Consider the following 52,369-nt stretch of genomic DNA (forward strand, 5'->3'; position numbering starts at 1 on the left):
GCCAGAACACAAAAAGAGATCCTAAAAATTCGTGAAAAATCAATTTTTCTATCTGCATCAGATGACATCTCAAATGAAAGACATTCATATATCCCGTCTTTTACCTTTCTGCATGTAAATGCACAATCAGCTTCATGCACAGGTACATTTGCTGAAAACATAATTTTTCCACCACTAAACTCGCAATAAGATTTTACATTTGGCATATACATATAATCGCCCATCATCAAGTCAAAATCTTTCACTATTTTGTACTCTTCTGCTTTTAAAAAGAATGTCTCTTCTTTAGGCAATACATGGTTTTTTCTATAAATATTTCCAAACAACGCTATAAGAAAAAACAGAAACGGAATACCCATAACAATTGTAATAGTAGACTCATCCCACTTACTTGCATTAAAAATACCCAAACTATAATGTGTTTTCAAATAAAATAAAGCAACTAATCCGGCTATAACTGAACATGCTGATAGAAGCAACATAATTTTTGGTATATTTTCCGAGTAGTTTTTTAATGGAATAATGTGGTATATATACGCAAACATAATCACTATTAATTCCCATGCTATTATCATTGATGCAGTTACTATAAACATACCTTTTACCACATAGCATTATTTTTTATTAATGCCCTTTATACAAAATATTACTCTCCGTAGAACTCAGACAGTTTCTCAATGAACTCTGTCCTACTCTCGTCTTCAAATCCGCGAAACAACACCTTTTCGATATCCTTATGCATGAACATAAACTGTGATTCTCCGCCAAGATTTCCTTCAGGATAAAGAACTCCTATGTAATCATATTCCTGCTTAGTCTCAAGGTTCTGCTGCTTAACTCCAAAAATCATAAGCGGATGCTTTGAATCCCTGAGCCATATTACACTGCCGATTGGCAGTAAATCTTTTACTTTAATGTCCATTTCTTACCTCACCTTATTTGATAAAACTGAAAATTCCTGCAAGAATTATCAAATACCCCGTTATTTTCATCAATATTGCACCTATGCCTTTAGCACCTTTAAACAATTTTAATCCACCAATTCCGAATAAACTCAAACTCAAAAAAGAAGTCAACCTCCCTATAAGATCAATATTGAGTTCCGGTGCCTGTGATAACCAAATCATTGCCAAAGCAAAATCCACAGCAATCAGTATAAAGAAAACAATCTGAATTATTTGTGCAAGCCTAACTTTTATATCTTTATTTAAGATTTCATATGACAAACATTCATATATTCCGTCTTTAACCATTCTGCATGTAAAATTACAATCGACATCCTGCTCCGGTACACTTCCTGTAAAAACAATTTTTCCACCTTCAAATTCACAATATGCCTTCACATTTGGCATAAAAAAATAATCACCCATCATCAAATCTAAATCTTTTACTATTCGATAATCTCCAGCTTTAAATATAAATGTTTCTTCTCTATTTTGCGAAGCTTTTCTATTAAAAAAGAATCGTAATATTGACATGAGAAAGCACAAAAAAAGCAAAAAAAGTATAATCAAAATTCCTTTCTCATCCCATTTACTTCCATCAAACATTCCTGAATTATAATTAATCTTCACGTAAAAATAAGCAAAAGCCCCAAGCATAACAGAACACGAAGATAATATTATTTGCACTCTTGTAATAGTTCTTGAATAATTTTTAAGTGGAATAACATGGTATATATAAGCAGACATAACAACTATTAATTCCCAAGCTATTATCATTGATGCAGTAACTATAAACATATTTGCCCTCTATCTTTCCTTAATAATTTTTTTCACCAAAAGCTCGTTATAAAACCATTATACGAAATAGATTAAAAGTTCACTCTTTACTTTCAAAACAGTTATCTGAGTGCAGCACTATCACACAGCAAGTCTGCAACATTCTCTCCAACATCTTTTCCTGTAAAATACTTGAAACCTTCATTTAATCCCCATACAGCAGCAGCACTGAGTGCAGTAACCGCAATAGCCGGCGCTGCTGAACCAATCACTGTTGCAACTACTGCTCCTGTAAATGCTGTTGTTGCAAATGTTAAAAATGTATCCGTTGCCGTTTCAATTACTGTCTCAGCGGCAACTCTTTCGTTTGACATCTCTATACCGGACTGACGTGCCAACTTCTGTTCTGCAACATTATCCACGGCACTAAACGCAATGTCAGCAACTACTCCAAGCCATTTCACTCCGGCCTTGAAATTTTTCACCCTTGCGGCTGCCTCCGCTTCATCTGCTAACATTTCCATTGCATCATCAGATAAATCATTTTGTATTGCAGAAATAACAGCTTTTTGGCGAGCTTGTCCAACACTTTTAAATAAATACGAGTCAAGATCAGACTTTAATGATCTTCTTGCTATTTCAGCACCACTTACATTTACTAAATCATCACCTTCTTGTGAAATTGATTTTATAAAACTTCCCTTCTCAAATTTTGTATAAAGCGTTTTATTCGCATCAGCAAATATATTATCTTTATTTTTTTCAAGTCCAGAAGTAAATACTGCTGTTCCAGTCCAATTTGCGGCTGTAGTTTCAAAGTCTTTCATAAACTTATAGCCTGCTTTTGTTCTGGCTTTCATATCATCGCCGGAAATGACCATATTAACTATATCATTAAACGTCTTTCCAATCGGTCCGACTGATCCAATGATACTCTGAACCAATCCTTTGCCGTCAATCTTTCCTTTAACTACTTTTCCAACAAGTTGCTTTTGAGCATCAGGATGCAGTTCTTCAAGAACCGCAGCAAAAGTCTCCGCTTCAGTTGCAGATATTTCGGTGGCTTGAGTGTTCAATACTTCTTTCAAAGCCTCAAGATTGTATGCGCCGTTTTCATCTTTCCATCTTTCTTTGCACTTATCTGCAATAGAAACATCATTGTATAAGTTTTCAAACCCGGCCTTCCATGAGTCTTTAAGCACAAAAGGGCCTGTTTTCTCAACAAAATCTGTAGGCAAAGAATCCATTCCTTTATCGGCAGCATTTCTGTATGATTCGCTATCCAAAAACAAATTTGTCGTTGCATTGTTTATCTCATCAAACTTCCTTTCACGAGATTCCCAAAACTCCTTCTCTCTGCGATAGCTATCGGCAGCCTGTTTATGACAACGATATTCATGTCTCCAATAATGCTTTTCTTCCGGCGAAACTCCATGTGATCTACTTTCACACTCATCAGCTGCTTCACGCTCCCTACGCTCGTTTTCTGCTGCTCGCCTTTTACTTGGCAGGATTACTCTTCCGTCCAAAACAAGCCCTTCTGTAAGGAAGGATTTAAGAGTTTTATTGTCTACAATATCGCTATCATTTGCTGTTATTATCGCACCGATAAGTATTACAATCGCTTCGCAAAATTTAAAAAAATTATCCCCTGCGTTTCCCTTGCATACAAGCTTATTAGCTGATTTATATACATCTCTTATACCATTTAATTTTACATTACTGTCTGATAACTTACTTATTGATTCATCGCACTGAATATTCAGTTGATTCATATCCAAGAAATCACTCTCTACCATTTTTTACTCCTCTGTTCCGATATTATTTACTATACACTGCACGTTAGATTACAGTCTGTTTATGGAGTCCCATTTGAATTACTTGAAGTTCCATTCGCAGAACTCGACGGTGCTGTATACTGATATTTTGGAGAAAGCTGTCCTGAAGTTCCATTCGCAGGGTTCGACGGTACAACATACTGAAATGTCGTTTGAATTCCCTGCTTAGCCGCTTCATCAGCATCTATAAAGCTTTGCCTCATAATTGCAATGTTTTCACTTTCTTTGGATGTCTTGTCCTGTTTTTTTATTCGAATATACTTTTCCCTATCAATCGCACTATGAGCATTTTTATTTGCAACTATCGTACTTTTAACATCCTTTTTCCCTTCGTTAAAATTCATGCCTAAAATGCTTCCCTTAGCAATAACTGATACTTTGAAATTTTCAAGCTCCTCATAATCAATTTTAATTTCCGGTGATAGACCTGCCATTTTCTCACTCTCCCTATATTTTAAATTTTATTTATCCCCCGTAATAATAAGTTCATTTATATAATCTTTGAAAAAAATCACATAAATCAACTCATTAAAAACAAAAAATCTCATGAATATAGCAAAATCAGGTTACAACAGAAAACCCGTTGTAACCTGAATTAAGGTTTCCATGTTATCCACGGAACTGAGAAGCAATATCGTTATCTGTCTCTTCTACGATTGTAGCTGTAGAATCAAGTGCAGATGCGATCTCTCTGATAAGCTCTTCAGCCTTAATAAATCCGGGCTTAAGCTCCTCATAACGTGCTGCGTATGACTCGCTTGCAGCACCTTCCCACTCAGACTGAAGCTGTCCAAGTAAGCTGTCCATCTTTGAGATGACTCCGTTTACTGTATCAGCCTCTGTGCGGTACTGGCCTGCTCTCTCTCTCATCTGGGCAGGTGTAATTCTAATCTGGTTTGCCATAATTTTATCCTCCTTGTGGCATAAATAGAATAAATATGCTAACTCGTTTCCAAGTAGCTAACTGAATTTATAGGACTCTTTCCTTTTCGAGTACAAATAATCTGCTTTCAAATCCTATGTTTTATATGTTGTGAATATGTTGTTTGCGCGTTTGCTTTTTATTCACATTTAAAATATCCAGGCTTTATTATTACATGAGTTTTTGCCGTTGTAAAGGGGTTTTTTTTACGAAATTTTACAAATATTTGTTAAACAATGTGTTAACTTAATATATTTTTCAAGACGCATTAACTTAATCTGACTACATTTTTTGTTAAGCTATAAATTAAGTTTACATTTTTGAGTCAGCCTTAATATCATAAAAGAAAATCGAAAAAACAAACCCATGCTGCCCCCAAAAGACTGCATGGGTTTCAAATATTATTTCAAAGTATTAGTCAAGCGGATACTTATCTGTGAGCTTCTTGATGATAGCACGTGCTTCATCATTCTTCTCACCCTTGTTCTTGATAACAACGGCGATGGCTTCAGCAATCTGATCCATATCTTCTGTGTTCATTCCTCTTGTTGTTACGGCAGGAGTTCCGAGACGGATTCCGCTTGTAACAAAAGGAGACTGCTGCTCATTAGGGATAGTATTCTTGTTGGCTGTGATATGAGCATCATCAAGCCATGCCTCAACTTCCTTACCTGTAAGGCCGAAGTTTGTGAGGTCGACAAGCATAAGGTGGTTGTCTGTACCGCCTGATACGATCTTAACGCCTCTCTTCATAAGGCCGTCGCAAAGAGCCTTTGCATTTGCAACAACGTTCTTTGCATACTCTGTAAATTCAGGAGAAAGAGCTTCCTTGAAGCAAACAGCCTTAGCTGCGATAACATGCTCAAGAGGGCCGCCCTGGATTCCGGGGAATACAGCCTTGTTGATTTTGAACTTGTCCTGAGCAGACTGATTCCAAAGGATAAGTCCTCCTCTGGGTCCTCTGAGTGTCTTATGAGTTGTTGTTGTAACAACATCCGCATAAGGGAAAGGACTGGGATGAACACCTGCAGCAACAAGACCTGCAATGTGTGCCATATCAACCATGAGGATTGCTCCGCATGCGTCAGCAGCTTCTCTGAACTTCTTGAAATCTATTGTTCTGCAGTATGCAGATGCACCTGCAATAATAAGCTTGGGCTTGTGCTCTACGGCGAGTTTGTACATCTCTTCGTAGTCAAGCACTCCGTTATCATCAACTCCGTAAGGAACTACCTTGAAATATGTTCCTGAAATGTTAGCCGGGCTTCCGTGAGTAAGATGTCCGCCCTGGCTGAGATTCATACCCATGATGGTATCACCGGGCTGCAAAAGTGCAAACTGAACAGCCAGATTAGCCTGTGCACCTGAATGAGGCTGAACATTTGCATAATCGCAATGGAAGAGCTCTTTTGCTCTCTCGATGGCGATCTTCTCAACTTCATCAACTACGTGACATCCGCCGTAATATCTTTTTCCCGGCAATCCTTCAGCATATTTATTTGTAAGCGGGCTTCCCATTGCAGACATAACAGCCTTGCTGGTCCAGTTCTCCGATGCGATAAGCTCGATATGATTATTCTGGCGCTCGACTTCCGCCTCAATCAATGAAGCGATCTCAGGGTCAATCTTTCTGACTTCATCCAATGAATACATTTCAACTCCTCCGAAATAATTGGTTAAATTCGACAATTTAATGTGTTAAAGCAACATCTTGCATATCGTACCATATATATGAAAAAAATGCTATAATGTTGGGGATTAATTATTTTTTTAACAGAGGACGCATATGTATTACTGTATAATCAACCCATCAGCAAGATCCGGAAAGGGAAAAGACATTTGGACCGGCCTTGAATATAAATTTATTTCTGCGGGAATCGAATACACTCCTGTCTTCACGGAAGGTCCCGGACACGCATCGAAACTGATGTCACAGTTCATCACATCTGCAAGCGAAGAAGACTATCCAATAAAAGTTATCGTCCTTGGAGGCGACGGAACGCTCAACGAAGCAATAAACGGAATAACCGATTTTGAAAAAGTAATTGTCGGCTACGTGCCTCTCGGTTCAAGTAATGATTTCTCAAGGGATCTTAGCTATCCGAAAGAATACGACGATCTTCTTGAGCGCATAATAGACGGCAAAGTCATAAGAACCCTCGATATAGGAAAACTCACCTACGGTTCAATGACAAAACCGATATCCAGATTATGTAAGACAACACCTGACAAGGTCAGATATTTCGGCGTAAGCTCGGGAATAGGATTTGACGCAGCGGTATGCGAAGAAGCCCTCTCATCGGGAACAAAGAATTTCCTTAATAAAATGGGACTCGGAAAGCTGACCTACGGAATAATCGCAATAAAACAGCTGATAAAAGCAGATAAGATACCGTGCGATATTGAATTTGAAAACGGCAAACAGATACATTTGTCACACTTCTTATTTATCGCATCAATGATACACCGCTACGAAGGCGGCGGATTTAATTTTGCCCCGAAGGCAAGTCTGACCGACGGCAAATTTGACCTATGCATTGTGGGCGATATGAAGAGGGCAAAAATGATGCTTGCTCTTCCGTTCTCATTCTTTGGTCTTCACTACTACTTTAAAGGCGTTTACAAATACAGAACATCCAGAATAAGAATCAAGACCATGCTTCCCATGTGGGTACATACCGACGGCGAAGTTTCGGTGAAATCAGATGACATCACATTGGAATGTTTAAAACAAAAGCTCCGTCTCATGACCTGAGACAGAGCTTTTTATCATTATAATTGTGCTATCTTATTCAATTGTATCTGAAAGCAAGCTTCTCTTCTTTTCTTCTGCAGAAATTCTCCATTGCCGATGTACGGTAATAGAAAATATAGAAGATAACAGCCATCAAGATCGCGGTCGCAACATCATAAACCGAATGCTGCTTCACGAACATGGTTGAAAGAATAATAAGTGTTCCTAAAATGTCACTTGAAATCTTTAATCTCTTATTAAATTTCTTACTTTTTCGGACAGCAATCATGGTTCCGATTGAGTTATATACATGAATACTCGGCCAAAGGTTTGCCGACGTATCTTTGCTGTATATGATCTGCACAAGCGCGGTAAAAATATTATCCCTTGGCATAACAGCCGGCCTTAAGTGCTGTACATTCGGAAAAAGAGTCGATATTACAAGGAACAATGTCATTCCCGTAGTCAGGAAAAAGAAGTTCTTGTAATAATCCTCCACTTCCAACGTCAGTATAAAGAAAACCAGCGTAAGTGATACGTAAAAGAACCATAAATAATACGGAACAATAAACGCTTCTATAAATGGAATCCTGTCATCAAGCGCCGTATGTATAACGGCATAGTGTGAAAATCTGTGTTTCTCTATTATTGAGAACCAGGTAATATACAAAGCACCATACATAAGAAGCGGCATTGCCATTCCGAATACATTCTTTAAATAGCCCTTGTCAGGCTTTTTTCCAACAAGTCTTTCGAATATATCTTTCATAATTTCCTCATAGGTGTATTTGCTATTTCTGCATCTCAAACTACTTTATCACTTTATCGATATTAATTAAAGTGAAAAATTTTCTGCAATAATTTATATCCGGCCAAAGTTATCTTTCTGCCGCCTTTTCCCGGCAAATAAATATATGTGCCTTCAATACTGTATCTGATTCTTACATATAACCAGTAATTCTTGTCCTTGATGTAGTTTAAAAGATCTTTTCTCTTGGCAAGATTTTCGGGCGTATCCTCAGTAATAAGAAGCACCGAAGAAATAGCTGTAATAATCTCCAGATAATTAAACATATATCTGTATCTCTCAGGCTGCGACTTGATCATTCCGATATTCTCAACGTAATAATCAATCATGAGCTTATTTACCCTGATCTGCTGATCGATACGCGAAAGCATGATCTTCTGGTTAACCGACTGGTCCTCACGCCCGATGTAATAATAATAGAAATTAACATCGAGGTAGTACATCGTCTTTACAAAAGGAAGCGGATTGAACACATAAATATTATCTACATAGAATGTGTGCTCAGGGAGCTTTAATCCGCACTGCTTTAAAAGCTTCGTCCTGAATATTACAGAATGCATGAGAAGATAATGTCCCTTGGGAGTTCTCTTTATGTCTTTCCATGAAAAGAGCTCTTCAACAGGAAACATCGTGTTGTAGCGCATAACCTTATGTCTCTTCTCGCCCACTTTGTTATATACAAAATTGCTGATCAAAAGATCAAGCTGAGTATCTCCGCCCGCAAGATCTGCAAGTGTCGACAATATTTTTCTGTAGGCAATCTCTTTTACCCAGTCATCCGAATCAACTACCTTGAAGAAAAGACCTGTAGCATTCTCAAGTCCGGCATTTACGGCACTGCCGTGTCCGCCGTTGGGCTTATGGATTGCTTTTACGATCGTGGGATATTTTGCCGCATATTCATCGGCTATCTCCGCTGTTCTATCCTTTGATCCGTCATCAACGACTAAAATTTCTACATCCTCACCGCCAACAAGCAGCGACTCTATGCATTTAGCCATGTACCCTTCTGAATTGTAGCAGGGAATCGCAACTGAAAGTAATTTCATACTATATTTAACTCCTTAATCTGGTACTTTCATATTTTTCCATCGTTGTCAGGCAGTTTCTAAGATCGTTGTATCTGCCGTCTACATCCCCCTCGTTAATAACAACGCCAACCGACATCGCCATTATATCAATCATATCGTTAGTAATTATCGGATGAAGCTTACACAAAATATCATTCTTTTCGGAAGCAAGGTCTGCGTCCAAAAATTTTATCACAAGCGGATCAAGGTTAAGATCGCGCGCCTCATCATCAATGCTCTTCTCCATAACTTCAGAGCGTTCGTAAGAAGTATCTACTTTAAACTTCGGTGCTGAAGTTACTTTTTTCTCATCACTCATCTTTCCTGCCTCACTAATCTCGTTATCTACTTCATTTTCGGTTTTTGTGGTTTTTGTGACTTCTACAGAATCGTCCGTATCAGCTTTTTCAGCTCTATCAACCTTTTCAAAGCGAAATCTCTGTTCAACATCAGGATATTTCTCCCTGTCGACTTCCGACATGAACATTGAAAGAGGTCTGCAATAAACCGAATAGTCCCCATATAATGCCTGATAGACCACCATTTCTTCCCTTGTCTCGGAATGAATTGCAATAGTGACTATCTGATACATTTTCCCCTTAAAATGTCTGTATAACTCCTGTGGTTTTGGTACCGGTCTTTCCAAAAAAATCTACCTCCCTATAAGCGTAAACAATGTTTAGTATAAGCCCAAAATCGTTCTTTTTCAAATATCATTTAACTTTTTGATCGCGGGTGCAACCTATTATGACCATCTCAACACTGATAATATAATCAAGCTTTCCGGTCTTAACAGCTTCATCATTTGAAGCACACAGTTCAAGCGCATCTCTCAGCTCTTCAATTGTGTAATTGCCTGCCCATCCCACGTATTTACCGACAAGGAACGGTGCCAACCCCACGGCACTTGCAATCTGCGCTTTGTCCTTGTGATTTTGGGTCATCTCTTTTATCTGGAGCATTAAATTAAACTGCCTTGTTATTAGAGCAAGTATCTTTGCGGGTGGTTCCTTAAGCGCAAGAAGATCGTAGTAAAGATTTATCGCCACAGTCCTCTTTCTCTCTACGATTGCATCCGTCATTGCAAAGATACGGCCTGTAAGCCAGTTCGCACATACAGTCTCCACATCTTCATCCGTGATCTCATTTCTGTCTATGCAGTAGCAGACAAGCTTTTCTATCTCGGTACTTATATTTGACATATCTGTTCCGACGCGTCCCAAAAACAGTGCAAGGGCACGTGGAGAGATTGTTTTTCCCTCAGCTTTGAGTTTACCTGCGATCCACCTTCTCAAGGTATCTTCGCTCTGCTCATCGCAGCTGATATCAAGTCCAAGCTTAGATGCAGCTTTATAAATGTCTTTTCTCTTGTCTACTTCCTTCTCAACAAAAATAAAGTAGGTTGTCTCCGACGGTTTCTTAAGATAATCCGCAAGTTCAGGACAACCGTTCTTGAAAAATCCGCTGTTCTCGATAAGTATCACTCTCTTATCGGATAAAAAGGGCATTGTCTCAGCCATATCGATTATCTCAGCCGGATTGCAGCCATCACCCTCGTATCTGGTGAAATTCATTGAAGAAGCGTCTACCCCCATGGCCTTAACAAGTTTATCCTTGTTCTGGAGCCTCAGATAAGCCTCATCGCCGTACAAAAGATAGCAAGGCTTAAAATTCCCGCTTGCTATATCTTCATTTATCTGTCTCTGCTTCACCGGAAAATCTGATGTCTTAACTGCCATAAATAATCACACTCCATTCAATATGTTACCACAAATGCGCCAAAAACTCACCCGAATATATCATTTCAGATGCTCTATTTTTCATTCAGAAATTTCTTTGTTTCCAACACACCGTCTCTTACGTTTATAATGACAGCCCCCGATTCGTCAGTCCTGTATACTTCCGCACCGATATTCTCAAGCCTCTCAAGCGTCTCCTTATGCGGATGACCGTAGGTATTGTTTTCCCCGCAGCTTATGACTGCTATCTTCGGATTTATAAGCTCAAGAAATTCTGCATCAGTCGTATATTTAGACCCGTGATGAGCAACTTTCAGCAAAGTTACATTCTTAAAAATCTGTGGATTGTTTCTTATGGTCTCCTTGATATTCTCCTGCCCTTCCTCCTCCACATCTCCGGTAAAAAGAGCTTTAAACTCCCCTCTGCTCATCAAAAGAACTGTAGAATAAGCATTCGCGCCATCCGTAGTCATTCCTTTATCGGGATTTATGCACAAAAACTTTGATTTTCCCACGGTAATCTCCTCTCCTGTCGAAATATAAGAAACAGGAATGCCAAGCCCCGCTGCTCTCTTCTCAAGTTCTCGGTAATTATCTCCTCTCGATTTTTCCGAAACATCGGGAAGAATCAGTCTCTTTATCCTTATCCCGCCTTTTTCCATATCATCCATTATTTCAAAAAGGCCCGAAATATGGTCGTTATCTTCATGCGTAACAATCGCCGCGTCAAGACTTCCGATTGCTCTGTACTTAAGATAAGGGATTATCGAATACCTTCCGACTTTCTTTTCCGACGTACTTCCACCGTCTATGAGAATCCGCTCTCTTCCGTCTTCGATCACGATGCCGTCGCCCTGCCCGACATAAAGTGTAGATATCATCAGCTCAGGTTTGGGGCTGTATATCAAAACAGCGACAGCTATTGCTATCAAAGCCCGCCTTATGTTTTTTTCCATATTCGATGATATATGAATGTTTCTAATTCTGCCTTTTTGGAAAAAGAGCGCCAGTCCTGCAATCATACAATAACATGCGATTTTAATTTCGCCCGCATGACCTATGTATAGAGTATTCCCCGGAAAATCAATCTGAACTCCGCATACGCCTTTGTAAAAAAGAAGTATCAAGTGCGCAATGATTCCAGGAACCGTTCCCGGAACACCTGCTGTAAAAAGGCAGAAAATCCCCATGACCATCAGCACACTTACAAGCGGAATTATTATCATATTTGATATTAAAGAAAACAGTGGATATGTGAAATAATACAACATATATATCGGTAAAGTGGAAATCATGATAGAAAAACCAAGAATAAGCCCCGAACAGATTGCCTGATTCATTTTGTGAAAGACATTATCATCATCGCCTGAAAACTTAAGCTTTCCGCTCTCTCTTTTCTCAAAAAGCTTTTCAAGAGCCGGTCTTACGACCGTAACGCCTATGACAGCACAAAAAGAAAATAAAAATCCGCTGTTATATAAATAGAGCGGACAATCAAGAACCAGCAGAATCTCGGCTATAGCAAGTCCCGATAAAATATCATATGTTCTCCCAAGGAACGGAGCAAGCAACCTTATTGTAAACATACATATCGCCCTGAAAGAAGACGATCCGACACCGCACATCTCCCCATACAGATACATTACAGCTATCGGAATCACCGTATAAAATACCGGCTTAATCTTGCACTTTCGAAGCGCTTTATAAAGTCCCATTCCGATTATGGATATATGAAGTCCGCTAACGGCAAGAATATGCATTATCCCACTGTTTTTATACATATCCTTTATATCATCATCCATAAAGGCCTTATCGCCCAGGATCATAGCCTTTAACACGGCCGAATCGTCATCACTGAGCACAGGATTCCGGTCAAGATTCTTTTCCAAAAGCATCTTGAGATCATAAAGTCTCTCCCGAAGAACATCCTCTCTTCCGTCCGTCTCCGTAATTTCAGCATTATATAATTTAAAAGCAATCTTCAAGGTCGCATAGTACAAGCGACTGTCAAATCCTCCGGGATTTCTTACTTTCTTAAACGACGTAAATTTCCCTCGTATCTTAACGTGCTCGCCGACAGAAGGGACATAAACATCTCCCTCTTTTAAACTGCACATTACATATTTCATTTTTCCGATTGAGATATTCTGTGGAACCACATAAATAACATAAAGACTTTCACCTGACTGATCGGGACGGGCTTCTTTCCTTGCCACAACGCCGGTAACCAAGCCCGTTTCCCCATCTTGACGATCAGGTAATTCATATAAATAATTCGTAAAAGAAATTCTAAGATAAATAAAGACAATCGCCGTAATGACCAGTGCAACCGGACACAACGGTCTTTTCACTTATATAAAACTCCTTATTTTGAAATAATATCGGTATTCTTTTCGTATGCACCGGAAATATTATAATCCATAAAGGTAAACGAAGAATCTCCGTCAACCGAAATAACCACTCTGTCTACATCCGGAAGCTCAGTTGCAGTATTTACTATAGAATAAAGCGCAACCTGCACCGTGACATTATTGGACTGAGTAAGGAAGGATGAATCAAAATCAATAAAGCAAACCTTGTCCTTGATATTAACACTGTTGATCTTGGTATCCTTATTGATCGTAGGAAAGGCATCATTTGTGTTAGGACCGTTTATAAGCTGTTCAATCCTTAATTTTTCCTCGGAAATATTGCTGTTATATACAACATATCTGTATACACGCTTAAGTTTATCTCCTGCCTTGTTTGCAAAATACAGCGTGATTTCCTTTTTCTTATTTTTATTAATTTCGCTGTCAACATTGTAGATAAAATCCTCACCTTTCATAGGACCTATAGCATTTCCCGAATGGTCTTTTAAAGGTGCGGGCTCATATGGATCGTCTGTTGCCGAATCGGCATCGCCTTCGGAATTCATACGAACAGCCTCTTTTTTACCCACACAAAAATATACATAATCTATACCTTCAAGCTGTGTAAATGTACGTACTATCGCAGCTCTGGTAAGAACCTCTTTGGTTATTCCAAGCTTATCGTACTGAGCACCGAACTCAAGCTTAAGAACATTATTTACGTAAGTGTATCTATTAAGCCAGGCATCTCCGACCACATCACCATTTTTTTCGTTGGGCTTCTCTCCGGATTCATCGCCGGATATGGGAGCCTCATACAGGCTCTTTCCCGGACTCTCCTCAAGCTTCTGGACAAGCTCTGTTATCGCACCGTACATATCCTTTGTGGGATCTGTCTTAAGTTCGTACTCAACCGGCACAATACTTGTCTCATCCGTTTTCACGTAGTAAACATTTATCTTATTGTCTGCTTCGATCTTTTTTTCGCCGCATGAAACCAGAAAAACGGATGTAAGTATGCTTGCTGCACAAAACAATATTCTATTTTTCATAAAGCAGCTGGTTCTCATAACATATCTCTCTTACTTCTGATTTGTGTAAATAAGCGGTATCTTAACGGTAAAGGTTGTTCCCTTATCCACTTCACTGTCTACATCGATAGTTCCTCTATGCATAAGGATCGCATTTCGTACGATTGCAAGTCCAAGTCCCGTACCGCCGATCTGTCTCGATCTTGACTTCTCAACTCGGTAAAATCTCTCATAAATATGATCGAGCGATTCCTTCGGAATACCCATACCGGTATCCATAACCTTTACAACAAAGAACTGCTGGTCGGCATCAACTTCAACCTTAACCTGACCTTTATCCTTGTTGTATTTTATCGCATTTTCAACAAGATTCATAACAACAAGCGATATTTTTACTTCATCTATCTCTGCCGTTACTGCACGCTTACTCTCAAGTGTAAGCTCAATGTTATGTTTAACAGCAATAGGTCTTAATCTCTTGCAGACTATCTCAACAAGCTCGACAACATCAACGCTTGTGATATTAAGGTCCGCTGCTGTTTTATCCATCTTAACAAGAGAAAGAAGATCGTTGATTATCTTATCCTCTCTGTCTATCTCACTTACAATATCCACCATGAAATCTTTATAGACTTCATTCGGAACATTGTCCTGTGCCAAAAGAGAATCCGCCAAAACCTTCATTGAAGTGATAGGCGTCTTAAGCTCATGCGACACGTTGGAAACAAACTCCTGACGCGAATCGTCAAGAACCTTCATTCGCTTAAGCAACGCATTGAAAGCTTTGATGATCTGCTCCGTTTCAAGGAAGTTAGGCCCGATAATAGGCTCATCGGTATATCCAGCCTTAACGTCATCAATCGCAGCCGTAATTCTGTCAAATGGCTGTAACAACGCTGCAGATACAACCGCAGCATAGACGAATATAACCAGAATAATGATGACCTCAATGGTTGTAGCTCTTCTGCTAAGAACCTCAAGAGTCGCCTCAATCGAGTCTGTCGACACACTCGTAAGGATAACTCCTCTAACAACCTCCGTAGGCTCATTCTTATCCGATATATCACCTTCCTGAATAATAGGCGCCTGAATAATAGGGGTAACTACCTCGATAAAACCATCATCATGGTTATATCTGGAAACCGCCCCTTTTGAGCCCTTTTTAAGACAGTTTACAACTTCTTCGGAGATAATAGTCTTACCTTCGTTGATATTGTAAGTGTCCTTAATAACTTTAAGCTCATTATTAATAACCATCACACGTCCGTCGTAAATGGTAGTCAGCATATCCAGCTCCGCATTTACGACTTCCGATGATGTATTTGTAAAGTACTCATTCGTAATAAGGTGATTAGCCAAAATTCTCAGCTGTGTCTGAACGCCTTTTGAATTGACATTGACAGCACGATCTTCATAACTTTGAAGGATCAGAATATGCATTATAACGCATGAAAATAATCCTGTCAGAAATACAATTATGAAAAATCGTGCTCTTAGACTTTTTAATAGGTTACTGATCTTTAATTGTTTAAAAAAACTTAAAATCACACCAATATAACGTTTCATATTTTTAGCTGTGGATTATGCCTGGAAATAATATCCACTTCCCCACTTTGTTCTGATGTACTGTGGCTCGCTCGGATTAGCCTCAAGCTTCTCACGAAGTCTTCTGATATGTACGTCTACAGTTCTTGCATCGCCCTTGAAGTCCCAATCCTTATTCCAAACAACATCCATAAGCATGTCTCTTGTATAAGGCTTTCCGGCATGTACCGCAAGATATTCCAAAAGCTCATACTCACGAACTGTTACATCGATTTCTTTATCATTAATAAATACTCTTCTGTACTCCTGATAAATCTTAAGATCACCAAACTGAAGGCACTTATCATCAAGAGTAGCCTTTGCTGATCTTCTGATTATTGCCTTAATCCTGGCCTTAACTTCCAAAATATTGAATGGCTTTGTGATATAATCGTCCGCGCCGTTTTCAAGACCAAGAATCTTGTCCATGTCATCGCCCTTAGCTGTAAGCATGATGATCGGAACATTTGAAAATTCCCTGATCTGCTGACAAGCATCAAGACCTGACATCACAGGTAACATAAGATCAAGAAGAATGATGTCGTATTTATGGTGTTTAGCCATATCAACGGCTTCTTCGCCATCGTAAGCACAGTCAACCACGAAATCATCCTGCTCCAAGCTGAACTTAATTCCTTTTACAATTGTCTTTTCGTCATCAACAACCAAAACTTTTTTACTCATAATCCACCCATTCCTATAATTTTGTTATACAGTGATGTATTCTTTTATCTTGGAAAAAAGCTTGTCTTTAATACCGGATATTTCCATTATATCTTCTATGGAATTGAATTTTCCATTCTGTTGACGGTACTTAACAATTCTCGCCGCTATGCTATCGCCTATCCCCGGGAGAGTCTTAAGTTCCTCTTCGGTAGCTGAATTAATATTAATCAATTCACAGTTAACCGATTTTACATCAACATCATGTCCGGTTTTGTCAAAAGAATTAAAATCTTCCGACAAGACATTGCCCTTTCCCTTAATCTCTTCCGTCTCTTCGAGAGTTGGAATTCTTAATTTAGCACCATCGGATATTTCGGCTGCAAGATTGACATAAGTAGTATCAGCCTCGTCACTAAATCCTCCGGCAGCAATAACAGCGTCATTTATCCTACTTCCAAAAGAAAGCTCATATACTCCGGGTTCGGATACTGCACCACATACATATACGACAAGCACTTGGGAACTGATTTCTTCCGAACTTCCGATGCTTTCCTCACCGGTACTGTCATCCGAATAAGCCTCTGCCCCTTCGTCACTTATCATCTTGTTCATAACAGGCTCTGTTTCAGCCTTTGTCGAAGTGCATCCGGTCAGTATGCATACTATACCGAACAACACTAAAAAGATTTTTTGCATGTATCCTCCATTACAGAGGTCCCCGCCATGCAATCTTTATTCTAGTATATATTAAGTAATTTATCAAGCTAATTTAACATTCGTTAATCGCCTTCTTCGGAAAGTCCGGCTGTAATAGGTTGATCAATCGGATCCTGGATAACCTGATCATGATATTCCTGCCCCATTACCTGAGTTTTGATACTCTCGGACAATTCTTTAAGTATGGCGTTACAATCCGCATCCTCATCATCCCAGATCTTCGCAAAAGCAATCTCAAGCTCCATCCAGAAATTACTTGTCTGAATAGTCTTGGGCATGGAAACCGAATCGGCATAAATATCTACGAACTTATTGATTCCGTCGTGTCCGTAATCAATTCCGTAATGCGCTGCAAGTTTATGTGACATTTTGTAAATATCATCTTTTTCATCCATGCAGATCATTCTTGCAAAGTCTTCCGCAACATCCGGATGCTCCGAATATCCGTTAACAACAAGACAGTTCGTAACAGACATGGTTCTTGTCTTAAGTCCGTTGGGAAGCTCCGGTACAGCGGGAGCTACGGCAAACTCATAAAGTTCACCACCATCGGCAGTAATTGACAACGGATCTTCAACCTTAATTTCGTCATACTTTTTGAAAATATCGGTTGTGGCAATGGTGAACAGGATTTCTCCCTTAAGGAATCTTGTCGCCATATCATCATAAGAAATTTCTTTCGCATCAATAGCGAAGAACTGCTTAAGCTGCTGATAAACCTTCATACAGCTGATAGTGTTACCGTTATAGATTGCTATATCCTGATCGATATTTTCTACGTTAATATTGTCTCCGGCGTCACCACCGAGATTCATATATGCGCCCACGAAGAAATAGTTATAAAAGATATCATTGACATCCCACTCCAAGATGGATTTGATCTTATCCGGAGCTTCGTATTTACGTGAGAAATTGATGATATCCTGAATCGATTTGAAATCTGAAGAAAGAATATCATTGATTTCTTCGTTAACCGCTTCTGTGGAGAAATCGTCATCTTCCGGAACCTCTTCAGCTTCGGCGTCTTCACCCTCTAAATCCTCTCCTTCTTCACCTTCGCCGCTGTTTTCCTCTCCGGCTTCATCCGAAGACTCTTCACTTGAAGCTTCACTCGACTCTTCGCTTGCCTTTTCGGTATCCTCGGCATTTTCGGAAGAATCACCCTCACCGGCATTCTCATTGCTTTCTTCAAGCGCAGGTTCCTGCTCTACGGATTCTTCTTCCTGCTTTTTCTTTTCCATCTGCTCTTTTGCATAATTCTCAAGATATGTCTTGTTATATACAAGAGCACTGGTCTCAAAGTAGAAAGGATAAGCTACATATTTACCTTTGTATGTTACGGAATCAAGCGCCGCTTTCGGGAAAAGAACCTTGTTAAAAAAGCCTTCTGAATTATCGGCTTCAAGCGCAAGGCCGGCACAATAAACTTTCTCAAGAGTATCGTTTGTGGTAACAAAAATATCGGGAAAGTTCTTGTCTTCAACAGATGCCTTGTTTATTTCTTCGAGATATTCCATTCCCGAAACAAGCTTAGGCTCAACACGAACATTCCTGTTTTTCTCGGAAAACTTGATCGCCATACTCTGAAGGTATGGAGTGATCGCATCATCCGTGTACCACAGTCTCAGAGTTGTCTTATTTGAAAAAAAAGAAAATTCTTCAAATATGCTTTCATCTGAACGGGCATTAACAAAAACGCCCGCCAGCATGCATAATATTAGAACTATAGAAATAATTTTGGTTTCAAATTTCATATCTTCCCCAAACATGAGTCCAAAATGTCGATCATCTCGTCAACATTTTCTTTGGTTATGACAAGAGAAGGAACAAATCTGATGATCTCGGCTCCGGCATTTATCAAGATAAGTCCGTTTTCAAGAGCCATATTGATCACATCCGCAACAGGTCTGTTAAATACAAGACCCTGCATAAAACCTGAACCTCTTCTGTCCACTATGAAATCGTAGCGATCCTTTAGCTCATCAAGTCTCTTTTCGAGATAAGGTGCCACTTTATTCACATTTTCTATTATATTGTCATTGTTAAATAAATCAAGAACTTTATTAACAGCTGCGCAAGCAAGCGGGTTACCGCCGTAAGTTGTTCCATGATCTCCGGCAACAAGAGAATTTGCTCCAACTTTTTCGGTCATAAGGAATGCACCGACCGGAACTCCGCATCCCAAAGCCTTTGCTGTTGTCATGATATCAGGCTTTACTCCGAATTTCTGCCATGCGAACATTGAGCCTGTTCTTCCCATTCCGCACTGAATCTCATCGAGAATAAGAAGTATATCTTTTTCATCGCAAAGTGCCCTTACTTTGGTAAGGAATTCTTCGGTGGCAGGATATATACCGCCCTCTCCCTGAACAGTCTCCATGATGATCGCACATGTCTTGTCCGTCACGCATGAAAGAACACTTTCAAAATCATTGAAATCGGCAAACTTAATATTTCCGATCATAGGCTCAAACGCCTCACGATAATGAGGATTGCCCGTAACGGAAAGTGCTCCGAATGTCCTTCCGTGGAATGAGTGATTCATGGCAATGATCTCATGATCCGTCTTGCCGTCCTTAAGAAACGCATATTTTCTTGCAGCCTTAAGAGCTCCTTCAACAGCTTCCGCTCCGCTGTTTGTAAAAAATACCCTGTCCATGCCCGAAGCTTTCTTTATCTTCTTTGCAGCTTCGATGGCAGGCACATTGTAATAATAATTTGAAGTATGAAGAATCTTGTCTATCTGCGCCTTAAGTGTGTCATTGTAGTCCTTGTAGTTGTAACCAAGGGCAAATACGGCGATTCCCGATACAAAATCAAGATATTTTTTTCCGTCTATATCATAAAGATATACGCCCTCTCCTCTGTCGAGGACGATCTGATAACGGTTATATGTATGAAGCAGTGCCTTCTCGGCCTCTTCTATGTAATTTTTCATTGTCTCACTCATTTTCGCTTCTCCCTGCTAATTAAGCCATTTTTTGTAAATACCGGTAATATCCGCTTTTTGTAGATTAACTATTTTGCGTGAGTGCGTCATCGTCAGCCATGAACATGGTTCCTACACCTTTTTTGGTAAAGATCTCAAGCAGGATGCAATGAGGAATCCTTCCATCAAGGATATGTACGTTATTAACACCTTTTCTGATGGCATCGGTACAGTTGTTGAGTTTGGGAAGCATTCCGCCGCCGATATTTCCGGAAGCGATAAGTTCATCCGCCTCAGAACATGTAAGTCTTGAAATAAAGGATGAAGGATCCTTGATATCCTTGTAAACGCCTTCGATATCTGTAAGGAATGCAAGCTTATTGGCACCTACAGCCTTAGCGATCGCGCAAGCCGCATCATCCGCATTTATATTATATGTATCAAAATTATCATCAAGTCCTATGGGCGCAATGATAGGAAGATAGTCATTATCAAGAAGGTCAAAAAGAATCTTGGGATCTACAGAATCAACTTCTCCGACATATCCGATGTCTTTTCCGTCCGAAAGCTTCTTTTTCACATGTAGAAGTCCCGAATCCTTGCCGCTTATTCCGATAGCCTTAACACCAAGTTCCTGAACCATTGTAACAAGCTGCTTGTTAACTCTTCCAAGAACCATCTCTGCAATTTCCATTGTCTCTGCATCGGTAACTCTGAGTCCGTTTACAAACTCAGCTTCTTTTCCAACCTTGGAAACCCATGAGCTGATAGCCTTTCCGCCGCCGTGAACGATGATAGGCTTAAATCCTACAAGTTTAAGAAGCGTAACATCTGTTATCACATTCTTCTGGAGTTCTTCGTTGCTCATGGCACTTCCGCCATACTTAACAACTATGATCTTTCTGTTGAATTTCTGAATATATGGAAGCGCCTCAACAAGTACTTCCGCTTTTTTCAATACATCCTGCATATCCTTATCCATTTTCTCAGCTCCTGTAATCTGCATTTATCTTGACATAATCGTATGTAAGGTCACATCCCCACGCGGTTGCCTGCGCATCTCCCTCGTGCATATCCACAAATACCGTGACTGTTTCTTCTTTCATGATCTTAAGTGCTTCATCCTCGTCGAAATCAAGCGGAGTTCCCTTATGGAACACTTCAATTCTTCCGGCCTTGCTCTCAAAGAAGAGCTCAACATCGTTCTGATCAAACTGCGCTCCCGAATATCCCATAGCGCATAAAAATCTTCCGAAATTCGCATCGCAGCCAAAGATTGCTGCTTTTGAAAGGTTGGATCCTACAATCGCTCTTGAAAGAGTTCTCGCATCTTCCTTAGTCTTTGCATTTACAACTTTTGCTTCAAAGAGCTTGCTCGCGCCCTCTCCGTCTGCCGCCATCTTCCTGGCAAGGAACTCGCAGACATAGAAAAGAGCATTCTTAAAGGTCTCATAGTCATCATTCTTATCTTTTATAACGTCATTTCCGGCCTTGCCGTTAGCCATGCAAAGAAGCGTATCGTTCGTAGATGTATCGCCGTCAACCGTAATCATATTGAACGTATCTGAAACAACTTCGCTGACCGCGTCCTGCAAAAGACTCTTTTCAATAACAACGTCCGTAGTAAGAAATGCGAGCATCGTGCACATGTTTGGATGGATCATTCCGGAGCCCTTGCTCATTCCGCCGAGAGTCACTTTTTTACCCGCAATTTCAAAAGAAACCGCTACTTCCTTATTTACGGTATCGGTTGTCATTATTGCCTTTGACGCATCGGTTCCGGCTTCTATGCTTCCGTCCAGAGTCTTGCTCATTTTCTCAACTCCGGCAACAAGCTTATCTACAGGAAGCTGCATTCCGATAACTCCGGTAGATGCAACGGCAACTGTTTCGTAGTCCACGCCGAGGCTCTTTTCTACAGCTTTTGCCGTAGCTTCGCAGGCATCAAAGCCCTCTTTTCCCGTACATGCATTGGCTATTCCCGAGTTAATGACAACAGCCTGCATGGGCTTTCCCGAATCAACTATCTGCTTGTCCCACTGAACACATGCAGCCTTTACAACATTACTTGTAAAAGTTCCCGCACACACGCAAGGTGCTTCCGAATAAACAAAAGCCATATCCGTTCTGTCTTTGTACTTGATGTTTGCTTCGCAGCTTGCAGCCTTGAAACCTTCTGCAGCCGTAACTCCGCCTTTAATAACTTCCATATCTCTTCTCCATTATCATTTGTTAAAGATTGTAAGATTTTCTTCGTTTAAAGCATGGTCGTAATAGTTCATGTCATCTCTAAGTGTCCAGCCCATCTTCTGCCAGAACTTGTTTCCGACCGTATTTGTCACAAAAGCATTTAAGCACACCTTGTTGATCTTTTCTTTCTTAAGTGCCTCGTAGCAAAAAAGAACCATCTTTTTACCGATTCCGTGCATTCTGTACTCTTCGCTCACGCAAACATGATAAAAACAAGCTCTTCTGCCGTCATGTCCGCAAAGGATCGCGCCGACTATCTTGTTATCTTCTATGTCAACTGCGCTGAGTCCCGGATTTCTTTTTATAAATCTCTCTATTCCCTCTCTGGAATCATCTATCGATCTTATTCCAAAGCCGTGGATTGACATCCACAGAGCATAGACTTCATCATAATCATCCATTGTCATTGCACGAACCATTCATATCACCTGTTATCTTTCTGTATTCTATTACGGGAAGCTGGGTGCAAACTCAAGTCCCGTAGTTTCTTTTAGTCCAAAGAGAATGTTCATATTCTGAACAGCCTGTCCTGCGGCTCCCTTAACCATATTGTCAAGCGCACCCATCATGATCACTCTTCCCGTGCGCTCATCAATCTTAAATCCGATATCGACGAAATTTGCGTTTTCGACCCATCTTGTCTCAGGACAAACGCCGTCTCCGAGAAGTCTTATAAAGAACTCATCCTTATAATACTTTTCATATGCTGCCCTGATATCTTCAGCTGTCGGAAGCTTACCGTTCTTTTCCTTAAGAGAAGCATATTCCGTAGCAAGGATTCCTCTGTTCATCGGAACAAGGTGAGGTGTGAAATTTATCACTATATCTTTTCCCGCTGCGTAGCTAAGCTGTTCCTCGATCTCGGGTGTATGTCTGTGACTTGTGACACCGTAAGGCTTGCAGCTCTCATTTACTTCGCAGTAGAGATTTGCAACCTTTGCGCCTCTTCCTGCGCCCGAAACACCGCTGAGTGCATCAACTATAAGAGTTGACGGATCGATAAGTCCTTCTTTTACAAGAGGATATGCCGTAAGTATCGAGCATGTCGTATAACATCCCGGATTTGCGATAAGTCTCGCTCCCTTTATCTTATCCCTGTTTATCTCACAGAGTCCGTAAACCGCTTCGTCAATGAACTGTGGCGCTTTATGCTCTATTTTATACCATTTTTCGTATACTGAAACATCTTTTAATCTAAAATCAGCGGAAAGATCGATGACCTTAACCTTATTTAATATATCTTCATTAACAAGTGATGCGCAAAGTCCCTGGGGAGTTGCTGTAAAGATGACATCAACTTGATTTGCAAGTTCTTCCATATTGTCATCCATACATTTTGCATCTACTAAATCAAAGAAGTTTCCATATATACTGCTGTACTTCTCATCCACATAACTTCTGGAGCCGTACCATACAACTTCAGCTTCGGGATGTCCCTGTATGAGTCTTACGATTTCTGCCCCTGCATATCCGGTGGCACCGATTATTCCGACTTTAATCATTTTTATTCAACCTCGCAGTTTTTACATTAAATGAACTTTCATTATAAATATTTAGGCATATAAACTTTTTTCAGTATACACCCTCCAAAAAATTATGCAACCCATTTTTAATATTTATGCAGTTTTTGTTGATTTTTTTAATATTTATTCATTTTAGTGTTGCATTTTATTTTTTCCGAGAGTATATTATGGTAAGTGGAATTAAGAAATTCGAATAAATAAAGTTACCATTTTACGTGGAAGAAAGGGAATAACATGGCAAAAGAAAAGGTTATTTTGGCTTATTCAGGCGGACTTGATACAACTGCTATCATTCCGTGGCTTAAAGAGAATTTTGATTACGAAGTAGTATGCGTTTGTATCGACTGCGGTCAGGAAGAAGAACTTGACGGACTTGAAGAAAGAGCTGTAAGCTGCGGTGCAAGCAAGCTCTACATCCTTGATGTTGTTGATGAGTTCTGCGATGAATACGTAGTTCCTTGCGTTCAGGCTCATGCCGTATACGAGAACAAGTACCTTCTCGGAACTTCTATGGCTCGTCCTCTTATCGCTAAGAAGCTCGTTGAAGTTGCAAGAAAAGAAGGCGCTGTTGCTATCTGCCACGGTGCTACAGGAAAAGGAAACGACCAGATTCGTTTTGAGCTCGGTATCAAGGCTCTTGCTCCCGACATCAAGATCATTGCAGCTTGGAGAAACGACAAGTGGACAATGGATTCTCGTGAGTCAGAGATCGAATACTGCAGACAGCACGGAATTAACCTTCCTTTCTCAGCTGATTCAAGCTACAGCCGTGACAGAAACCTTTGGCATATATCACACGAGGGACTTGAGCTCGAAGATCCCGCTCTTGAGCCCAATTACAAGCATCTTCTTGTGCTCGGCAAAACTCCCGAAGATGCTCCCGATGTTCCTACAACAGTTACAATGACATTCGAGGCAGGTGTGCCCAAGTCAGTTAACGGCAAGGAAATGAAGGTTTCAGACATCATCCGCACACTCAACAAACTTGGCGGCGAAAACGGTATCGGTATCGTTGACATCGTCGAGAACCGTGTAGTAGGCATGAAGTCACGTGGTGTATACGAGACACCCGGCGGAACAATCCTTTACGAAGCACATCAGCAGCTCGAAGAGTTGATTTTAGACCGTGATACCTATACAATGAAGAAAGACATGGGCAACAAGTTTGCCGACATAGTATATGAAGGGAAATGGTTTACTCCTCTTCGTGAAGCCGAGCAGGCATTTATCGAATCAACTCAGAAGTATGTAACCGGTGAAGTTACATTCAAGCTCTACAAGGGCAACATCATCAAGGCAGGTACCAAGTCACCCTACTCTCTCTACAACGAGAGCATCGCATCATTCAAGACAGGTGACCTATACGACCACCACGATGCTGAGGGATTCATCAACCTCTTCGGTCTCTCTTCAAAGGTTCGCGCCATGAAGATGCAGGAAGTAGCCAACAACAAATAATTTATGGATTCACTTTCTTTATTGACCGTTTATATCATAGCAGTAAACATTATAGGGTTTGCCTTAATGGGAAATGACAAGCGAAGGGCGCGTAAAAACGCCTTTCGCATTCCTGAGGCAACCCTTTTTGCATTTTCAATAATAGGCGGAAGTATCGGAACACTTATCGGAATGTATACTTTCAGGCATAAGACCAAACACATGACATTCAAGATCGGCATACCGGTTATTATCTTTGTGCAGATTCTTTTTATTGTTCTTTTACGTTTATCTCCATTACATTTTAGTTTTATATGATAATATGGAAAAAATATTTTTGTAAAAGACGAAAGGTTTTGTAATTATGTATTTTGCAATATGTGATGATAACATCGCTGACAGAAAACAGTCGGAAAGGCTGCTTAAAAGGCAGGCCGAAAGGGTTCTAAAAGAATCCTGCGAACAGGTCTACATAGATTCTTTCGGAAACAAAGAAGCTTTTATGATCAGACCACAGATGTATCAAGCTCTTTTCATAGATATGACTTTAGATGAGACAAACGGTTTTGCGATTGTCAAAACACTACTTGACATCGGCATCACCAAGCCTATTATTTTGTGCTGCTCTTCTATTGATTATCGTAAGCTCGCCCAGGATGAAAATCTCCAAGCAGACAATCTATATTTTCTCGACAAACCTATCAAAATTGACGAACTCACAACTCTCGTCGATAAGATCGTAGCTGAAAGAATTGCACCGCCTTCAACACTGGAGCTTCGCTATCACGAGGAAACCATCTACGCATCAGGCGATGATATCGTATGTGCCAAAAGAAAAGGTGAAAACCTCCTTGTATATCTCGCAGACGGTCGCACTATCACTTTCGTTAGTTCAGTCTTCAATTTCTACGACCAATGCTCCATATTTCCTCAGATTTGTCCCGTCTCCAACGACGGCATCATAAACATCAACCACGTAAAAAAGAGCTCTCCCCTCCACATCACAATGGACAACGGAGTATCTTTTTTCGTAGCCTTCTACTACTCCAAAATGGTTAAGCAGGCCATCGCCGATTCCAAAAAGCACAGCTGACCGGCGACCGGCCGCAGGCTCTGTGTGGCCCCCCGGAGTAGCCTCTGCCCGTTGCCTTTATCAGAATTGACATATGCTGCTTTGCAGCTATAAAAATAAGCAAAGCCACTCTCGCAAACTATTTAGCTTGCAGAGATGGCTTTGTTTATTTTTATACGCCCGCGTATGCGGGCTATGTCAATTCTGATAAAGGCAACCGATGCGAGTTTAGTCGATACATGCGCAATAAAAGAAAAACGGTTGGAACCGCATAAAAATGTGAGATGAAGTGATTGCGAAAAAACATAAACTTACAGGCCGCCCTTTCCCGCGAGCCGAATGTCAAACAGTGAGCCTCAAAACAGAATTTCAGAGCAGATCCGAGAGCCCATGAAATCTAAGCTCCCTCACAATGCGTGAATATACATCTGCGGAGGGCGGCAGGCAGAGGCTAATCCGGGTGGTCCACGCAGAGCCTGCGGCCTGCATATGCCAAAGTGAGCTTTACTGAGAATTTTATACGTGGTATGATACAGTATGTAGTATCAAAAACTACGTTTATTAACGCTTTTGGAGGATTTATGAGTTATAAAATAGTTGTAGACAGCGGATGTGATCTTCCTATTGAGTATAGAAAGGACTCTCGTTTTGAGTTCGTTCCTCTCATTATGCAGGTTGGTGATCACGTGATCGTTGATGATGATACATTTAACCAGAAAGAGTATTTGGAGCTTGTGGCCGCTTCCGAAGATTGTCCTAAGACTGCATGCCCTTCGCCCGATCTTTATATGAATGCGTACAAAACAGACGCTGATGATGTATATGTTGTAACACTTACATCCAAGCTCAGCGGAAGTTATAACAGTGCTCTTCTTGGAAAGAACCTGTATCACGAAGAAGTTGGAGAAAAGAATATTCATATATTTGATTCAATGTCCGCAAGTTGCGGAGAAGGCAATATCGCTCTTAAGATTATAGAGCTTGCCGAAGCAGGACTTCCTTTTAACGAAGTCGTAGAAAAAGTTGAAGCATATCGTGATGAGATGCTCACATATTTCGTTCTTGATTCACTTGAGACACTTAGAAAAAACGGCAGACTCACAGGAATGAAGGCTCTTGTAGCTTCAACGCTTAATATTAAACCTGTGTGCCACGGTGTTAAGGGCGAGATACTTCAAAAGAGCCAGGGAATCGGCATGAAAAAAGCTCTTGTCAAAATGACTGAGCTCATCGCTGCCGAGGTAAAAAATCCCGAGACCAAGACCCTTATGATATCAAACGTAAACTGCTTTGAAAGAGCAGCTGTTGTTAAGGATATGATCCTTAAAAAAGTACCGTTTAAAGATGCACATATAGTTGATACGGCAGGGCTTTCTTCCACATATGCGGCAGACGGCGGTATAATCGTTACTTGCTGATCTCTTTTTCAAAAATCAGCATTATGCCTAAGAAAAATGACCATCGATTCAAACGAACCGATGGTCTTATTTTTTCAAATATCATTATGCATTTAAGTCTTTTACACTATCTCCGAGAACCATATGTCCTTCAAGGATCATGACGCCCTGTCTGTAACGTTCTCCTCCGATCTTACGGATAAGATTGTAGATTGCGTTTCTTCCCATTTCGTAAGTATCAACCTCAAATGTTGTGAGCTTGATATCACAAAGTCCGGGGAAGATGTAGTTGTCATATCCGGCTACGGAAATATCATCCGGAACTTTATATCCCTTTTCATTAAGGCGCTTAATAAGCATACTTGCAGATACATCGCAATTACAGAAGAAAGCTGAAGGCATTTCCTCCGGAAGCTTGAAAAATCTGTTATAATCCATCTCACCTGTGCTGAGATCCCTGTCGGGAATTACCCAGTCTTTTCTGACAGGATGACTGTGCTCAAGTAATGACTTAACATAGCCAAGATATCTGTCTGTAATATTTCCCTCTGCCATTATGGTTCCCACAAACGCGATAGATGTGTGTCCCATATCAAAGAGATGATTTGTAAGAAGATATGCACCGTGGAAGCTGTCGGCCACTACAGCATCCTCATCTCCTGTGTGGTTGCAGAAATCAAGATATATCATTGGAATGGAGAAGTTCTCTCTGATAGAAGTAAGATACTCTCCGCTTAATCTTCCGATAACAATGATACCGTCAACCTTCTTGTCCGCAATGATACGCGGGAAATTCTTTTTCTTCTCGCTCTGCTCAGATACCACCTCGAGCATGGTAAAACATCCCATCTCCATAGCGATCTGAGAAACTTTCTGGTGCATCTTTGTATAGTAAGAACTGTATTCAGTCATATTATCTTCAGAAATAAGAAGACCGATAGTATAACTCTTACTAAAGATGTCTACCTTACGAGAAATAGACGGGATATATCCCATCTCATTTGCAAGAGCATGAATTTTCTCTCTGAGTTCGTCGCTCATGCCCTTCTGTCCTGATAATGCTTTTGATACTGTGACAGTGCTAACCCCAATCTTTTCAGCAATGTCCTTAAGTCTAACTGTCTTTGCCATATTGTCCCTCTTTTTAGACATTTTTTTATAGTATAACGTATATCTTCACAAAAATATACAACAAATTTAAATTATCCTAATTAATCTTCATTTAAGTAGTTGCCATGCCCATAAAATCCGCATTATTTAATTCATAAAAAAAATCCACACAAATAGCTATATTTATCATATAATTTTTTCTGTGATGAATTAATATTAAGGAGAAACTATGATAGCTCTCAAGATAAACAATATAAAAATATTCATGGAAAAGCTCCTCACAACTGAGGTTTTCGACAATTTCGATGTCGAAGAAGTCACGATTGAGACTTTCAATACTTTTTCAATCGACGGACATATAAATAAAGAATTTTATGCGGGCGTACAAGACGAAACCGTTAATAATAACAACCGTTCTTTTTCCCTTTGGTCGGAACTTCGTCCCATCTGCCTGAATCTCATAAAGGGTAAAAGAACTCCGATCAGCTTTAAATTTATTCTCCATGCGGATAGCTTCACAAAAGAAACCGTTATAAGCAAATCTGAGAGCGATTTAGACCCTTCTATGCTAAATCTGGGGATAAATATCAAATTCGCAAATAACGAGCTTATATTGACCACAGGAACCGCATACAGCACATTCACCCTTGATAAGAGCGCAGAAAAAGCCTGGGACAATTACTTCCCAAGCTTTCTTGAATCATGTGGAATAGATAATCAATTATTATGATGCGCAGCTGCTTTGATATTTCCTGAGTATCCCTATCAGATCGTCGTATTTAAGTTTTATATGGTCGTAATACGGCTCATATCCTTCCATAGATCCCGCTCTTAGAATCTCCGTAAGATTATAAACCTGAGAATAAAAACCTTTAAGCCCAAGGTTTGCACTTACTCCTTTAAGTGCATGAACCGCCTTAAACGCTTCGGAAACATTCTCCTCTCCCAAATACTTGGAAAGGCTGGCCATACTCGGATCGCCAAGAAATCTGATCATAAACTTAGCAATAAGATCCTCGTTGCCCATAAACCGATTGTGGACATCTTCCCAATCAACCCCCCAGCCAATCAGTTCTTCTTTAAAAGCAGCATCCATTTATAATACCTCACAAAAAATAACGTTCTACAGTGTAATTTTACACTATAAAATCTTCAACAGCAAGGCTATCCATCAGCACTGCGGATTAGCTTCAATTCTCCATTGTAGAAAGCTTTTCCGCCTGATCTGCGGCTATAAGTGAATCGATAAGTTCATCGATATCTCCGTCCATTATCTGATCGATCTTATAAAGAGTTAAATTTATTCTGTGGTCCGTCACACGTCCCTGATGGAAGTTGTAAGTCCTTATCTTCTCAGACCTGTCTCCGCTTCCCACCTGGCTTCTTCTAAGTTCAGCCGCATCTTCGTGCTGCTTTGCCTGTTCCATCTCATAGAGCTTTGCCCTAAGGACCTTTAAAGCCTTAGCCTTGTTCTGCTGCTGGCTCTTTTCATCCTGACATGAAATAACTATACCCGTAGGGAAATGCGTAAGTCTTACGGCTGAATCCGTAGTATTTACGCACTGTCCGCCGTTACCCGATGCTCTGAAAACATCGAATTTGCAGTCATTCATATCAATCTCGACTTCAACATCCTCAACTTCAGGCATGATCGCAACGGTAATAGCCGATGTATGTATTCTTCCGCCTGACTCTGTAGCAGGAATTCTCTGAACTCTGTGAACGCCGCTCTCAAACTTAAGCCTCGAATAAGCGCCGGCGCCCTTGATCATAAAACTTACCGCCTTAATACCGCCTATTCCGATATCTTCAACGCTCATCGTCTCAACCCGCCAGTTCTGTCTCTCGGCATAACGTGTGTAAACCCTGTACATATCTGCCGCAAAAAGTGCCGCCTCGTCGCCTCCCACACCCGCACGTATCTCTACGATAACGTTCTTGTCATCATTAGGATCTTTGGGCAAAAGAAGTATCTTAAGTTTCTCCTCGTATGAAGGAATCATACTCTTTGCATCAGCAAGCTCTTCCTTAAGCATTTCCTTCATCTCCGGATCGGACTCCTCTTCAAGAAGAGAAAGACTCTCCTCTATGGTCTCCTTGCACTTTTTATACTCGCGATAGCACTCAACCAGGGCATCGAGGCTCTTTTGCTCTTTCATAAGAGCTCTGAACCTGTTCTGATCCGAAATAACATCCGGATTATTAAGTTCCATCGTAATATCTTCGTATCTTCTTAAAATATCTTCCAATCTGTCAAACATAATCTACCTGCTTTTTCTGTCAATGCTATGTAAAAAACGACACTCCCCGCATCTTCCGGCAACTTAGTAGTAACACGCACGAACTACTCTGTCGTTTCCGCTATAGTCCTTTATAACCTCAATATCATGATACTTGCCCTGCTTTTCAAGGAGCTCTTTTACCTCATCTCCCTGGTCGTATCCTATCTCAAGAAAAACATAGGCTCCCGAGTACAGGTATTCTCCTGCTTCTTCAGCAATTCTCCTGTAAAAGACAAGCCCGTCCTCCGAACCGTCAAGAGCAAGCCTTGGCTCATAATCCCTTACTTCCGGAGCAAGACTTTCTATAACGTCAGTCCTTATATAAGGCGGATTTGAAACCAATATATCAAATTTACCCACTTCTTTTCCGGGGAAAAGATCTGTCAAAACAATCTCTGCCCTATCGGAAAGCCCGAGTTTCTCAGCATTTTTCTTTGCTACAGAAATCGCTTTCTCCGAAATATCAGTGCAGAGAGCCTTTGTCTCATTTGTATAATTCAAAATGCTAAGCGCTATGCATCCCGATCCCGTGCAAAGATCAAGAACTCTCATCTTGTCTTCGCAAAACCTGAGCGTCTCTTCAACAAGAATCTCAGTATCCTGCTCAGGTATAAGGACATCTCTCGACACGTCAAAAGAAAGCCCCATAAATCCCATATTCCCAAGAATATAGGCAACTGGCTCTCTCTTTACCCTTCTTGCAATAAACTCATCATAGAGTTTCTCTTCGCCATCTGTCACAGCCCTGTCCGGATGTGCAAAAAGAGTGCTGTGATCCGTTTTACATACATATTCTAAAAGGAGCCGGGCATCAAGCTTAGCTTCTGTGATTCCGGCTCTTTCAAGATTCTCTGTTCCTTTTTCCAAACAATCTTTATAATTCATATACTTTTTAATGTCTTTTTATCATCAATCGTCGTATTCGTCGCGTTTTCTTGAGCGTTCACGAACCTTCATCTCTCTGGTAAGTTCTTTGGTCTCTTCTCTCTTACGCTCGTAAAGCTCTCTTGTAGCTTCTCTCTTACTCTGTTTCTTTGCGGGAGCCTCAACTTCATTGTATTCTCCGCCGTCAACATCGTAGCCAAAAGAGTCCATAAGGAACTGTTTCCAGTCAAATACAGCCTCTACAGACTTGATCGCAACCTCAATCATTGCATCGTTCGGCTCCTTGGTCGTAAGTCTCTGAAGCCAGAACCCGGGCGCTGAGATTATTCTGATAAGAATAAAGTTGCTTCTGCCCGCGAGCCTTATTATCTCATATGAAATACCTGAAATAACAGGAATAAGCAATATTCTGAGTAAAACCTTAAATATAACGGAATCAACTCTGATAAAGAAAAATACAACAATACTTACGAACATAACAAAGAGAATAAAGCTACTTCCGCATCTTTTGTGAAGTCTTGAACTCTTCTTTACATTCTCGGGAGTGAGGGGCTTACCTTTTTCAATGCAGTTGATGCACTTATGCTCTGCACCGTGGTATCTGAAAAGCCTCTTGATATCCTTCATTCCCGATATTATCAATATATAAATGATAAAGATCAGAATTCTCAAAACACCTTCGATAATGGCTGTAAGAGACGCATTTCTGATATATCTTCCGATAAAAAGCTCCGAAAGCACATAAGGAAGCACCATGAAAAGAGCAATAGCAAGGACAAAAGAAGCCACTGTAGTCAAAATCATAAGCACACTGTCTTCATGTCCGCTCGACACCTTGTCAAGCTCCTCGTCAAATTTGGATGGCTTCTGGGGCAATTCCTCATAAAAAGATGATGAATAAGTCAACACCTTAATGCCCAACATAAGTGAATCTATAAACACAAACACTCCTCTGATAAAAGGAATATTCAGAAGCTTACTACCATAAGCCACTCCGTGAAACTCGTCTATCTCAACAGCTATATCTCCGTCAGGCTTTCTGACTGCAACAGCGTACATATCCTTATTACGCATCATAACGCCTTCAAGAACCGCCTGTCCGCCAATTCCGGAATAGTGATCTATCTTGTGTTTCTTCATCTTTCACCTCACTATTTAAAAAAGGTTGAGGCCATAGCCTCAACCTCTCTTTTTTACTTCTGCAAATTACTTATTGTCCATGCCGTATTTCTTATTGAACTTATCAATACGTCCACGAGCAGCTGTAGCCTTCTGCTGGCCTGTGTAGAATGGATGGCACTTTGAGCAGATTTCAACGTGAATGTCGCTCTTAGTTGATCCAACTGTAAATGTGTTACCGCAGTTGCAAGTAACAGTGGCCTGATGGAATTCTGGCTGAATGTCCTGTCTCATCTCTTTCTCACCTCTCTATATACAAAGAATCTTCTCATATCACAAAATTAATCGCCGTTTACAACAGCTATATAAATATAACATAGACAGTTTTTTTATGCAAGCTTTTTTTCTTTAAAAAAATTCAACCTTACAAAACCGTGTTATTGGGGATATAGCCTGTTTTCACGTATTCTTTGTACGATTTACGAAATTTATTTGTAGCAATAACCGCAAATATTCCGGCTATAATATATCCAAATCCGGCCGGAAATCCCATCTCAATAATATATATTATAGTATTTAGAATACCATATCCCAGAAGTACACATCCCGCAACAAAACTTCCCCTAAGCTGAATGACAACCGCCAGAATAATAAGAAGGATATAATCCAGTATTCCCCAGTAATTTCCTTGAGAAAAACTAATCACGGCAGAAACGGCGATCAATACATATATTGAAATTGCCGCGCCGGTCATTTTCTTTTTATCCCCCGCCATGGCAGGAAGCTTCAAATAATCAGACGGCTTCATCCTGTTTGAAGGAACGTTGTTCGCTCCCAGAAGCGAATCAAGGTCATCCACACCATTCTGCGCATAGTAATTTCCCTGAACGCCGTATCCGTTCTGCAGATATCCTCCATTGTTTGGATACATGTTGTTTTGGGGATATGAGCCATTCTGAGGATATTGGCCGTTTTGAGGATATTGGCCGTTTTGAGGATATGTACCGTTCCGCGAATACATATTGTTCTGCGGAAATGCAGCATTCTGAGAATACACTCCTCCCTGTCCGTTCATTACATTCTGCCCATTCATGCTGTTCTGAGAATATGCATTATTCTGAGGATTTGTTCTCCCCTGACCATCACTGCCGTTCTGGGGATAGACACTGCTAAGCTCTTCCGTTTTATTACTGTCAAAACTTTCCTGTACATAAAAGCTGTTCTGCGTATTATATTTATTTTCTACAGTCGTTCCATACGAATCTGTCTTTAAAGGCGCACCGCAATTTGCACAATATAAAGATGCATCTTCATTATTGCACCCGCATGTTCCACATACCATTATTGCTCTCTCCTACTATATTCGTTATATCTTTGTTGCGTTGATTATAGCACAGTGGATGTGAATAAAAAAGTAAATTTCTTTACATAATTAAAACATTTTTATGAATAAGCTGATAAGAAAAATCGCGGAATCACAGATGAGTAAAGTCAATAAGCTCTACTTACCTGTGGTTTTCCGCGATTTTTACTTGATTTTTCCACATTTTCCAGATAACAAGTAGCATCTGCACTAATCTTATCTAGAATTCTGTTTTACTTTTATGAATTATACCCTTTGTTTATAGAATATAATATTATTTATATGCTGCATATATATCTGCATTTATATTGTTTTTTTCTTTACCTGAACCTGAAAATGTAATAACTGCACCGGCAGGAACATTAGTAAATAATGCAGCTGAGCCACCACCATAGTAATCAACATTTGCATATATAGTGTTTCCGGCCGACGTGCTCATCTGAACCTGTTGCCAACCATGTCCATGAACCCAAATTGCTAATATATTATAGTTACTTTGAGCAATCCACGTATTTCTTTGTCCGTCGCTCATATTACCAAGAGGTATAGTACCAATGTATTTCATATCAACGCCTTGAGTTTTTCCTTGTTGTATACCATAACTGTATCCTTGGTCAATCCAAGCCTGTCTATTTTCATTAATAGCTTGCTGTTTACCAGCTTCAACACCTTGTTTCTGGCCATCTGCTAATCCTCTGGAATATCCAGCTTTATCACCATCAGCTTTTCCATCTTTAAGTCCCTCATTATAGCCTTCTTCTTTTCCTGCCTTGAAGCCTTCTTCTTTGCCTTCTGTAAGGCCTTCCTCTTTTCCGGCGTTAAATCCTTCTTCCTTTCCTGATTCAAAGCCTTCCTTTATGCCCTCTTCTTTTCCGGCATTAAACCCTTCTTCTTTTCCCGCTTTAACGCCTTCGTCTCTTCCGGATTTAATTCCTTCTGTTATTCCTTCCTTTAAGCCTTCTTCTTTTCCTTCTTTATAGCCATCTGCTTTTCCGGCATTGTAAGCTTCCTCGCGAACAGCCTCAACTATTGCGGAAACGTCAATTGTACCACCTTCATAGTATCCGCTCTCAAGTGTGAATTTATCATTGCCGTCCAGAGTAACATCCAAAGTTCCCTGATACTTTATATTTTTGATCTTTGAAACGATATCTGAGTATGATGTATTTTCAGATATATTATTATTTGCATAAACGCTTTTATTTAAACTATTTATAATAGAATGCCTATTCCTCTCAGCTGTCAATAATTCATTAGTATATTTCATAGTTAGCGTTGAAATTTGTTCGCTAAGATAAGCAATAAAATCTGACACCCCAGAAATGTCCTCTGACAACTCTTCATCCTGACATTTGTCATTAAGAGCATCAACCTTGTCATCCAAAGTGTCGATTCCATCTTCTATTGCAGCAATATCTTCTGAAACATTCTCTTCCTCAGCATGCACATTAACCGAAAGCAGTAATGATGCTGCCAATGTTGCACACATCAGTTTCATAAAATTCCGTGTAAAACCAAGATTCCTTTTTTTCATACACTCATCCATCCAGTCTTTGATTTTTATTCAGAAAAAAATTTTCATATAAAAACAAAAAGCTCACACTCACCTTTACTCTTTCCCCTCAAATTTCAATAGAGTGCCCTTTAATTTGTTTATATATTTTCGTTTTTCTGAACTATATCGAATTATAGAACATTTGATATCAAATTGTACATACTTTTTGCGAAATATTGATTATTTTATGAAAAAAATATAATTTTTCCCTTTCAATGACATCTCAATCTTTCTCTTTTGTCCTCTTCTGCAAATGACAACTATGCCTTATACAACGACTTTTCTAGTTATAAGGCATAGATTTCTTTGAGCAGTGCCCTTTGCACAGCACAAAAAATGCCTCATATCATGCTTTTTCCTCTTCAAAGGCATACTTTTCTCTCCTCTGCACTGCTTTCTCGGAATGAAATATGCCTCAGCGCAGATTTTTTCATATTTTAAGGCATATTTTCCTTCTCTCCACACTGATTCCTCGGCGTAATGTATGCCTCAACTCAAGCTTTTCTCTCTTTTAAGGCATATTTTCTTTCTCTCCACACTGATTCCTCGGCGTAATGTATGCCTCAGCACAGAAATTTTCCTATTTTAAGGCATATCTTACTTTCCTAAGCACTGCTAACACTGCAAAAAGTATGCCTCACCTCAGTCTTTTCACTCTTTCAAGGCATATTTCTCCTCCAAGCACGCACAGCGCCATTCCCATAGCACCCTCAGCCACTCAAAGTAAAGCATCTCGCTCCCCGCAACACACTCACCGTTACCCCAAAGCGTCAACTCGTCCCCATCATTTCTTCAAATACTTCCTAAGCTTAGTCTTTATCCTCTGCATCGCATTATCCGTGGATTTCTCATCTCTGCCAAGAACGGCGGATACTTCTTTTATTGACATTCCCGTGATATACAGATCGAGGACCTGGCGCTCGAGGTCGCTGAGGTCGCGCTCGATGGCGTTCTCAAGAGCTTCTAGGTTTTCGCGCTCTATGATCTGCTCCTCGGGAATGGAACTTGAATCAGATTCGAGAACATCTTCAAGAGCCACTTCACTGTCGGTGGCGCTGTCGCTGTTCTCGGCATATAAAGAAATATAACTGTTTAAAGGCGCATGTTTTTTGCGCGCAGATGCCTTGATTGCCGAATACATCTGCCTTGAGATGCACAGATCGGCAAACGTGGCAAAGCTTGCATCTCTTCCTATGTCATAGTCCCGTATTGCTTTAAAAAGACCTATCATCCCTTCCTGGATGAGGTCATCCCTGTCAGCGCCGAGAATAAACATAGATGCAGCTTTTTTGCGGACAAGATTCTTATATTTGTCCATAATAAAATCCATGATGCCGGATTCTTTATCTCCCGCATCATGGAACTTCACTATAAGCTGTTCATCGCTTTGTCCGTCATAATTTGTTTTCATAGGTTAACCAAGCCTCTGTCTTACAACTTCAAATGCAAGTACGCCGGCAGCCACCGAAGCATTAAGCGAATCGATGTCGCCCTTCATGGGAATAGATGCTATCATGTCGCAGTTTTCTTTTACAAGTCTTGAAACACCGCTTCCCTCGTTTCCTATAACAATTCCGATTGGGCCTTTTAGATTGAGCTTGTACATCTCGGTTCCGCCCATATCCGCACAAGCAAACCAAAGCCCTTTATCCTTAAGCTCCTCAATGGTCTTTACTATATTTGTAACTTTGGCAACAGGTGTATAGTTTAGTGCACCTGCAGAAGCCTTTGCAACAGTCGCCGTAAGTCCCACAGCCCTGTGCTTTGGAATAATAACGCCGTGCGCTCCCGCAAGATTTGCTGTTCTGATGATCGCGCCAAGATTGTGCGGGTCCTCGATACCGTCAAGAATTATCACAAAAGGATCTTCGTTCTTTGCAGCAGCCTTTGCGAGAATGTCTTCAATTTCCGCATATTCGTAAGAAGCCGCATAAGCAATGACTCCCTGATGCTTTCCTGTCTCCGAGAGCTGATCGAGTCTCTCTTTTTTCACAAAGCTCACAACCGTGTCCTTGTGCTTCTTTGCTTCACGCATTATTGTCTGAACGGGGCCGTCCTTGCATCCGTCCAGGACAAAGAGCCTGTCTATCGTCTTTCCTGCACGAAACGCCTCAAGAACCGCATTTCTACCCTCTATTATTCTGCTTTCAAAATTCTCTTCCATCATAATTCCTCAAAATATATCAATTCTTTTTCACCGGCAATGCTCTTTATAAATCGCTTCTCACTCAAGAATATCCAGCCCGAGCCTCTCTATTCCAAGCTGCACAAGCTCGCATACTCTATCCATATTATCTGTAAGATAAAGATATCCGACAACAGCCTCAAATCCTGTTGCATCGAGGTAGTCCATTGTCGTGGCGTTCTTTGCCTTGGTGTGCGGCTTCGAATTGCGGCCTCTTCTGTAAATGTCAGCCTCTTCTTCAGTCAGATCGTCCATAAGAGCCTTTATAAAAGCAGACTGTGTGCCCGCTTTTACAATATCACTCGCTCTTTTATGGAGCTTATTAACCGCAGTGTTGCCCTTATTTACAAGTATCGACCTTACCACAACATCAAAGATCGCATCGCCTATATAAGCAAGCGTAAGAGGGGAATAAGTCCTAATGTCCTTCCCCTCAATGCCGAATTTATCATTTAGATATTTATTCAAATGAGCTGCCATTTAACTCCCTCACGAGTATCCTTGATCTCAACTCCCTTTTTAAGAAGCTCGTCGCGGATTGCATCAGCTGTTGCGAAATCCTTTGCCTTCTTAGCTGCAGCTCTTCTCTCGATTGCGTCAAGAACATATGCCTCAAGCTCGGGATCCACTGCCTTTTCTTCCTTTGAAGCAGCCGCATGTCCGATAAGGTCAAGTGAAAGAACCTTATCAAAACTCTTTACAAGTGCAAGCTTTGTAGCGCCGTTTGCGTCAGCCTTGAGCACATCGTAAAGAAGTGTGATCGCCATTGATGTGTTGAGGTCGTCCGAGACTGCATCCCTGAACTTGCCTTCGAATTCTTTTACAACAGCCTCATCAACACTGCCCTCTTCCTTGAGCTCTGCGATTTTCTTTATAAGTTTATTAAATGCGCCGGTCACATTATCAAGTGCCTCAAAAGAGAACTCAAGAGGCTTACGATAGTGTGACTGTAAGCAGAAAAATCTGTAAACAAGCGGATCGTATCCTTTTTCCTTAAGAACGGAAACCGTAAGAATCGCACCCTTTGACTTTGACATCTTTCCCGACTTGTCATTCAAGTGATTGCTGTGGAACCAGTATTTGCACCACTCGTGGCCGAGATAACTCTCAGACTGCGCGATCTCATTTGTATGATGAGGGAAAATATTGTCAACACCGCCGCAGTGGATATCGATATATTCGCCGAGATGCTTCATTGAAATGCATGAGCACTCAATATGCCATCCGGGATATCCAACGCCCCAAGGGCTGTCCCACTTAAGCGCCTGCTCCTCAAACTTTGACTTTGTAAACCAAAGAACAAAGTCTGTCTTGTTCTTTTTATTTGTATCCTCTTCAACATCGTCACGAACGCCGACCTGAAGCTGTTCTTTCTCGATATCTGATGAAAAAACATAGTAATCATCGAGCTTACTTGTATCAAAATATACATTTCCGCCGGCTACATACGCATAGCCCTTCTCAAGAAGAACCTCTACCATATGGATAAACTCAGGTATGCAGTTTGTGGCAGGCTCAACAATATCGGGTCGCTTGTTTCCGACAGCGTCAAAATCCGTAAAGAAAGCATCAGTATAGTACTTTGCAATCTCCATAACGCTCTTGTGCTCTCTTTTTGCCCCTGCGAGCATCTTATCTTCGCCTGTATCAGCGTCCGATGAAAGGTGTCCGACATCAGTGATGTTCATAACGCGCTTAACATCATATCCTGCGTACATAAGCGCCTTGATAAGCACGTCCTGCATGATGTATGTGCGGATGTTACCGATATGTGCGTAGTGATAGACGGTAGGTCCGCAAGTATACATGGTCACCTTTCCGTCTTCTCTGGGCACAAAATCCTGAATTGTTCTTGTAAGTGTATTGTAAAACTTAAAATTTGCCATCTGTTTAGTATCTCCTTGGGAAAAAAGTATTATTTAGCGCAACATTTTGTCTTTTTTATTTCTCACTACAACCACCGCAACAGCTTTTTGGCTCTTCTCCCGTATTAAATGTAACATTGGTCGAGTGCAGTTCAATAGGACTGGTCAAAAGACATATCGCCTGCGAAGATATTCCCTCTCCGCTTCCCGTAAATCCGAGACCTTCCTCTGTCGTTGCCTTTACATTTACCTGGCTTATCTCAATCTCAAGCGCATCCGCGATATTCTGCCTCATATCGTCGATATAAGGCCTCATCTTTGGAGCCTGAGCAATTATCGTAGCATCAATATTCTCGATAAGAAAGCGGTTTTCAACAAGCATTTTTCCAACTTCTCTCATAAGTGCAAGAGAATCAGCTCCCTTGTACTTGGGATCAGTATCGGGAAAGTGCTTACCGATATCCCCGAGAGCCGCAGCGCCCAAAAGCGCATCCATTATCGCATGAAGCAGTACATCTGCATCAGAATGTCCCAAAAGACCTTTTTCATACGGAATCTTTACGCCACCTATAATAAGGTCCCTGTCAGAAACCAGGCGGTGTACATCATATCCCATTCCTATGTGCATCTTAATCCTCCGATTCTAAAAAACAACCAATCGCACAGAGGCGATCGCATAAATCATATAAAAAGTTCTACTATAAAAGCCGTCGCGCAGGCAAGTCCCGCAACTGTCAAAAGGCTCTTTTTGTTAAAAGCAAGTATCAGTGCCACGCCAAAACCTGCAAGCGCCGAAATCTGATTGTCGGTCGCATTCAAAATAGCCGGAAAAGTCATCGCCGCCAAGGTTGCATATGGCACATAATAAAGAAACGATCTTATAAATGTACTCTTTATCTCTTTTCTGATAAGAGTAAGCGGCAGCGCCCTAATCGCATAGGTCACAACTGCCATAAGAAGAATGTATGCATAAACGTTATTCATCTTTTTCCTCCCTGACAGGTGCGATCACCGCTGCACAGGCAGCTACAAGCACTGTAATTATTATAATTCTAAATCCCGAAGATATACAGTTAAGAAACGGCGCAAACGCAAAGATCGTGCTAAATATCATCGCAGCAACGACTACCGCGCGCACATTTTTATCTTCTCTCGTATCGGGAATGATTATTGCAATAAACATACCATAAATGGCAAGCCCCAAACAACTTATAAGTCTCTGCGGCATGATCTGTCCCGCAATAGCACCGAGAACGGTTCCAAGCACCCAGCCCGATATGGAAAGCACTATAAGTCCGTACGAATACATGGGATAAAGACCGCCTTTCTTAAGTACGCTGACTCCGAAGATCTCATCAGTAACGCCGTAAGAAATCCCAAGTCTGTGCAACGTGCTTGTCTTTGGGTCAAGTCTCTGTGACAGAGCCGCCGACATAAGCATATATCTTAAATTGATTATAAACTGTAATACGGCAAGTTCAAGAAAACTTCCGTTTTTTTCGATTATTTCAAGCGCCGAAAACTGTCCTGCGCTTGTGACATTAAGAAGAGATGTCATCGCCGATTGAAATACAGTCATTCCGATTTTCGAACTCTCTATTCCGAATGCAAAAGAAACTGCTATATATCCCAGAAAAATAGGAACCGCATCCCTGACTCCGTCTCTGAAATCACTGAATTTGCCAACATTCATACCAAACTTTTTTCACCCTCAAATATCATAGATTATTGCAGCAATCCGCCAATTCTTCGCTGTTTACGCCCGATATGCTGCCCTGAACCATTTTTTCGCTTCCGCCGCCTTTTGCTCCAAACTTCTCTCTAAGAAGTGCGGAAACAGTGCGTGCATCGCCTTCCGCCTTTCCGGAAGCCACTATATATCTGTATCCTGCTTTGGGATTCCCCGCAAACACTCCGCAGAATCCCTCGTGATCTGCCGCAAGCAGATTGACAGTTTTTCTCATTAGGTTCGTATCCGTATCTGTACCCTTGAAAAGAAATACATTCTTAAGCCCCTTATCTATCTCGGCCAATTCATACTCAAGGAGTTTTTCCCTGTCCGCATAAAGATCTGCCTTAAGAACCGCATTTTCATCTTTTAACCGCGCAACGGATGAAGGTACATTGTCAAAAGAAGTAGTAAAGTCAGCCGCAAGCTTTGATAAGATATCATGTTCAGTCGAAAGGAACTCAAGAGCTCTTTTGCCGCACAAAATATTAACCCTGACTCCGCCCTTGTAACCTCGCACTCCCACAACCTTCAAAAGCCCTATCTCACCGGTTCTCTCAACGTGAGGCGCACAACATGCGCAGGAATCGTAACCTTCAATATTCACAATGCGGATCGCACCCGTAAGCTCTTTTTTACTGCGATACGGAATGTCTTTAAGCTCATCTTCCGAAGGAAAACTTGCGACAACGCTTATATTCTTCCAGATAGCTTCATTTACGCATTTCTCGATTTCTTTTATGTCTTCGGCGCTCAGAACGCCGTTATAATCCATGGTAACTTCGGTATCGCTCAGATGAAAACCAACATTGTCATAGCCATACTTTGAATTAACTATGCCGGAAAAGATATGTTCACCCGTGTGCTGCTGCATGTTGCTGAATCTGTGTTTCCAGTCAATCCTGCCATGAACACTTGCTCCCGCTTCAATGCTCTTATCAAGTACATGATAGATCTCATCTTCGCCCGAATCCGTCTTCCTGATTCCTGTGTAAAGGACTTCAAATCCCGTTCCGTCAGCGGCCTCAAGCCTTCCAACATCGGGAGTCTGGCCTCCCTGTTCAGGAAAAAAAGCCGTCTTATCAAGAACAGTTTCAAACTTACCGTCTTCACGCCCGCTGCAATATAGAACGCTTGCGTCAAACTCGGTTATATATGCACTTTCATAATAAAGCTCAACTGTTTTACCCATAGGTTGTATTTTAGCAGAATAAAGAGTTTCTTTGCAACTTTTTAGCCTCTATATAAAAAGATAGAGACTGCATCAAACAGTCTCTAAATACAAACTCGATAACACCTCTTTTACCCTTTCCTTAATGGCGTCTTTCTCGGTCTTAAGCGAGAATGCCATCTCGGTGTAAAGAAGTTTCTCAGCCATATTCAAATATTTCTCGTTGAGCGAAGCAAATTTCTTGCCTTCAGCTTCGCGTGTTGCCTTGATCTTATGAAGCGATTTCACAAGGCTCATCATCTCATCGGCAAGATTTCTCTTTATAATGCCGGCGATCTCAGGTTCAGCCTTCTTTCCATCGGGAAGTTCGAGTTCATCCACTTCTTCAATGTCACAAATAAGCTCTTCGGCATCGTCCGCACTCATAACATCGCGAACCTTATCCTCAGCTCCTTCGACAGGAACATAGATAACACTGCCTGCGTCTACAGCGGAAACCATCATGTAATATTGCTTTTCTTTTCCCTTCTCAAGAAATGCCGGAACGAGAATATCCCGAACCTTGCACAATCCATGGCTACCGTAAATTACGCATTCACCTACATTCAACATTCCGATCCTCCTTCAATAATTATCAAAAAAAGCCAACACATCTTTCATGTAAGCGCTTTCAGCAAACAAGAAAAAAATATATGATTCCACGTCCGGAATCCGCGAGCCTTAATAAGTATATCACAATAAAATATTTTTTGTAATAGTATATCGTTCAAAAAACTTTACAAAATTTTTATAGATTCAAACCAAATTTTCTACTCCACTCCTCAGAAGTCAGTACATTCACGTACTCCACTCTCATCTCGTCAAGAAGTACCACTCTGGTCATGTGGTTGATATGATGAAGTTTGAACCCGCACTTATCCTGCACTTTTTTTGACCGCTCATTCCCCTCAAAATACGCACAAAAAACACGGCTAAGATTCAGATCCTCAAAGCCATGTCTAAGTAGCTCCATTGACGCTTCCGTTGCGATTCCTTTATCCCAGAAAGGGTAGCCTATCCAGTAGCCAAGTTCAGCCTCGTTTGTTCCAATGGGGCGCTCGGGGCTTCCGTCCAGCGTAAGCCCTATGCTACCGATAACTTCTCTCCCACGCTCTTTAATGCAGATAGCATACACCTCTTCCCTTGCAAAAACAGTCCTAATTATCGCCCTGCTGTATGCTTCATCCTTATGGGGCGGCCATCCGGCCGGAGGTCCCACCCTTTCGTCACTGGCATATTTATATAAATCCGCCGCGTCGCTACTTTCCCATTTTCTTAATAACAACCTATCTGTCTGCAGTACCATCCACTTTATGAACCAGTCCTTTTTGTGAATTCAAAAATTCTATATAGTCGTTTTCAGGAACGGGTCTCGAATAATAAAAGCCCTGAAGATATTCTACACCGTTATCGATAAGAATTCTTGCCTGTTCCAGGGTCTCAACACCCTCCGCAAGCACATGAAGTCCGTTTTTCTTCATAAACTCTATCGTATGTTTAAGCACGTTGAGCTTCTCGGGATTCTCAGAATCAAAGCAGTTCCATATAAACTCCCTGTCCATCTTAATAAGCACATAGTCAAGCTTAAGAAGTTCCAAAAGATCGGAATCTCCCGCACCGAAATCATCAATGGAGAAAGTAAATCCCTGCTCACGCATTTTTTTGAAATTCTCTTTAAACGTCGCATCGCCTGTTATATGGGCCGTATCTGTAATCTCAAAATTGATGTAGTTAGGCGGAATGTGGTATTTTTCCATCTTTCTGAAAAGTCTCTCATGTGTATGCGCATCAACCGCCTCATTTCCCGACATATTAACCTCGATTGTCTTAATCCCGTAGCTAGAAAGATTTTCTTTTGCAATAAAAGAGCAGACTTTTTCAAATACAAGATCGTCAATTTCCTGAACAAGCCCGCACCTCTCAGCAATCGGGATAAAATCTTCGGGTGAGATATATTTTTCGCCGTCGCGTCTGCGAAGCCTTACAAGAGCTTCCGCAGAGGAAAAAGATCCTTCTTTGACGCTGAGGATTGGCTGATAATAAACATCAAAACTCTTCTCCTTCACAGCCTGTCTTACAACATCCTCTATCGTGTTTCTGTAAACCATCTTATCAACTATGTTTTCATCTATCACAATGTTGGGTGAAGACTGTGCATAGGCGTATTCTCCGGACACATATGTAAGAATCTGCATGGCCTTATCAAGCTCTTTTACAATACGCGGAGCCTCAACAACCGAGAATGTAAACCTGTAGCTTCCCGCGCCGATGCCCTTATACAGATTGAATGCCGACATGAAACGCTCAACAATATCCGCTCTTCTCGTTATAAAACTAAGCGTATTCCAGCTCGACATGTACGCATTCAGCTGATAGTCGGAACGTGCAAACTCTGCAACCTTCCTCTGCTCCTCTTCAAGCGCTTTTCTCGCTGAGTCGGTGAAAAGAATATTCTTCTCAATAAAAATAACCGACATTATAAAAAATGATCTCGGCTGGGCGAAACGCTCGGCAAGCATAGCTATGAATGCGTCTTTGTTCCTGACACCCGGAATACTCTTTTCGTAATAATCTTTGGGATTTTCAATAAATATGTAGATGATTATTGCAGAAAGAATGATCGCAGCAGACGAAATCTGCGTGCCCTTCCTGACAATCTGATAAACGAACATGGCACACCATAGAAAATGTGAGACCAAAATAGCGGCAAAAACTTCCTTTTTGGCTCGTCCGTTATAATTTATGCCAAGGCTTATTGCCGAAACCGAATAAAGCATGCCCAAAACATAGCATATTGTCAAAAGTACCGGACTTGAAGTTCCTCCGAACAAAGCTTTCGATGTTATAACGAGCAAAACACCAATACCCGCCGGTGCTGCCGATAAACAGGCATATTTTGTCGAAATGCCCCTCTTAATTGTAAACCTTGAATATGTGTACAGACAAAGTGCAAATATAACTGCGAGAAGTGTGATCAGATACAGGCCTCTGGAAAGCCCCTGCACCCACAAGAACGATGCATCGGGATATACAAATGCACCGTATTCCACCATCTCAATAATTATATTTAAAACAGACAACACTAAGAAAAGACAGAACATACGCGTCGTGGAAAGCTGTAGTATGCTCTTTCTCATATAGATAAGCATCAAAATTCCAAGAACTAAAATTGCAATGATTAGTGTACGTATTTCCATATTTTAATTATAATCTTTCTTTTGGGTGTTGTATATAAAATACTCTTGTTCATTTTTTACTAATGTGATATTCCCCATCACAAAATGGCACAATTCACTTCTCAAGCTTGATCAGATAGGATGTGTACGGCGGTATATCAAGACCTCCGCCAAAATCAATGTCTTCATCCGTGATAAGGTCCACGCCACAGCCCGCACCCGCGTTGAAATCAGCATGGAAAGGCGCTTCATCTGCATTTATCACAGTTAGAACACGCTCTCCTTCGCATGCACGCCGGAAAATGCACTGTCTGTTAGTAAGAAGAAGCGATGAAAAATCTCCGTAGTTAAGCGCCTGTGATTCTGCTTTAGCCTTGCACAACTTTGCAATATGATCGGTTAGTTCGTTCCACTTTGGCTCATCAAAGCATGGTCTGAGCGCAGGATCTCCCATTGATTTGTCAGCTTTTTCTCCCCATTCGCTTCCGTAATAGATCGTGGGAATCCCCGGCATTCCGAACATAAGCGTATAAATCAGCTTCAGATGCTCGGGACGAGTGAGTATACTTGCAATCCTGCTGACATCATGATTATCAACAAATGACAAAAGATGTCTTCCCCTGTACAAAGTCCAGTTCTCAGGACCGAACTGGCGAAGCAGGGAATGAACTATCTCAAAAAGATTCATACTGTTAAGCGCAGAAAACATACCTTTGTAGCACTCGTAGTTTGTGGCGCTGTGACAAAGGTCATCGCCCATGATCCTGTTATAATCGCCGCCTATCATTTCACCCGTCAGGTAAAAGTCCGGCTTCATCGCAGTCGTCTCTCTTCTGAGAGTACGTATGAAGTCCTGATCGAGACAATAAGCAACATCGAGTCTAAGTCCATCTATATCAAACTCTTTTACCCACATGCGGATGCTCTCAAGGAGGTAGTCTGTGACCTGCGGGTTCTTAAGATTAAACTTCACAAGATCGTAGTTACCTTCCCAGCCTTCGTACCACAGGCCGTCGTTGTAATTGCTGTTTCCGTCGAAGTTAATGTTGAACCAGTCTTTATACTGTGAATCCCATTTCTTTTCGCATACATCAACAAAGCCAAAAAAGCCTCTTCCCGCGTGGTTGAACACTCCGTCCAGTATCACTTTTATGCCTTCTTTATGAAGCGCGTCGCAAACTTTGGCAAAATCCTCGTTCGTGCCGAGTCTTACATCTATCTTCTTGTAGTCCCTGGTGTTGTATCCGTGAGTGTCTGACTCAAAAACAGGATTAAACAAAACCGCTCCCACGCCAAGTTTTTTGAAATGCGGAATCCATTCAATGACTTTAAGGATCCTGTGCTCAAGCTTCCCATCATTTTCATAAGGCGCACCGCAGAATCCCAAAGGATATATCTGATAAAAAGAAGTTTCATATGCCCACATAAAAAGCCTCCTTGTTTACAATATTAAAATCATAATTATATTATATACCGATTTGTCTCAATTTTTTATTCAAATTTGAAAAATACGTGTTGACAACAAGCATACCACGATGTATATTATCTAAGTCGGCTGTTTCAAACAGCTCTGACAAATAGATGGCGAGATAGCTCAGTTGGCTAGAGCACGCGGTTCATACCCGCGGTGTCGAGGGTTCGAATCCCCCTCTCGCTACTGCCCTTAACCTTATGGTTAAGGGCTTTTTATTTTTCCATGTCATATTTTATGTCATACATTTACAGAGTGACTTGTTCGTTAGTCTATAAAGAGCTCTTTGAGCATTCCTTTTATCCCCTTGATATCTAAAGGATTATCACTCGTTTCATATGTAAATATAAGGTTCTTTCCCGGAAATATACCGCTTTTCCTGTATTCATCAAGTTTATTCAGACACCCTCTTCTATATTCTTCATCATCCAAAAGCCCCAAATGCTCCAAATATATCTCTTCTCTATTCTTGGTATTCAGTATTGTAAAATCAGGATATCTCACCACTCCTCTTCCTATAACCAAAGGCTTTTCATAATGATATGGTATCCCCAGATTATAGAGCATATCCGCCAATATGGCTTCTGACTTTGATCTTACTTTTTCACCTCTTATAGTGTCATATTTTTTATTTTCAGGCATATATGGATTTGATTGAAAGCTCTGTGACTGCCATTTCATGGCATATAGATCATCAGTGATGATGTACGGCGTAACAAGTTTTTGGCGTTCGGATGAAAGATTTGTGAAGATTGATTCAGCGGTCCCCTTCCTTGCATACGTTAATAGTTCTTCGATTTTGCTCAGTTCCTTCTTTGCACGCTTCAGAAACAGCTCGTTATACATTTTTTGCGCCAAATTCCTAACATATTTCATGTTATTCATTGATATATATTTTCCCTTTGAAGGAGTATCGTCCGTCACTTCAAAATATCGCATTTGCTTACGTGATTTACTTATTCTAAGCCTTCCTTCCGGAAGTGTTCTTTTATCTTTTTCCGCAAACTTTATTGCTCTCTGCAGAGTAACTATACGTTGTTCCATAAGTTGAATCAGTTTATCCATTTTTCTTTTCCTTTCTTACAATACAATAATGCTTCCCCCCTCTTACCGATGAATAATACGCCCCTTATGTTCTTTGATTATAGATTTCTTTACTTCAATACTCATTTATACCAATTTCAAGCATACGTATGGTCCTATCTTTATCTACCACTCCATAGGGCCATGGTCTTATTTGCAAAAAATACTTCTATATGCTCATTTTCAACGCATCACATGGTCCTATCTGCTCTTTCCGAGTCACAGGGCCATAGTTTATCTTGAAAAAATTGATTTCACATGCTCATTTTTAGCACAACACATGGTCCTATTGTCAAACGGCGAATTGAGAGCGGGGGTTATTGCAAATTGATTTCTGCGATTTCTCCGCTTGAACGGCGCAGTCTTTTCGCTAACAGCATGATTCTGACGGTGTAGCGGCACGCTATTCGCGGGTTTATTTCAGCATAGGAAAAATCCTTTATTGAAATAAGGCTGCGGAAACCACAGCCTTGCTCATTGAAAATTTAATACCTTATCCGAGATTCTGATTGTTTACAGCAGCAAGGATTATATCAGTATCAATACTTTTTTTATCCTGCTGGGAACCGATTACAAGAGCATCGCTCATAAGATTATCGATCAGCCTTGGATTTCCATGTGTATGGCTTGCCACGGCGCGGAGTGCCGATTCGTCGATTATTGCTTTAGAGCTTCCGGCGCAGTTCAACTTGTGAACGACATAACTCATTACTTCATCATCTGTAAGCCCTTGATAATTATAGTGTATAGTTATCCTTTGACGGAGAGCTTCGTGGATCTGCTTGCGGAGTATGTCATTTAAATGAGATTCTCCACAAAGGATGAGTGTGAAGCAGTTGACGGAATCGTAGCCGTAATTCATCAGCATCTTGATGTCATTAAAGATTCCGTTTGAAAGATACTGCGCTTCATCTATGGCAAGAAGGAGCGGTTGCCGTTTTTCGTGGTACAGATAGTAGATCTGTTCTTGGATGGCTTTAAACATGGCGGTTTTGCCACCTTTTTCACTAACACCCAGGATTATACAGAGCTGTTTATAAAAGTCGGCAACGCTGATTGTTGAAAGACAGATGTATTCCATATGGTGAAGATTTGGATTGAGGCTTTTTGCAAAACAACGCAGGCAGTAAGATTTTCCCATCCCTGGGCTTGCGGTAAAAAGCCCGATTCCACGGACATCTTTTAAGACATTGAGTCTTGACGTCATTTCATCGAAATCCTTTGAACGAAAACAGTCTTTTTCAGAAATCTGTTGTTTGTCAAAAGGGTTGAATGCAAGTGAATAATAGTCATTATACATTGGAATCTCCTAACTTCGAATAATCAATGGTGGGACCATTGTTGCGTTTTGTATGACAGTTCTCAACTTTGTTCGTAGGACGTATCGGATAATGCTCTTTTTCGAAAAGGATGAACGCAGAATCCATTTCTCCCGGACGAAAACGTATCTCGACTTTCATGTCAATGAACTGCATTGGGACGTCATAGGATACTTTTCCGAAGGAAACAGTTGCATCTTTTCGCACCTTACGAATGATACGGTTTAAGAAGCATTCATCAAGCCATTCGCGGGACTTGGGGGACTGAACATTTTTTACTGAAGCCTGATACCTTTCAAAAGGAGTACAGTTTATGCCTGTATGGAGTGTTGTATTGTAGCTGCGAATATATTCAGCAAAAAGTGTATTGAACTCCTCAAGGGATGAAATGGAATCCATATCGAGTCCATAGAGCCAACGCTCTTTGGTGGTTCTCCAAAATCTTTCTATTTTGGCTTTGCTTGCACCGTCGCGAACTTTTGTATGAAGGAGAACGGTACCGATAGAGCCACAGATTAGAGAAAGCTGGTCGTTCGAATAAGGGCCGCCGTTATCGGTGTAAAGCTTAGCAGGAATTCCGTATGTTGCGACAGCATTCTTGAATACAGACTGGAAGTTTGCGGCAGAGTCATTGTAAAAGAGTTTTCCGCCGACTATAAGTCTTGAATGATCGTCAATGATACATATGGCATAGACACGATGTGATTTTCCGTCCTCTGTTATGTAAGGGAAGTAGCAGGTATCTGTTTGCCACATCTTCCCGAATGAGTCTTCCTCAAAAGCTTTGCGGTCTCGAATATTTGGGTTGCGGGCAGATTTTAGATCATTGTTCTTGATAAAGCGTTGTACAGAGCAGACGTTTACAGTTGCAGGAATGAATCCGTTCTGTATGAGCTGCGCATGAATCTGAGTAGCGTTTAGCCGGGGGAAGTCTTGTTTGAGACGAAAAATCTCTTCTATTGCAGTGTCTGTGAGTACACGGGTGCATCCTTTATCGCAACGTTCAGATGGCAACAGAGCATCGTAGCCATAACGCTGGTAGTTTGATACCCACTTTTCGAGGGTTTTATATTTGATTTCTTTTACGGTGCCATCCGGAAAAGTGAGCGGCTTTTCCGTTACTCTTTTGTAATAAGCTGTTCTTGAGGCGTCAGGAAACAGACCCTGGATCACCGGGGCAATCAGAGCGAAACGGAATTGAGCAATCTCAGTTGCAGTTGATAGTTTTTTTGTATCGTTCATAATTCTTTACCTCCTATGGTTGCATCATAGATGAGGCAAGAGGGGATTACCATTCCCGTGTCGTGTGATTACGGGCAATTGAAATCCGGAGGAGATTTGCTCCGCGGCAAGTGCGTTGGATTTTTGTGTGATTGCAAAAAAGACATGCCTGTTTTCTGCAAAAAAGACAATGCATGGGAGGAGTATGGAGCAAGAAAGGCGAGCTCCACCAATGAAGCAAAGAAGGTCTGCTCTAAAGTTTTTAAAAGCCCTTGCCATTCAAGCCGATGTTTTTTATAGAGATCTTTCCAGCGATAGAGTGTTGATGGAGAAATCCCAAAGCGATCACAGAGATTTGAAACGGTATAACGCTTCATGGCGTATTCTGTGAGAACACGGAGGATGAAGAAAAGACTATAAGAATCATATGGGATTATAGGATCTGGAAGAATGGCATGCGTACAGCCACAGGAACACTTTACACGTACAATCTCAATCGTAGATGAGACGGGCTTGCCCTTTATAAAGTCCACAACATAACGATTATACTTGGCAAAGCTATTGCAATCGCCGGTACGCCCGCATGAAGGACACTTTGTTTTCTTTGGCTTGAACGATGTCATAAAAGAATCAAACAGAGTTTTTGTTGAATTTTTTTGTCGGATAAGGTTGCATTTTAATTGATTCTCTCGTATCATAACAAGGCGATTCTTAAGATGACTGTTTATGCACAGGCAACCATTAATTAGGACTTAGATCCTGCACAGGACCTGTTTACAGCGCTTAAGTTTGGTTATGAGGGAGAACGGATCTTTGGTCGGATGGGTTCTTCCTCTTTTTATTTAGTCAATAAACAACAGGAAAAACTATACAGTATTAAGACTACAGATACAAGAAAAAAGCGTGCCGTAAAAAACAGCACGATAGTGATAGATAAGAAACAAAAAAAACGATTTTAATATGCGTTGGAATTGCGGGCGGATGGAAAGTTAATTTGCCGCGTGACA

Annotated in this window: 52 protein-coding genes and 1 tRNA gene; 7 read left to right on the forward strand and 46 right to left on the reverse strand. The window is 40.9% G+C overall.

Going from position 1 to position 52,369, the window contains the following annotated elements:
• The 7 genes from G628_RS19015 to glyA form a co-directional block, all read right to left on the reverse strand.
• Positions 1–596 (reverse strand): hypothetical protein (locus tag G628_RS19015; RefSeq protein WP_034500936.1); only part of this gene is annotated, 596 nt, incomplete at its 3' end.
• A 50-nt stretch (positions 597–646) separates the two neighbouring features.
• Positions 647–922 carry a DUF4176 domain-containing protein gene (locus G628_RS0112750; RefSeq protein WP_196803765.1) on the reverse strand — a complete coding sequence of 92 codons (276 nt, stop codon included), beginning with the start codon at positions 920–922 and terminating at the stop codon, positions 647–649.
• A 13-nt stretch (positions 923–935) separates the two neighbouring features.
• Positions 936–1,742 (reverse strand): hypothetical protein, encoded by an 807-nt coding sequence (locus G628_RS0112755; RefSeq protein WP_027209302.1) that lies wholly within the window; start codon positions 1,740–1,742, stop codon positions 936–938.
• A gap of 101 nt (positions 1,743–1,843) precedes the next feature.
• A complete protein-coding gene (locus G628_RS0112760) occupies positions 1,844–3,520 on the reverse strand; it encodes a hypothetical protein (RefSeq protein WP_027209303.1) in 1,677 nt (558 codons plus the stop codon).
• A gap of 59 nt (positions 3,521–3,579) precedes the next feature.
• On the reverse strand, positions 3,580–3,993 hold the full coding sequence (locus tag G628_RS0112765; protein WP_027209304.1) for a TIGR04197 family type VII secretion effector: 414 nt from the start codon (positions 3,991–3,993) through the stop codon (positions 3,580–3,582).
• 175 nt (positions 3,994–4,168) lie between these two features.
• Entirely contained in the window at positions 4,169–4,462 is a 294-nt protein-coding gene (locus G628_RS0112770) for a WXG100 family type VII secretion target (RefSeq protein ID WP_026654369.1), read from the reverse strand.
• A gap of 433 nt (positions 4,463–4,895) precedes the next feature.
• Positions 4,896–6,134, reverse strand: a complete 1,239-nt coding sequence (gene glyA, locus G628_RS0112775; RefSeq protein WP_027209305.1) for a serine hydroxymethyltransferase — start codon at positions 6,132–6,134, stop codon at positions 4,896–4,898.
• A 133-nt stretch (positions 6,135–6,267) separates the two neighbouring features.
• Here glyA and G628_RS0112780 point away from each other — a divergent pair, with 133 nt between their 5' ends.
• Complete coding sequence (locus tag G628_RS0112780) at positions 6,268–7,236, forward strand: diacylglycerol/lipid kinase family protein (RefSeq protein ID WP_026654367.1); 969 nt, start codon at positions 6,268–6,270, stop codon at positions 7,234–7,236.
• Between the two features lie 37 nt (positions 7,237–7,273).
• Here the strand turns inward: G628_RS0112780 and G628_RS0112785 are convergent, their stop codons facing one another.
• From G628_RS0112785 to argC, 15 genes are all read right to left on the reverse strand, one after another.
• On the reverse strand, positions 7,274–7,984 hold the full coding sequence (locus G628_RS0112785; RefSeq protein ID WP_026666943.1) for a phosphatase PAP2 family protein: 711 nt from the start codon (positions 7,982–7,984) through the stop codon (positions 7,274–7,276).
• A gap of 62 nt (positions 7,985–8,046) precedes the next feature.
• Positions 8,047–9,072: a glycosyltransferase family 2 protein gene (locus tag G628_RS0112790; RefSeq protein WP_027209306.1), complete on the reverse strand. Its 1,026-nt coding sequence runs from the start codon at positions 9,070–9,072 to the stop codon at positions 8,047–8,049.
• A 7-nt stretch (positions 9,073–9,079) separates the two neighbouring features.
• Positions 9,080–9,685 carry a DUF1653 domain-containing protein gene (locus tag G628_RS0112795; protein ID WP_081670730.1) on the reverse strand — a complete coding sequence of 202 codons (606 nt, stop codon included), beginning with the start codon at positions 9,683–9,685 and terminating at the stop codon, positions 9,080–9,082.
• A 121-nt stretch (positions 9,686–9,806) separates the two neighbouring features.
• Positions 9,807–10,832: a DNA polymerase III subunit delta gene (gene holA, locus G628_RS0112800; protein ID WP_051199201.1), complete on the reverse strand. Its 1,026-nt coding sequence runs from the start codon at positions 10,830–10,832 to the stop codon at positions 9,807–9,809.
• Positions 10,833–10,906: 74 nt separating this feature from the next.
• Entirely contained in the window at positions 10,907–13,183 is a 2,277-nt protein-coding gene (locus tag G628_RS0112805) for a DNA internalization-related competence protein ComEC/Rec2 (RefSeq protein WP_081670722.1), read from the reverse strand.
• A gap of 14 nt (positions 13,184–13,197) precedes the next feature.
• Complete coding sequence (locus G628_RS0112810) at positions 13,198–14,235, reverse strand: GerMN domain-containing protein (protein WP_196803766.1); 1,038 nt, start codon at positions 14,233–14,235, stop codon at positions 13,198–13,200.
• 30 nt (positions 14,236–14,265) lie between these two features.
• Complete coding sequence (locus tag G628_RS0112815; protein WP_330365501.1) at positions 14,266–15,654, reverse strand: sensor histidine kinase; 1,389 nt, start codon at positions 15,652–15,654, stop codon at positions 14,266–14,268.
• A gap of 141 nt (positions 15,655–15,795) precedes the next feature.
• A complete protein-coding gene (locus G628_RS0112820) occupies positions 15,796–16,482 on the reverse strand; it encodes a response regulator transcription factor (protein WP_026654359.1) in 687 nt (228 codons plus the stop codon).
• Between the two features lie 24 nt (positions 16,483–16,506).
• The gene (locus tag G628_RS17455) at positions 16,507–17,160 is read right to left on the reverse strand and encodes a helix-hairpin-helix domain-containing protein (RefSeq protein WP_051199202.1); all 654 of its coding nucleotides are present in this window, start codon (positions 17,158–17,160) and stop codon (positions 16,507–16,509) included.
• 83 nt (positions 17,161–17,243) lie between these two features.
• Positions 17,244–18,935: a hypothetical protein gene (locus G628_RS0112830; RefSeq protein WP_026666936.1), complete on the reverse strand. Its 1,692-nt coding sequence runs from the start codon at positions 18,933–18,935 to the stop codon at positions 17,244–17,246.
• A complete protein-coding gene (locus G628_RS0112835) occupies positions 18,932–20,131 on the reverse strand; it encodes an aspartate aminotransferase family protein (protein ID WP_242827229.1) in 1,200 nt (399 codons plus the stop codon). The genes G628_RS0112830 and G628_RS0112835 overlap by 4 nt, the downstream gene beginning before the upstream one ends.
• A gap of 64 nt (positions 20,132–20,195) precedes the next feature.
• A complete protein-coding gene (gene argB / locus G628_RS0112840) occupies positions 20,196–21,092 on the reverse strand; it encodes an acetylglutamate kinase (protein WP_026666935.1) in 897 nt (298 codons plus the stop codon).
• A gap of 4 nt (positions 21,093–21,096) precedes the next feature.
• A complete protein-coding gene (gene argJ, locus G628_RS0112845; RefSeq protein WP_026654353.1) occupies positions 21,097–22,320 on the reverse strand; it encodes a bifunctional glutamate N-acetyltransferase/amino-acid acetyltransferase ArgJ in 1,224 nt (407 codons plus the stop codon).
• Positions 22,321–22,335: 15 nt separating this feature from the next.
• On the reverse strand, positions 22,336–22,779 hold the full coding sequence (locus G628_RS0112850) for a GNAT family N-acetyltransferase (protein WP_026654352.1): 444 nt from the start codon (positions 22,777–22,779) through the stop codon (positions 22,336–22,338).
• A 30-nt stretch (positions 22,780–22,809) separates the two neighbouring features.
• A complete protein-coding gene (argC, locus tag G628_RS0112855) occupies positions 22,810–23,862 on the reverse strand; it encodes an N-acetyl-gamma-glutamyl-phosphate reductase (protein WP_026654351.1) in 1,053 nt (350 codons plus the stop codon).
• 255 nt (positions 23,863–24,117) lie between these two features.
• On the opposite strand from argC, the gene G628_RS0112860 reads away from it, so the two are divergent.
• The 4 genes from G628_RS0112860 to G628_RS0112875 all read left to right on the forward strand — a co-directional run bounded on the left by G628_RS0112860 (position 24,118) and on the right by G628_RS0112875 (position 27,810).
• On the forward strand, positions 24,118–25,341 hold the full coding sequence (locus G628_RS0112860) for an argininosuccinate synthase (protein ID WP_026513111.1): 1,224 nt from the start codon (positions 24,118–24,120) through the stop codon (positions 25,339–25,341).
• A 3-nt stretch (positions 25,342–25,344) separates the two neighbouring features.
• Entirely contained in the window at positions 25,345–25,638 is a 294-nt protein-coding gene (locus tag G628_RS0112865; protein ID WP_026654350.1) for a DUF1294 domain-containing protein, read from the forward strand.
• Between the two features lie 46 nt (positions 25,639–25,684).
• On the forward strand, positions 25,685–26,413 hold the full coding sequence (locus G628_RS0112870) for a response regulator (protein WP_027209310.1): 729 nt from the start codon (positions 25,685–25,687) through the stop codon (positions 26,411–26,413).
• Positions 26,414–26,973: 560 nt separating this feature from the next.
• Positions 26,974–27,810 (forward strand): DegV family protein, encoded by an 837-nt coding sequence (locus tag G628_RS0112875; protein WP_026666931.1) that lies wholly within the window; start codon positions 26,974–26,976, stop codon positions 27,808–27,810.
• A gap of 84 nt (positions 27,811–27,894) precedes the next feature.
• Here the strand turns inward: G628_RS0112875 and G628_RS0112880 are convergent, their stop codons facing one another.
• Positions 27,895–28,920 carry a substrate-binding domain-containing protein gene (locus G628_RS0112880; RefSeq protein ID WP_026654345.1) on the reverse strand — a complete coding sequence of 342 codons (1,026 nt, stop codon included), beginning with the start codon at positions 28,918–28,920 and terminating at the stop codon, positions 27,895–27,897.
• Positions 28,921–29,128: 208 nt separating this feature from the next.
• On the opposite strand from G628_RS0112880, the gene G628_RS0112885 reads away from it, so the two are divergent.
• Complete coding sequence (locus tag G628_RS0112885) at positions 29,129–29,629, forward strand: DUF5721 family protein (protein ID WP_026654344.1); 501 nt, start codon at positions 29,129–29,131, stop codon at positions 29,627–29,629.
• Here the strand turns inward: G628_RS0112885 and G628_RS0112890 are convergent.
• The 19 genes from G628_RS0112890 to G628_RS0112985 form a co-directional block, all read right to left on the reverse strand.
• Positions 29,624–29,995: an Hpt domain-containing protein gene (locus G628_RS0112890; protein WP_051199203.1), complete on the reverse strand. Its 372-nt coding sequence runs from the start codon at positions 29,993–29,995 to the stop codon at positions 29,624–29,626. The two genes, G628_RS0112885 and G628_RS0112890, sit on opposite strands and share 6 nt — an antisense overlap.
• A 94-nt stretch (positions 29,996–30,089) precedes the next feature.
• The gene (gene prfA / locus G628_RS0112895; RefSeq protein ID WP_026654343.1) at positions 30,090–31,160 is read right to left on the reverse strand and encodes a peptide chain release factor 1; all 1,071 of its coding nucleotides are present in this window, start codon (positions 31,158–31,160) and stop codon (positions 30,090–30,092) included.
• 63 nt (positions 31,161–31,223) lie between these two features.
• Positions 31,224–32,066: a peptide chain release factor N(5)-glutamine methyltransferase gene (prmC, locus tag G628_RS0112900; RefSeq protein ID WP_027209312.1), complete on the reverse strand. Its 843-nt coding sequence runs from the start codon at positions 32,064–32,066 to the stop codon at positions 31,224–31,226.
• A gap of 24 nt (positions 32,067–32,090) precedes the next feature.
• Entirely contained in the window at positions 32,091–33,206 is a 1,116-nt protein-coding gene (locus G628_RS17460; protein ID WP_081670724.1) for a DUF1385 domain-containing protein, read from the reverse strand.
• A gap of 66 nt (positions 33,207–33,272) precedes the next feature.
• Entirely contained in the window at positions 33,273–33,479 is a 207-nt protein-coding gene (gene rpmE / locus G628_RS0112910) for a 50S ribosomal protein L31 (protein WP_026654342.1), read from the reverse strand.
• 130 nt (positions 33,480–33,609) lie between these two features.
• Entirely contained in the window at positions 33,610–34,527 is a 918-nt protein-coding gene (locus tag G628_RS0112915; protein WP_027209313.1) for a zinc ribbon domain-containing protein, read from the reverse strand.
• Between the two features lie 295 nt (positions 34,528–34,822).
• The gene (locus tag G628_RS0112920) at positions 34,823–36,082 is read right to left on the reverse strand and encodes a hypothetical protein (RefSeq protein ID WP_027209314.1); all 1,260 of its coding nucleotides are present in this window, start codon (positions 36,080–36,082) and stop codon (positions 34,823–34,825) included.
• 805 nt (positions 36,083–36,887) lie between these two features.
• The gene (gene sigH / locus G628_RS0112930) at positions 36,888–37,514 is read right to left on the reverse strand and encodes an RNA polymerase sporulation sigma factor SigH (RefSeq protein ID WP_026654339.1); all 627 of its coding nucleotides are present in this window, start codon (positions 37,512–37,514) and stop codon (positions 36,888–36,890) included.
• Between the two features lie 3 nt (positions 37,515–37,517).
• Positions 37,518–38,267: a 23S rRNA (guanosine(2251)-2'-O)-methyltransferase RlmB gene (gene rlmB / locus G628_RS0112935; RefSeq protein WP_155833815.1), complete on the reverse strand. Its 750-nt coding sequence runs from the start codon at positions 38,265–38,267 to the stop codon at positions 37,518–37,520.
• A gap of 60 nt (positions 38,268–38,327) precedes the next feature.
• Positions 38,328–38,768 carry a Mini-ribonuclease 3 gene (locus G628_RS0112940; protein WP_027209317.1) on the reverse strand — a complete coding sequence of 147 codons (441 nt, stop codon included), beginning with the start codon at positions 38,766–38,768 and terminating at the stop codon, positions 38,328–38,330.
• Entirely contained in the window at positions 38,753–40,174 is a 1,422-nt protein-coding gene (gene cysS / locus G628_RS0112945; RefSeq protein ID WP_027209318.1) for a cysteine--tRNA ligase, read from the reverse strand. The genes G628_RS0112940 and cysS overlap by 16 nt, the downstream gene beginning before the upstream one ends.
• A 55-nt stretch (positions 40,175–40,229) precedes the next feature.
• Positions 40,230–40,781, reverse strand: coding sequence for a 2-C-methyl-D-erythritol 2,4-cyclodiphosphate synthase (gene ispF / locus G628_RS0112950; protein ID WP_027209319.1), 552 nt, complete (start codon positions 40,779–40,781; stop codon positions 40,230–40,232).
• Between the two features lie 53 nt (positions 40,782–40,834).
• A complete protein-coding gene (locus tag G628_RS0112955) occupies positions 40,835–41,137 on the reverse strand; it encodes an AzlD domain-containing protein (RefSeq protein WP_026654333.1) in 303 nt (100 codons plus the stop codon).
• Positions 41,130–41,846: an AzlC family ABC transporter permease gene (locus G628_RS0112960; RefSeq protein ID WP_027209320.1), complete on the reverse strand. Its 717-nt coding sequence runs from the start codon at positions 41,844–41,846 to the stop codon at positions 41,130–41,132. Before G628_RS0112960 ends, G628_RS0112955 begins: the two co-directional genes overlap by 8 nt.
• A gap of 25 nt (positions 41,847–41,871) precedes the next feature.
• Positions 41,872–43,074 carry an alanyl-tRNA editing protein gene (locus G628_RS0112965; RefSeq protein ID WP_034500941.1) on the reverse strand — a complete coding sequence of 401 codons (1,203 nt, stop codon included), beginning with the start codon at positions 43,072–43,074 and terminating at the stop codon, positions 41,872–41,874.
• Positions 43,075–43,146: 72 nt separating this feature from the next.
• The gene (locus tag G628_RS0112970) at positions 43,147–43,665 is read right to left on the reverse strand and encodes a CarD family transcriptional regulator (RefSeq protein ID WP_026654330.1); all 519 of its coding nucleotides are present in this window, start codon (positions 43,663–43,665) and stop codon (positions 43,147–43,149) included.
• 175 nt (positions 43,666–43,840) lie between these two features.
• Positions 43,841–44,398 carry a GNAT family N-acetyltransferase gene (locus tag G628_RS0112975; RefSeq protein WP_026666923.1) on the reverse strand — a complete coding sequence of 186 codons (558 nt, stop codon included), beginning with the start codon at positions 44,396–44,398 and terminating at the stop codon, positions 43,841–43,843.
• Positions 44,379–46,289, reverse strand: coding sequence for an EAL domain-containing protein (locus G628_RS0112980; RefSeq protein ID WP_081670725.1), 1,911 nt, complete (start codon positions 46,287–46,289; stop codon positions 44,379–44,381). Before G628_RS0112980 ends, G628_RS0112975 begins: the two co-directional genes overlap by 20 nt.
• Positions 46,290–46,383: 94 nt before the next feature.
• A complete protein-coding gene (locus G628_RS0112985) occupies positions 46,384–47,694 on the reverse strand; it encodes an alpha-amylase family glycosyl hydrolase (RefSeq protein ID WP_026654326.1) in 1,311 nt (436 codons plus the stop codon).
• Positions 47,695–47,851: 157 nt separating this feature from the next.
• Between G628_RS0112985 and G628_RS0112990 the strand changes: the two genes are divergently transcribed.
• Positions 47,852–47,925, forward strand: a tRNA-Met gene (locus G628_RS0112990).
• An 81-nt stretch (positions 47,926–48,006) separates the two neighbouring features.
• Here the strand turns inward: G628_RS0112990 and G628_RS18275 are convergent.
• From G628_RS18275 to G628_RS18595, 4 genes are all read right to left on the reverse strand, one after another.
• Positions 48,007–48,804, reverse strand: a complete 798-nt coding sequence (locus tag G628_RS18275) for a hypothetical protein (protein WP_051199204.1) — start codon at positions 48,802–48,804, stop codon at positions 48,007–48,009.
• A 511-nt stretch (positions 48,805–49,315) separates the two neighbouring features.
• On the reverse strand, positions 49,316–50,122 hold the full coding sequence (locus G628_RS0113000; protein WP_027208793.1) for an ExeA family protein: 807 nt from the start codon (positions 50,120–50,122) through the stop codon (positions 49,316–49,318).
• Entirely contained in the window at positions 50,115–51,383 is a 1,269-nt protein-coding gene (locus G628_RS0113005; protein WP_242827193.1) for a DDE-type integrase/transposase/recombinase, read from the reverse strand. Before G628_RS0113005 ends, G628_RS0113000 begins: the two co-directional genes overlap by 8 nt.
• A gap of 68 nt (positions 51,384–51,451) precedes the next feature.
• Positions 51,452–51,985, reverse strand: a complete 534-nt coding sequence (locus G628_RS18595; RefSeq protein ID WP_196803722.1) for a DUF6431 domain-containing protein — start codon at positions 51,983–51,985, stop codon at positions 51,452–51,454.
• Positions 51,986–52,369 lie beyond the last annotated feature (384 nt).

It is taken from the genome of Butyrivibrio hungatei NK4A153 (genome assembly GCF_000424465.1).
In the GTDB taxonomy this organism is placed as follows: Bacteria; Bacillota; Clostridia; order Lachnospirales; family Lachnospiraceae; genus Butyrivibrio; species Butyrivibrio hungatei_A.

Bases quoted from the DNA above. Each gene is read 5' to 3' on its own strand.
- G628_RS0112750 (WP_196803765.1), bottom strand. From the start codon at position 922: ATGGACATTAAAGTAAAAGATTTACTGCCAATCGGCAGTGTAATATGG.
- G628_RS0112755 (WP_027209302.1), bottom strand. From the start codon at position 1,742: ATGTTTATAGTTACTGCATCAATGATAATAGCTTGGGAATTAATAGTT.
- G628_RS0112760 (WP_027209303.1), bottom strand. From the start codon at position 3,520: ATGGTAGAGAGTGATTTCTTGGATATGAATCAACTGAATATTCAGTGC.
- G628_RS0112765 (WP_027209304.1), bottom strand. From the start codon at position 3,993: ATGGCAGGTCTATCACCGGAAATTAAAATTGATTATGAGGAGCTTGAA.
- G628_RS0112770 (WP_026654369.1), bottom strand. From the start codon at position 4,462: ATGGCAAACCAGATTAGAATTACACCTGCCCAGATGAGAGAGAGAGCA.
- glyA (WP_027209305.1), bottom strand. From the start codon at position 6,134: ATGTATTCATTGGATGAAGTCAGAAAGATTGACCCTGAGATCGCTTCA.
- G628_RS0112780 (WP_026654367.1), top strand. From the start codon at position 6,268: ATGTATTACTGTATAATCAACCCATCAGCAAGATCCGGAAAGGGAAAA.
- G628_RS0112785 (WP_026666943.1), bottom strand. From the start codon at position 7,984: ATGAAAGATATATTCGAAAGACTTGTTGGAAAAAAGCCTGACAAGGGC.
- G628_RS0112790 (WP_027209306.1), bottom strand. From the start codon at position 9,072: ATGAAATTACTTTCAGTTGCGATTCCCTGCTACAATTCAGAAGGGTAC.
- G628_RS0112795 (WP_081670730.1), bottom strand. From the start codon at position 9,685: ATGTATCAGATAGTCACTATTGCAATTCATTCCGAGACAAGGGAAGAA.
- holA (WP_051199201.1), bottom strand. From the start codon at position 10,832: ATGGCAGTTAAGACATCAGATTTTCCGGTGAAGCAGAGACAGATAAAT.
- G628_RS0112810 (WP_196803766.1), bottom strand. From the start codon at position 14,235: ATGAAAAATAGAATATTGTTTTGTGCAGCAAGCATACTTACATCCGTT.
- G628_RS0112815 (WP_330365501.1), bottom strand. From the start codon at position 15,654: ATGCATATTCTGATCCTTCAAAGTTATGAAGATCGTGCTGTCAATGTC.
- G628_RS0112820 (WP_026654359.1), bottom strand. From the start codon at position 16,482: ATGAGTAAAAAAGTTTTGGTTGTTGATGACGAAAAGACAATTGTAAAA.
- G628_RS17455 (WP_051199202.1), bottom strand. From the start codon at position 17,160: ATGCAAAAAATCTTTTTAGTGTTGTTCGGTATAGTATGCATACTGACC.
- G628_RS0112830 (WP_026666936.1), bottom strand. From the start codon at position 18,935: ATGAAATTTGAAACCAAAATTATTTCTATAGTTCTAATATTATGCATG.
- G628_RS0112835 (WP_242827229.1), bottom strand. From the start codon at position 20,131: ATGAGTGAGACAATGAAAAATTACATAGAAGAGGCCGAGAAGGCACTG.
- argB (WP_026666935.1), bottom strand. From the start codon at position 21,092: ATGGATAAGGATATGCAGGATGTATTGAAAAAAGCGGAAGTACTTGTT.
- argJ (WP_026654353.1), bottom strand. From the start codon at position 22,320: ATGGAAGTTATTAAAGGCGGAGTTACGGCTGCAGAAGGTTTCAAGGCT.
- G628_RS0112850 (WP_026654352.1), bottom strand. From the start codon at position 22,779: ATGGTTCGTGCAATGACAATGGATGATTATGATGAAGTCTATGCTCTG.
- argC (WP_026654351.1), bottom strand. From the start codon at position 23,862: ATGATTAAAGTCGGAATAATCGGTGCCACCGGATATGCAGGGGCAGAA.
- G628_RS0112860 (WP_026513111.1), top strand. From the start codon at position 24,118: ATGGCAAAAGAAAAGGTTATTTTGGCTTATTCAGGCGGACTTGATACA.
- G628_RS0112865 (WP_026654350.1), top strand. From the start codon at position 25,345: ATGGATTCACTTTCTTTATTGACCGTTTATATCATAGCAGTAAACATT.
- G628_RS0112870 (WP_027209310.1), top strand. From the start codon at position 25,685: ATGTATTTTGCAATATGTGATGATAACATCGCTGACAGAAAACAGTCG.
- G628_RS0112875 (WP_026666931.1), top strand. From the start codon at position 26,974: ATGAGTTATAAAATAGTTGTAGACAGCGGATGTGATCTTCCTATTGAG.
- G628_RS0112880 (WP_026654345.1), bottom strand. From the start codon at position 28,920: ATGGCAAAGACAGTTAGACTTAAGGACATTGCTGAAAAGATTGGGGTT.
- G628_RS0112885 (WP_026654344.1), top strand. From the start codon at position 29,129: ATGATAGCTCTCAAGATAAACAATATAAAAATATTCATGGAAAAGCTC.
- G628_RS0112890 (WP_051199203.1), bottom strand. From the start codon at position 29,995: ATGGATGCTGCTTTTAAAGAAGAACTGATTGGCTGGGGGGTTGATTGG.
- prfA (WP_026654343.1), bottom strand. From the start codon at position 31,160: ATGTTTGACAGATTGGAAGATATTTTAAGAAGATACGAAGATATTACG.
- prmC (WP_027209312.1), bottom strand. From the start codon at position 32,066: ATGAATTATAAAGATTGTTTGGAAAAAGGAACAGAGAATCTTGAAAGA.
- G628_RS17460 (WP_081670724.1), bottom strand. From the start codon at position 33,206: ATGAAGAAACACAAGATAGATCACTATTCCGGAATTGGCGGACAGGCG.
- rpmE (WP_026654342.1), bottom strand. From the start codon at position 33,479: ATGAGACAGGACATTCAGCCAGAATTCCATCAGGCCACTGTTACTTGC.
- G628_RS0112915 (WP_027209313.1), bottom strand. From the start codon at position 34,527: ATGGTATGTGGAACATGCGGGTGCAATAATGAAGATGCATCTTTATAT.
- G628_RS0112920 (WP_027209314.1), bottom strand. From the start codon at position 36,082: ATGAAAAAAAGGAATCTTGGTTTTACACGGAATTTTATGAAACTGATG.
- sigH (WP_026654339.1), bottom strand. From the start codon at position 37,514: ATGAAAACAAATTATGACGGACAAAGCGATGAACAGCTTATAGTGAAG.
- rlmB (WP_155833815.1), bottom strand. From the start codon at position 38,267: ATGGAAGAGAATTTTGAAAGCAGAATAATAGAGGGTAGAAATGCGGTT.
- G628_RS0112940 (WP_027209317.1), bottom strand. From the start codon at position 38,768: ATGGCAGCTCATTTGAATAAATATCTAAATGATAAATTCGGCATTGAG.
- cysS (WP_027209318.1), bottom strand. From the start codon at position 40,174: ATGGCAAATTTTAAGTTTTACAATACACTTACAAGAACAATTCAGGAT.
- ispF (WP_027209319.1), bottom strand. From the start codon at position 40,781: ATGCACATAGGAATGGGATATGATGTACACCGCCTGGTTTCTGACAGG.
- G628_RS0112955 (WP_026654333.1), bottom strand. From the start codon at position 41,137: ATGAATAACGTTTATGCATACATTCTTCTTATGGCAGTTGTGACCTAT.
- G628_RS0112960 (WP_027209320.1), bottom strand. From the start codon at position 41,846: ATGAATGTTGGCAAATTCAGTGATTTCAGAGACGGAGTCAGGGATGCG.
- G628_RS0112965 (WP_034500941.1), bottom strand. From the start codon at position 43,074: ATGGGTAAAACAGTTGAGCTTTATTATGAAAGTGCATATATAACCGAG.
- G628_RS0112970 (WP_026654330.1), bottom strand. From the start codon at position 43,665: ATGTTGAATGTAGGTGAATGCGTAATTTACGGTAGCCATGGATTGTGC.
- G628_RS0112975 (WP_026666923.1), bottom strand. From the start codon at position 44,398: ATGGTACTGCAGACAGATAGGTTGTTATTAAGAAAATGGGAAAGTAGC.
- G628_RS0112980 (WP_081670725.1), bottom strand. From the start codon at position 46,289: ATGGAAATACGTACACTAATCATTGCAATTTTAGTTCTTGGAATTTTG.
- G628_RS0112985 (WP_026654326.1), bottom strand. From the start codon at position 47,694: ATGTGGGCATATGAAACTTCTTTTTATCAGATATATCCTTTGGGATTC.
- G628_RS18275 (WP_051199204.1), bottom strand. From the start codon at position 48,804: ATGGATAAACTGATTCAACTTATGGAACAACGTATAGTTACTCTGCAG.
- G628_RS0113000 (WP_027208793.1), bottom strand. From the start codon at position 50,122: ATGTATAATGACTATTATTCACTTGCATTCAACCCTTTTGACAAACAA.
- G628_RS0113005 (WP_242827193.1), bottom strand. From the start codon at position 51,383: ATGAACGATACAAAAAAACTATCAACTGCAACTGAGATTGCTCAATTC.
- G628_RS18595 (WP_196803722.1), bottom strand. From the start codon at position 51,985: ATGACATCGTTCAAGCCAAAGAAAACAAAGTGTCCTTCATGCGGGCGT.